Source organism: Serratia sp. CY56464 (assembly GCF_052168435.1).
Taxonomy (GTDB): domain Bacteria; phylum Pseudomonadota; class Gammaproteobacteria; order Enterobacterales; family Enterobacteriaceae; genus Serratia; species Serratia marcescens.
Map to the genome: position 1 here is coordinate 1,633,044 of NZ_JBJNMV010000001.1, position 54,829 is coordinate 1,687,872.

At 60.9% G+C, this 54,829-nt stretch carries 56 protein-coding genes (2 of these 56 only partly in view); 28 read left to right on the forward strand and 28 right to left on the reverse strand.

Features of this window, described 5'->3' with window-relative positions; genetic code table 11:
• The 5 genes from ACJ8KE_RS07900 to ACJ8KE_RS07920 form a co-directional block, all read right to left on the reverse strand.
• On the reverse strand, positions 1-506 hold the start of the coding sequence (locus ACJ8KE_RS07900) for a Gfo/Idh/MocA family protein (protein WP_097102289.1). It extends 667 nt beyond the left edge of the window; only the first 506 of its 1,173 coding nucleotides appear in the window; the start codon lies at positions 504-506; its stop codon lies beyond the left edge, outside the window.
• 14 nt (positions 507-520) lie between these two features.
• Complete coding sequence (locus tag ACJ8KE_RS07905; protein ID WP_097102291.1) at positions 521-1,444, reverse strand: TIM barrel protein; 924 nt, start codon at positions 1,442-1,444, stop codon at positions 521-523.
• A 186-nt stretch (positions 1,445-1,630) separates the two neighbouring features.
• On the reverse strand, positions 1,631-2,662 hold the full coding sequence (locus ACJ8KE_RS07910) for a LacI family DNA-binding transcriptional regulator (RefSeq protein ID WP_016928053.1): 1,032 nt from the start codon (positions 2,660-2,662) through the stop codon (positions 1,631-1,633).
• A 72-nt stretch (positions 2,663-2,734) separates the two neighbouring features.
• Positions 2,735-3,151 (reverse strand): DUF2000 domain-containing protein, encoded by a 417-nt coding sequence (locus ACJ8KE_RS07915; protein ID WP_004941246.1) that lies wholly within the window; start codon positions 3,149-3,151, stop codon positions 2,735-2,737.
• A gap of 98 nt (positions 3,152-3,249) precedes the next feature.
• Positions 3,250-3,708: a hypothetical protein gene (locus tag ACJ8KE_RS07920; protein ID WP_016928054.1), complete on the reverse strand. Its 459-nt coding sequence runs from the start codon at positions 3,706-3,708 to the stop codon at positions 3,250-3,252.
• Positions 3,709-3,936: 228 nt separating this feature from the next.
• Between ACJ8KE_RS07920 and ACJ8KE_RS07925 the strand changes: the two genes are divergently transcribed.
• Positions 3,937-5,145 (forward strand): MFS transporter, encoded by a 1,209-nt coding sequence (locus ACJ8KE_RS07925; RefSeq protein WP_442517204.1) that lies wholly within the window; start codon positions 3,937-3,939, stop codon positions 5,143-5,145.
• Here ACJ8KE_RS07925 and ACJ8KE_RS07930 read toward each other — a convergent pair.
• Positions 5,120-6,022: a LysR family transcriptional regulator gene (locus ACJ8KE_RS07930; RefSeq protein ID WP_033640587.1), complete on the reverse strand. Its 903-nt coding sequence runs from the start codon at positions 6,020-6,022 to the stop codon at positions 5,120-5,122. The genes ACJ8KE_RS07925 and ACJ8KE_RS07930 overlap by 26 nt on opposite strands.
• Positions 6,023-6,144: 122 nt before the next feature.
• On the opposite strand from ACJ8KE_RS07930, the gene ACJ8KE_RS07935 reads away from it, so the two are divergent.
• Both ACJ8KE_RS07935 and ACJ8KE_RS07940 read left to right on the forward strand, forming a co-directional pair.
• Complete coding sequence (locus ACJ8KE_RS07935) at positions 6,145-6,885, forward strand: SDR family NAD(P)-dependent oxidoreductase (RefSeq protein WP_442517205.1); 741 nt, start codon at positions 6,145-6,147, stop codon at positions 6,883-6,885.
• 17 nt (positions 6,886-6,902) lie between these two features.
• Entirely contained in the window at positions 6,903-7,112 is a 210-nt protein-coding gene (locus tag ACJ8KE_RS07940) for a tautomerase family protein (RefSeq protein WP_033633277.1), read from the forward strand.
• A gap of 85 nt (positions 7,113-7,197) precedes the next feature.
• Here ACJ8KE_RS07940 and ACJ8KE_RS07945 read toward each other — a convergent pair whose 3' ends face one another.
• Positions 7,198-7,335, reverse strand: a complete 138-nt coding sequence (locus tag ACJ8KE_RS07945; RefSeq protein ID WP_170913118.1) for a hypothetical protein — start codon at positions 7,333-7,335, stop codon at positions 7,198-7,200.
• A 294-nt stretch (positions 7,336-7,629) separates the two neighbouring features.
• On the opposite strand from ACJ8KE_RS07945, the gene ACJ8KE_RS07950 reads away from it, so the two are divergent.
• Together ACJ8KE_RS07950 and ACJ8KE_RS07955 are read left to right on the forward strand one after the other, a co-directional pair.
• On the forward strand, positions 7,630-8,745 hold the full coding sequence (locus tag ACJ8KE_RS07950) for an AI-2E family transporter (RefSeq protein ID WP_234214190.1): 1,116 nt from the start codon (positions 7,630-7,632) through the stop codon (positions 8,743-8,745).
• A 94-nt stretch (positions 8,746-8,839) separates the two neighbouring features.
• The gene (locus tag ACJ8KE_RS07955) at positions 8,840-9,052 is read left to right on the forward strand and encodes a hypothetical protein (RefSeq protein WP_004941224.1); all 213 of its coding nucleotides are present in this window, start codon (positions 8,840-8,842) and stop codon (positions 9,050-9,052) included.
• Here ACJ8KE_RS07955 and ACJ8KE_RS07960 read toward each other — a convergent pair.
• Positions 9,049-9,468 (reverse strand): GNAT family N-acetyltransferase, encoded by a 420-nt coding sequence (locus ACJ8KE_RS07960; RefSeq protein ID WP_016928058.1) that lies wholly within the window; start codon positions 9,466-9,468, stop codon positions 9,049-9,051. The two genes, ACJ8KE_RS07955 and ACJ8KE_RS07960, sit on opposite strands and share 4 nt — an antisense overlap.
• A 145-nt stretch (positions 9,469-9,613) precedes the next feature.
• Between ACJ8KE_RS07960 and ACJ8KE_RS07965 the strand changes: the two genes are divergently transcribed.
• A complete protein-coding gene (locus tag ACJ8KE_RS07965) occupies positions 9,614-9,904 on the forward strand; it encodes a hypothetical protein (RefSeq protein WP_442517206.1) in 291 nt (96 codons plus the stop codon).
• A 30-nt stretch (positions 9,905-9,934) separates the two neighbouring features.
• Here the strand turns inward: ACJ8KE_RS07965 and ACJ8KE_RS07970 are convergent, their stop codons facing one another.
• The 3 genes from ACJ8KE_RS07970 to ACJ8KE_RS07980 form a co-directional block, all read right to left on the reverse strand.
• Complete coding sequence (locus ACJ8KE_RS07970) at positions 9,935-10,837, reverse strand: HNH endonuclease (RefSeq protein WP_016928060.1); 903 nt, start codon at positions 10,835-10,837, stop codon at positions 9,935-9,937.
• A 148-nt stretch (positions 10,838-10,985) separates the two neighbouring features.
• Complete coding sequence (tolA, locus tag ACJ8KE_RS07975; protein ID WP_442517207.1) at positions 10,986-11,519, reverse strand: cell envelope integrity protein TolA; 534 nt, start codon at positions 11,517-11,519, stop codon at positions 10,986-10,988.
• A 126-nt stretch (positions 11,520-11,645) separates the two neighbouring features.
• Complete coding sequence (locus ACJ8KE_RS07980; protein WP_337039387.1) at positions 11,646-12,053, reverse strand: hypothetical protein; 408 nt, start codon at positions 12,051-12,053, stop codon at positions 11,646-11,648.
• 314 nt (positions 12,054-12,367) lie between these two features.
• Here ACJ8KE_RS07980 and uspF point away from each other — a divergent pair, with 314 nt between their 5' ends.
• On the forward strand, positions 12,368-12,823 hold the full coding sequence (gene uspF, locus ACJ8KE_RS07985; RefSeq protein ID WP_016928063.1) for a universal stress protein UspF: 456 nt from the start codon (positions 12,368-12,370) through the stop codon (positions 12,821-12,823).
• Between the two features lie 84 nt (positions 12,824-12,907).
• Here the strand turns inward: uspF and icd are convergent, their stop codons facing one another.
• A complete protein-coding gene (icd, locus tag ACJ8KE_RS07990; RefSeq protein WP_015377612.1) occupies positions 12,908-14,161 on the reverse strand; it encodes an NADP-dependent isocitrate dehydrogenase in 1,254 nt (417 codons plus the stop codon).
• Positions 14,162-14,292: 131 nt separating this feature from the next.
• Here icd and rluE point away from each other — a divergent pair, with 131 nt between their 5' ends.
• The 4 genes from rluE (at position 14,293) to mnmA (ending at position 16,943) form a co-directional block, all read left to right on the forward strand.
• Positions 14,293-14,919, forward strand: coding sequence for a 23S rRNA pseudouridine(2457) synthase RluE (gene rluE, locus ACJ8KE_RS07995; protein WP_016928064.1), 627 nt, complete (start codon positions 14,293-14,295; stop codon positions 14,917-14,919).
• A gap of 22 nt (positions 14,920-14,941) precedes the next feature.
• Positions 14,942-15,280 (forward strand): lysozyme inhibitor LprI family protein, encoded by a 339-nt coding sequence (locus ACJ8KE_RS08000; protein ID WP_033640599.1) that lies wholly within the window; start codon positions 14,942-14,944, stop codon positions 15,278-15,280.
• A gap of 9 nt (positions 15,281-15,289) precedes the next feature.
• Entirely contained in the window at positions 15,290-15,736 is a 447-nt protein-coding gene (locus tag ACJ8KE_RS08005) for an NUDIX hydrolase (protein WP_015377609.1), read from the forward strand.
• 106 nt (positions 15,737-15,842) lie between these two features.
• Positions 15,843-16,943 (forward strand): tRNA 2-thiouridine(34) synthase MnmA, encoded by a 1,101-nt coding sequence (mnmA, locus tag ACJ8KE_RS08010; RefSeq protein ID WP_016928066.1) that lies wholly within the window; start codon positions 15,843-15,845, stop codon positions 16,941-16,943.
• Between the two features lie 50 nt (positions 16,944-16,993).
• On the opposite strand, the gene kup is transcribed toward mnmA, so the two are convergent.
• Positions 16,994-18,862: a low affinity potassium transporter Kup gene (gene kup, locus ACJ8KE_RS08015; protein WP_016928067.1), complete on the reverse strand. Its 1,869-nt coding sequence runs from the start codon at positions 18,860-18,862 to the stop codon at positions 16,994-16,996.
• A gap of 331 nt (positions 18,863-19,193) precedes the next feature.
• Between kup and hflD the strand changes: the two genes are divergently transcribed.
• Both hflD and purB read left to right on the forward strand, forming a co-directional pair.
• Positions 19,194-19,820, forward strand: coding sequence for a high frequency lysogenization protein HflD (gene hflD, locus ACJ8KE_RS08020; RefSeq protein ID WP_016928068.1), 627 nt, complete (start codon positions 19,194-19,196; stop codon positions 19,818-19,820).
• Between the two features lie 22 nt (positions 19,821-19,842).
• Positions 19,843-21,213, forward strand: a complete 1,371-nt coding sequence (gene purB, locus ACJ8KE_RS08025) for an adenylosuccinate lyase (protein ID WP_016928069.1) — start codon at positions 19,843-19,845, stop codon at positions 21,211-21,213.
• 51 nt (positions 21,214-21,264) lie between these two features.
• Here the strand turns inward: purB and ACJ8KE_RS08030 are convergent, their stop codons facing one another.
• The 3 genes from ACJ8KE_RS08030 to pdxR form a co-directional block, all read right to left on the reverse strand.
• On the reverse strand, positions 21,265-21,969 hold the full coding sequence (locus ACJ8KE_RS08030) for a GNAT family N-acetyltransferase (RefSeq protein WP_028128046.1): 705 nt from the start codon (positions 21,967-21,969) through the stop codon (positions 21,265-21,267).
• Positions 21,970-21,984: 15 nt separating this feature from the next.
• Positions 21,985-22,437 carry a GNAT family N-acetyltransferase gene (locus tag ACJ8KE_RS08035; RefSeq protein WP_049300649.1) on the reverse strand — a complete coding sequence of 151 codons (453 nt, stop codon included), beginning with the start codon at positions 22,435-22,437 and terminating at the stop codon, positions 21,985-21,987.
• Between the two features lie 116 nt (positions 22,438-22,553).
• Positions 22,554-24,068 carry a MocR-like pyridoxine biosynthesis transcription factor PdxR gene (gene pdxR / locus ACJ8KE_RS08040; protein WP_016928072.1) on the reverse strand — a complete coding sequence of 505 codons (1,515 nt, stop codon included), beginning with the start codon at positions 24,066-24,068 and terminating at the stop codon, positions 22,554-22,556.
• A 138-nt stretch (positions 24,069-24,206) separates the two neighbouring features.
• Here pdxR and ACJ8KE_RS08045 point away from each other — a divergent pair, with 138 nt between their 5' ends.
• Positions 24,207-24,971 carry a GntR family transcriptional regulator gene (locus ACJ8KE_RS08045; protein WP_016928073.1) on the forward strand — a complete coding sequence of 255 codons (765 nt, stop codon included), beginning with the start codon at positions 24,207-24,209 and terminating at the stop codon, positions 24,969-24,971.
• Positions 24,972-24,975: 4 nt separating this feature from the next.
• Here ACJ8KE_RS08045 and ACJ8KE_RS08050 read toward each other — a convergent pair whose 3' ends face one another.
• Positions 24,976-25,995 (reverse strand): ADP-ribosylglycohydrolase family protein, encoded by a 1,020-nt coding sequence (locus ACJ8KE_RS08050; RefSeq protein ID WP_306376748.1) that lies wholly within the window; start codon positions 25,993-25,995, stop codon positions 24,976-24,978.
• Between the two features lie 378 nt (positions 25,996-26,373).
• Between ACJ8KE_RS08050 and phoP the strand changes: the two genes are divergently transcribed.
• The 3 genes from phoP (at position 26,374) to ACJ8KE_RS08065 (ending at position 29,714) form a co-directional block, all read left to right on the forward strand.
• On the forward strand, positions 26,374-27,045 hold the full coding sequence (gene phoP, locus ACJ8KE_RS08055; RefSeq protein ID WP_004941169.1) for a two-component system response regulator PhoP: 672 nt from the start codon (positions 26,374-26,376) through the stop codon (positions 27,043-27,045).
• A gap of 5 nt (positions 27,046-27,050) precedes the next feature.
• Positions 27,051-28,508 carry a two-component system sensor histidine kinase PhoQ gene (phoQ, locus tag ACJ8KE_RS08060; protein WP_028128045.1) on the forward strand — a complete coding sequence of 486 codons (1,458 nt, stop codon included), beginning with the start codon at positions 27,051-27,053 and terminating at the stop codon, positions 28,506-28,508.
• Between the two features lie 84 nt (positions 28,509-28,592).
• Positions 28,593-29,714 (forward strand): ribosomal protein uL16 3-hydroxylase, encoded by a 1,122-nt coding sequence (locus tag ACJ8KE_RS08065; protein ID WP_004941161.1) that lies wholly within the window; start codon positions 28,593-28,595, stop codon positions 29,712-29,714.
• 40 nt (positions 29,715-29,754) lie between these two features.
• Here the strand turns inward: ACJ8KE_RS08065 and ACJ8KE_RS08070 are convergent, their stop codons facing one another.
• On the reverse strand, positions 29,755-30,843 hold the full coding sequence (locus ACJ8KE_RS08070; protein WP_028128044.1) for a malate/lactate/ureidoglycolate dehydrogenase: 1,089 nt from the start codon (positions 30,841-30,843) through the stop codon (positions 29,755-29,757).
• 91 nt (positions 30,844-30,934) lie between these two features.
• The gene (gene pepT, locus ACJ8KE_RS08075; protein ID WP_033640614.1) at positions 30,935-32,164 is read right to left on the reverse strand and encodes a peptidase T; all 1,230 of its coding nucleotides are present in this window, start codon (positions 32,162-32,164) and stop codon (positions 30,935-30,937) included.
• A gap of 57 nt (positions 32,165-32,221) precedes the next feature.
• Between pepT and ACJ8KE_RS08080 the strand changes: the two genes are divergently transcribed.
• The 6 genes from ACJ8KE_RS08080 (at position 32,222) to ACJ8KE_RS08105 (ending at position 38,447) form a co-directional block, all read left to right on the forward strand.
• Positions 32,222-32,512, forward strand: coding sequence for a hypothetical protein (locus ACJ8KE_RS08080; protein ID WP_126502237.1), 291 nt, complete (start codon positions 32,222-32,224; stop codon positions 32,510-32,512).
• A gap of 8 nt (positions 32,513-32,520) precedes the next feature.
• Positions 32,521-33,636, forward strand: a complete 1,116-nt coding sequence (gene potA, locus ACJ8KE_RS08085; protein ID WP_016928080.1) for a spermidine/putrescine ABC transporter ATP-binding protein PotA — start codon at positions 32,521-32,523, stop codon at positions 33,634-33,636.
• Positions 33,620-34,480 carry a spermidine/putrescine ABC transporter permease PotB gene (gene potB, locus ACJ8KE_RS08090; RefSeq protein ID WP_306376744.1) on the forward strand — a complete coding sequence of 287 codons (861 nt, stop codon included), beginning with the start codon at positions 33,620-33,622 and terminating at the stop codon, positions 34,478-34,480. The genes potA and potB overlap by 17 nt, the downstream gene beginning before the upstream one ends.
• On the forward strand, positions 34,477-35,259 hold the full coding sequence (gene potC, locus ACJ8KE_RS08095) for a spermidine/putrescine ABC transporter permease PotC (RefSeq protein WP_033640617.1): 783 nt from the start codon (positions 34,477-34,479) through the stop codon (positions 35,257-35,259). The genes potB and potC overlap by 4 nt, the downstream gene beginning before the upstream one ends.
• A 218-nt stretch (positions 35,260-35,477) precedes the next feature.
• Entirely contained in the window at positions 35,478-37,037 is a 1,560-nt protein-coding gene (locus tag ACJ8KE_RS08100; RefSeq protein ID WP_016928082.1) for a PTS transporter subunit EIIC, read from the forward strand.
• Between the two features lie 24 nt (positions 37,038-37,061).
• On the forward strand, positions 37,062-38,447 hold the full coding sequence (locus tag ACJ8KE_RS08105; RefSeq protein ID WP_143778889.1) for a family 4 glycosyl hydrolase: 1,386 nt from the start codon (positions 37,062-37,064) through the stop codon (positions 38,445-38,447).
• A gap of 17 nt (positions 38,448-38,464) precedes the next feature.
• On the opposite strand, the gene ACJ8KE_RS08110 is transcribed toward ACJ8KE_RS08105, so the two are convergent.
• Positions 38,465-39,175, reverse strand: coding sequence for a MurR/RpiR family transcriptional regulator (locus tag ACJ8KE_RS08110; protein WP_306376743.1), 711 nt, complete (start codon positions 39,173-39,175; stop codon positions 38,465-38,467).
• A 236-nt stretch (positions 39,176-39,411) separates the two neighbouring features.
• On the opposite strand from ACJ8KE_RS08110, the gene potD reads away from it, so the two are divergent.
• On the forward strand, positions 39,412-40,455 hold the full coding sequence (potD, locus tag ACJ8KE_RS08115; RefSeq protein ID WP_306376742.1) for a spermidine/putrescine ABC transporter substrate-binding protein PotD: 1,044 nt from the start codon (positions 39,412-39,414) through the stop codon (positions 40,453-40,455).
• 48 nt (positions 40,456-40,503) lie between these two features.
• Here the strand turns inward: potD and cobB are convergent, their stop codons facing one another.
• From cobB to lolC, 5 genes are all read right to left on the reverse strand, one after another.
• On the reverse strand, positions 40,504-41,340 hold the full coding sequence (gene cobB, locus ACJ8KE_RS08120) for a Sir2 family NAD+-dependent deacetylase (protein WP_016928086.1): 837 nt from the start codon (positions 41,338-41,340) through the stop codon (positions 40,504-40,506).
• A 91-nt stretch (positions 41,341-41,431) separates the two neighbouring features.
• Entirely contained in the window at positions 41,432-42,349 is a 918-nt protein-coding gene (gene nagK / locus ACJ8KE_RS08125; protein ID WP_016928087.1) for an N-acetylglucosamine kinase, read from the reverse strand.
• Between the two features lie 53 nt (positions 42,350-42,402).
• On the reverse strand, positions 42,403-43,650 hold the full coding sequence (lolE, locus tag ACJ8KE_RS08130; RefSeq protein ID WP_442517208.1) for a lipoprotein-releasing ABC transporter permease subunit LolE: 1,248 nt from the start codon (positions 43,648-43,650) through the stop codon (positions 42,403-42,405).
• Positions 43,650-44,354 (reverse strand): lipoprotein-releasing ABC transporter ATP-binding protein LolD, encoded by a 705-nt coding sequence (gene lolD, locus ACJ8KE_RS08135; RefSeq protein ID WP_004941120.1) that lies wholly within the window; start codon positions 44,352-44,354, stop codon positions 43,650-43,652. The genes lolE and lolD overlap by 1 nt, the downstream gene beginning before the upstream one ends.
• Positions 44,347-45,549: a lipoprotein-releasing ABC transporter permease subunit LolC gene (lolC, locus tag ACJ8KE_RS08140; protein ID WP_004941116.1), complete on the reverse strand. Its 1,203-nt coding sequence runs from the start codon at positions 45,547-45,549 to the stop codon at positions 44,347-44,349. Before lolC ends, lolD begins: the two co-directional genes overlap by 8 nt.
• A gap of 38 nt (positions 45,550-45,587) precedes the next feature.
• Between lolC and ACJ8KE_RS08145 the strand changes: the two genes are divergently transcribed.
• Positions 45,588-45,848 (forward strand): hypothetical protein, encoded by a 261-nt coding sequence (locus ACJ8KE_RS08145; protein WP_115435891.1) that lies wholly within the window; start codon positions 45,588-45,590, stop codon positions 45,846-45,848.
• Between the two features lie 10 nt (positions 45,849-45,858).
• Entirely contained in the window at positions 45,859-49,332 is a 3,474-nt protein-coding gene (gene mfd, locus ACJ8KE_RS08150) for a transcription-repair coupling factor (protein WP_049300657.1), read from the forward strand.
• A 32-nt stretch (positions 49,333-49,364) separates the two neighbouring features.
• Here mfd and ACJ8KE_RS08155 read toward each other — a convergent pair whose 3' ends face one another.
• Entirely contained in the window at positions 49,365-50,465 is a 1,101-nt protein-coding gene (locus ACJ8KE_RS08155) for a GGDEF domain-containing protein (RefSeq protein ID WP_442517209.1), read from the reverse strand.
• Positions 50,466-50,788: 323 nt separating this feature from the next.
• Between ACJ8KE_RS08155 and ACJ8KE_RS08160 the strand changes: the two genes are divergently transcribed.
• Positions 50,789-51,274: a heme-degrading domain-containing protein gene (locus ACJ8KE_RS08160; protein WP_004941092.1), complete on the forward strand. Its 486-nt coding sequence runs from the start codon at positions 50,789-50,791 to the stop codon at positions 51,272-51,274.
• Positions 51,275-51,506: 232 nt separating this feature from the next.
• Complete coding sequence (gene dauA, locus ACJ8KE_RS08165; RefSeq protein ID WP_079451342.1) at positions 51,507-53,195, forward strand: C4-dicarboxylic acid transporter DauA; 1,689 nt, start codon at positions 51,507-51,509, stop codon at positions 53,193-53,195.
• Positions 53,196-53,242: 47 nt separating this feature from the next.
• Here dauA and kdsA read toward each other — a convergent pair whose 3' ends face one another.
• Positions 53,243-54,097, reverse strand: coding sequence for a 3-deoxy-8-phosphooctulonate synthase (gene kdsA, locus ACJ8KE_RS08170; protein ID WP_004941087.1), 855 nt, complete (start codon positions 54,095-54,097; stop codon positions 53,243-53,245).
• Positions 54,098-54,155: 58 nt separating this feature from the next.
• A protein-coding gene (gene sirB1 / locus ACJ8KE_RS08175; protein WP_016928096.1) for an invasion regulator SirB1 crosses the window boundary here: on the reverse strand, positions 54,156-54,829 show its 3' portion. The gene runs 136 nt beyond the window's last position; the window shows 674 of its 810 coding nt (coding positions 137-810); its start codon lies off the right edge, out of view; its stop codon occupies positions 54,156-54,158.

Below are 54,829 nucleotides of genomic sequence, written 5' to 3' on the forward strand. Positions count from 1 at the left end.
TTCACCAGCCGAATTTCCCCCAGCCGGCCATCGGCAATCATCTGCCGGGCCTGCAAAATCATCTGGTGCCCGGCATAGCCGTAGGTCACGCCGATGACTTTGCGCTGCCGCTCGCACAGCGCCGCCAGCGCCTGCGCCTCTTCGACGCTGAAACACAGCGGCTTCTCGCATACCACGTGCAATCCCGCCTCCAGCGCCGCCCGGCAAATGGCGTAATGGGTGTTGTTCGGCGTGGCGATCGAGACCGCTTCGATGCCGTCCGCCCGCGCGGCTTCGGCGCGGAACATCTCGGCATAATCCGCATAACAGCGCTCCGCCGCCACGCCCAGACTCCGGCCAAAATCACGCCCGCGTTCGGCGTCAATGTCGAACGCGCCGGCCAACAGAGTAAACGCGCCGTCGCGCAAGGCCGCCGAACGGTGGATGTAACCGATCTGGCTGGTGCCACCGCCGCCGACCATGCCCCAGCGCAACGATCTCGCCAAAGGTTTGCTGCCGTTGATCATCGTGTTTCTCCTGATTAAAAGCCGAGGCCGCGCAAGTAGCGCAAGCTGGCGGCGACGTCCTGCAGGCTGCCCTGCACATTGCGCGGATCGCGCTCCTGCTCGATAGTGATCCAGCCCCGATATCCGCGCTCGGCCAACAGCGCACGCAGCTGCGGATAATCGATCGCCCCGCTGCCCAACGGGCACATGACGCCCTCGGCGCAGGCGGTGAAAAAATCGACGCCGCGCGCCAGCACCTCGCGGAACACCTGCGGATCGACGTCTTTGAAGTGCAGGTAATCAAGACGATCAAAGTGCTTGCGCAGCCAGGCAGCCGGGTCCAGCCCGGCGTAATACAGATGGCCGGTATCCAGGCACAATCCGGCGGTGTGATGCGGAATGTCCGCCGCCAACCGGTCGATTTCGTCGGCGAACTCGATGCAGCCGCCGGCGTGCGGATGCACCACCGGCCGCACACCGTATTCCCGCCAGGCCAGTTCGCTGATGCGCGTAATGTGCCCGACCATCCTCTGCCACTCCCCCTGCGACAAACGCGGCGCTAAATCTGAACGCCCGGCGAACCTGGCGCGTTGCGGATTGCCGAAATCGATAATCACCAAGAACGGCGGCGCGGCGCGATCGCCCTCGGTCGGCTCCGCCCTGGGCGCCCGCGAGAGGTTGCGGCATATCCGATGAGTCAGGGCCAGCAGGCGCTCAATGTTCGCCTCGCTGACCAGATCGTCAAAAATCGTGCCGGCCACCAGCGACAGGCGATGCTGCTCCAGCGCGGCACACAGCGCCTCGCTCTGCGTCGGCAGATAGCCCCACGGCCCCAGCTCGATGCTGCGGTAGCCGGCCGCCGACGCTTCTTGCAGAACCGTGGCATAGGGCGGCAAATGGGGGTTGTTCGGATCATCCACGCCCCAACTGCAGGGCGCATTGGCGATAGGCAAAGTCATGGCGACGGCTCCTTTTTTGCGGGGAATGCCGGCAGTATCAAACAAAAATTCCAAAATCATCAATAATGAAAATTTTATTTTTTGATAGAGATCGCGCTATTTTTGATAAATTATTTGATATTTTTTAATCAAATTCAGGCAGCACCTGGCTGCGCCCTGACCTCGGCGAACACCACTCAGCGGCCGTCAGAGGTTTTCTTTGGTGATCACATCGAAGCGATTAATGATGTGGCGTAATCCCGGTTGTTCATCGGCGGCGAGTAACGTCTCGACGATCGTGGCGGCCAATTCGGGAATGCGGTGGCACAGCAGCAGATCCACCGTGCCGTCGAGCAGCGCCATTTCACCGCCCTGCACCGGGCCGTGGCACACCAGCGTGATGTCGCGCTGCCGGCCGCTCTCTCGCAACGCCTGAATAATGCCCTCCACACCGCCGCTCGGCGCGTAAAGCGCCGCCAGTTCCGGGTGGTTCGCCAGCAGTTCACGCGTGACCCGGCGCGCCGTTTCCGCGTCCTCGAGGCTGCGCACCGGTTCCAGCACACGCTGGCCGCTCATCTGCTCACGCAGGTAGGAGCGAAAACCGATCTCGCAGGCTTCCTGGCAAGTAAAACGGTTGTCGCCGATGATCACGCCGACGTCGCCCTGACGCCGGCACAGACGATCCACCGCCCAGCCGGCGGTGCGGCCCGCTTTTTGATTATCCAGACCGATGTAGCCGGCGCGGCTGGGCACCGATAAATCCGACAGCAGCGCGAAAACGTTGATGCCCGCCTGGGCGGCTTCTTCTACGGCATAGTGGATCAGGGGGTGATCCAGCGCCAGCACGCCGATCGCTTCCACCTGGCGGCTCAATTGGCTAATGGCGGCGGCGGTGTCGCCGATGGCATTGAGAGAGTGGAAGATGAACTGCGGCGGCTGACCCGGCTCATGATACGGCGCCGCTTGCGCCATCAGTTCATCAGCCAGTTGCGCATAGAAAGAGTGTTCGCGCCGCAGCAGGATAAACCCCATTTTCAGGCGGCGCTCCGGCCTGCCCAGCACCGCCGACAGGCAGTGGGACTTCTCCAACGCGAACCCCAACTTTTTCGCCGCCTCAATCACCCGGCGCTGGGTGGCGGGCCGCACCGACGCGCGTTGGTTGATCACCCGATCGACGGTGGCGATGCCGACCCGCGCCTCTCTGGCGATGGCCGCCATGGTGGTTTTCTTGCCGCTCATGTTCATCTCCATCAACGATTTGATGGAAAAATATCATAGCCGTTGCCGCCCCTGATGTGACGCCGTTCGCGATTAACGGTAAACGGAGAACTTCTTGGTGAGCGGCTTAAGCTGCTCGGTGTCACCGTAGAGCGCCACCGCCACGAAATCCAGCTGCTCGTAGGGGGTATTGGCGGTGTCGGCGATCTGCTGCTCGGCGGAGTGCGACAGCATGGTGGTGGTGAAGAAGTTGGACAGCACGCCCTCCTCCTTGCATTTGAGGATCAGGTTGCTGAGCTGGCTGCTGTTTTTAGCCTGAAGGATGACGATCGGGTAGTGGCTCATGTTGGCGCTGACGCCGTCGAGACTGCTCGGATAGTGGTGAAACTCACGCTGTTCGATCAGATCGGTGATGCCCGCCGTCAGATGGCAGGAAGCGTTAAACAGCGTGGCCGGTTCGTGATTGCGGTTGAGGATGATATAAAACTTTTTCTCGTTGTCGCTGTACATACTCTTCTCCTTGAATAGGCAACCAGTTTTACCCAAGCTGCACAGGGTTTCAAGGCGCGAAAAGGGGCCGCGTCCGGCCCCGTGCTAACGCTGCCGGCTCAGACCGCGCCTTCACCCGGGCCGAGCGGCTGCGCCACCTGATGCAGCACGGTGATGTTCTGCAAAAGCGTGCCGCCGTCGATCGGTTTCATCTGACCGTCGCGGTCTTTATAGTGCGTCGGCTTGGCGCCATGGAAGAACAGCCCGGCGTTGACCTGTACGCCCAAATAGCCTGCGCTGGCCGGCAGGCGCTGCACGTCGGTCCAGGGGTTGGAAACCGGCACATACTGGAAGCCTTCGCTCGTCTTGGCGTACAGCGGGCGCAGCAGCGTGACAAAGGCCATCATCGGCGACAGCGCTTCTTTAAAGATCTGCACCGGCCGATCGACCGTCATCAAGAAACCCTGCGGCTGTTCCTCAACCGTGTCGAGGCTCAGGCTGCTGCTGATATCGTCACCCCGGCCGCCATAGCTCCATTCAATGGCCGGCGCCCCACTCTCGTTCATCATCTCTGACATACACTGCTCCTTATAAAATGAATTCAACACGCCTGCTGCGTGCCGGAACAGTAAACCGCTGCGGGGGGACCCGCGTCCACGCCGGGCGGCACGCTGGCGAACCAAACAACGAGGCGCGCAAAATAAAGCTCGAAATGAACAGTTTCCCCACGTGATAGCGCAGCATTTGAACGGCCTTTGCCGTAGCGCAGAGGCATAGTGATGGCGTTGCCGCCACCGGAGAGTGTTATGACCGCGATTAAACCGGACGCCATCGACCGCGTTCTCCCCGCCGCCACGCCCTGGCTGGCCGTCATCAACGTGCTGTTCGCCGGCATCGCGGCGGCGCTGCACGTGGGTAAGGCCACTATCGCGTTGCCGGCGCTGCAGGCCGAGTTTGGCCGTTCACTGGAGACGCTAAGCTGGGTCATTTCGGCCTTTCCTTTCGTCGGGGTGTTCGGCGGCATCGCCGCCGGACTGCTGGTGCGCCGCTGGGGCGATCGGCGCCTGCTGGCGTTCGGGCTGCTGATCATCAGCGCCGCCAGCTTCGCCGGCGCCACGCTGCACGACTTCAGCGGGTTGATTGTCAGCCGCTTTGTCGAAGGCCTCGGCTTCGTGATCGTGGTGGTCGCCTCGCCGGCGGTGCTGAACCGCATCGTCGCCCCGGCGCAGCGCAACCTGGTGTTCGGCATCTGGAGCACCTTCATGCCGGCGGGCATCGCCATTTCACTGTTTTTCGGCCCCCATCTCGCCGGTTGGCAACAGAGTTGGCAGGCCGGTGCGGCGTTGACGCTGCTGGCCGCCCTGCTGCTGCCGCTGACCACATCCCGCCGCGCCGCCGAGACGCACGTTCCGCCGTCGCCGCTGCGGCAAGCGCTGGGCGCGATGCTGCGGGCGCGCCAGCCGCTGTTGCTGGCGCTGATGTTCACCGCTTACAACCTGCAGTTTTTCTCGGTGATGACCTTTTTGCCGATCTTTCTGATGCAGCGCATCGGCCTGTCGCTCGCGGCCGCCGGCGGCATCAGCGCGGCGGCGGTGGCGGCCAACATCATCGGCAACCTCGCCGCCGGCGTGCTGCTGTCGCGCGGGCTGCCCGCCAGAACGCTGCTCGCCGCCACCAGCCTGTTGATCGGGGTCTTCGGCGTCGGCATTTTCCTGCCGATGACGCCCAACGGCCTGCTTATCCCGCTGTGCTTCCTGTTCTGCGCCATCGCCGGCATGCTGCCCGCCACCATTCTGGCCGCCACGCCGGCGGCGACGCCGGAACCGACGCTGCTGCCGCTGAGCCTCGGGCTGGTGATGCAGGGAAACTACCTCGGCCAGGTGATCGGCCCGGTCGCGCTGAGCGCCATCGTGGCCGCGGCCGGCTGGGCGGCCCCGGCGTGGCTGGTGCTCGCGGCGGCGGTGTCAGGAGCCGTATTGGCGCTGGCGGCTACGCTTCCGTCAGGAAATCGATGAATTTCCGCACCTTCAGCGGGACAAAGCGCGCATAAGGGTAAAGCAGGATGAAGGGGCGCGAGGCGCCGGCATAATCTTTCAAAACCTCGACCAGCGCCCCGTTGCTCAACTCTTGTTCGACGGTAAAGCGATACACCTGCATCAGTCCGGCGCCGCTTTTCACCAGCGTCAGCGTAGCGAGGTAATCTTCCTGGCAAAGCCAGCGTCCGGCAGTGTCCACTTTGCTATTTTCGCCCTGAATCTTAAACGTCCAGGCGGTTTTTCTGCCGGTGCTGGGCAACGCATACTGAATGCAATCGTGCCGGGCCAGATCCGCCGGCGTGAGCGGCGCAGGATGACGCTGCAAATAGCCCGGCGTCGCCACCACGATCAGTTCAGCCTCCTCCAATCGCCGCGATACCAGGCCGGAATCGTTCAGCTCGCTGCCGCGAATGGCGACGTCGAATTTATCTTCGGAGAAATCGATATTCTGATTGCTGACGTGCAGATTCAGCTTGAGATCGGGATAGCGATGCGCAAACTCGGGCAAACGCGGCAACAGCCTAAAATGCGCGTACAGCGTCGGTGCGCTGATGCTGAGCGTCCCCACCGGTTTGTCCCGTTCGCCGGAAATTCTCGCCTCGGCCTCCATCAGCTGGCTCAGCGCCCGGCGACATTCCAGGTAATAACGCTGTCCGGCATCCGTGACGCGCATCTGGCGTGTGGTGCGGATAAACAGCTTCGCCTGCAATCGCGTCTCCAGGCGCGCGACCGAGCGGCTGACCGCCGCAGGGGTTATCCCGGCGGCATTGGCCGCTGCGGTGAAACTGCCAGTTTCTACCGTCAGGCAAAACAGCTCGATACTGCCCACCTGAACGTCGTCAAAATGGCGTTGCATGTCTCTCCCCGCCGATTCATTACATCAGGTATAAATTAAAATTCTTTCCCTCTCATTTTTCAACCATCAGGTATGGATTACCGTTCACCTACGATCAATCACTATCCTGTCGAGGAGAGAAAATGAGCAAAGTAAAAACGGTCATCGTCACGGGCGCATCGAGCGGCTTGGGCTTCGCCATCGCGCAAGCCTACCTGGCGCGCGGCTATCAGGTTGTCGCAAACGCCCGTTCGCTTGAACGGCTGCAGGCGGCGGCGGACAAACTCGGCCGCCCGGCCAATCTGCTGCTGGCGCCGGGAGACATCGCGCTGCCGGAAACCGCCGAGCGGTTGTTCAGCCTGGCGATACAGACTTTTGGTCAGGTAGATATTCTCATCAATAACGCCGGCATATTTATCGCCAAGCCGATCGCCGACTATACGCCGGAGGAGGTCGACGCGATGGTGGCAACCAATCTGAAAGGCTTCTTCTACCCGGCGCAGGCCGCCGCCCGGCATATGCAGCAACGCGGCGCCGGCCACATCGTCGCCATCACCGCGTCGATCGCCATGCAGCCCAACAGCAAAGTGCCCGCCTTGCTGCCGGTGCTGATTAAAGGCGGCCTTAACCACGCCGTGCGCGAACTGGCATTGGAGTTAGCGCCGCACAACGTGATGGTCAACGCCGTGGCGCCCGGCATCATCGCCACGCCGATGCATCAAAATGATGAACAGAGCCTGACGCAGATGCGGCAACTGGCGCCAACCGGCCGCGTCGGCCAGCCGCAGGACATCGTCGATGCGGTGCTGTATCTGACCGACGCCAATTTCGTTACCGGCGCGGCGCTCGTGGTTGACGGCGGCGCCACCGCCGGGGTCTGGTGAAACCGGGGGAAAACGTCATGCCATACGTCAACATTAAAGTGACCGACGAAGGGGTCAGCGCCGCGCAAAAGCGCATGCTGATCGAGGGAGCCACCACGCTGCTGGAGCGGGTGCTGAATAAGCCACGCCACACCACTTTCGTGGTGATTGACGAGGTGGCCACCGACAACTGGGGCGTCGGCGGAGAGAGCGTCACCGCCCTGCGCGCCAAAGAACGAGGCGAATAACGGATGATTGATGCTGTGAGTCTCGTGTCGTAGGGTACAGCCGCTCATTATCGTTATCGGGCCTGCATGATGAGACCAAGCACGCTTAGCGCGAAGGATAAGGCCAGTGGTGATCAAGGCCCGATAATGACAAGGCGCCGGTAGTGGCAAGATAAACCAGCACGCCGGCGAAAGCGATCAGCAGCACCTTTTCGATAACGGCAAGTCGTTTGTGTTCAGTCATTTGCATACTCCTTCGTGATATCGGGCGAACGGCCGCCCTCCTAAAAACTAGGAAAGCCTGGCGCAGGCGGCAAGTGCGGCTCACAAAATGAAACACAATCGATAAATTTATTTAATTATTTAGCCCTCTTTCTTTTCTCTCGCCGCCGCCTGTTCACCGTGCGGCGCCCGCCTTGCCCTTAATAACCCTATGGAATACGCTACTAAAAATCCCCTACCGGTTAAGCAAAGGTGATGATAGTGTTGTTTTCATTCAGTTCATCTATGCTGAAAATTCATCTTTTGAGGGACGACTATGATGTCTAAAGGCATTTCCAAAGGATTCTTTATTCTGATCCTGTTCATCGTTACCGCCGCCTTTCTCGACGTGCTGGGGCCTTATTACTCCTCGGTGCTGTGGGCGGTTATTCTGGCGGTGATTTTCCATCCGGTGAAAAAGAAGTTGAAGCAGTACGTCGGCGAACGCAACGGCGTGGTGTCGCTGCTAACGGTGGCGCTGATCTGCCTGATCGTGTTCACGCCGTTGGCGATCATCGCCTCGTCGCTGGCGATGGAATTCAACGTGATCTACACCAAGCTGCAGACCAACAACAGCCAATTGCCGACCATGCTGGCGGACTTTATGCGCCACCTGCCCGGCTGGGCGCAGCGCTTCCTGGCGGAGCATAACCTCAACAGCGCCGCCGAGATCCAAAAGCAGCTTTCCGAGGTGGCGCTCAAGGGCGGGCAATATCTGGCGGGCAGCGTGTTCCTGATCGGCAAGGGCACCTTCAACTTCGTCGTCGGTTTCGGCGTGATGCTCTACCTGCTGTTCTTCCTGCTGAAAGACGGCCCCTATCTGGTGAACCTGGCGCTCGAAGCGCTGCCGCTCTCCCAGCACGTGAAACACCACCTGTTCGTGAAGTTCGCCGCCGTTTCCCGCGCCACCGTCAAGGGCACGGTGGTGGTCGCCGTGGTGCAAGGCGCGCTCGGCGGGCTGGCGTTTTACTTTACCGGCATCGACGGCAGCCTGCTGTGGGGCGCGCTGATGGCGTTCCTGTCGATCATCCCGGCCGTGGGCTCCGCCATCATCTGGGTGCCGGCGGTGATCTACTTCTTCGCCACCGGCATGCTGTGGAAAGGCATCTTCCTGGTGGTGTTCTTCGTGGTGGTGATCGGCCTGGTGGACAACATCCTGCGCCCGCTGCTGGTGGGCAAAGACACCAAAATGCCGGACTACCTGATCCTGATCTCCACCCTGGGCGGCATGGAGATTTACGGCATCAACGGCTTCGTCATCGGCCCCTTGATCGCCGCGCTGTTCATCGCCTGCTGGAACATCCTGTCCGGCCGCGACAGCGAGGATAACATCGAAGAGATCGACGAAGAGTTTATCGAGGAAGGCAAAAACCATCCCGACGCGCTGGAGTAAACCTCCCGCAGCGAATCACGCAGGGGCCCGTTTGGGCCCCTTTTTTTTGTCTGTGGTATCCTTGCCAGGCTCACAAGGAAGAACGGGTTTCGTTATGCTTATTTTCTACGCCACGCTGGCCATCGCCTTCACCCTGCTGTGCCTGCTGGCCTTTATCTCTTGCGCTTACCAGCTTTCGAAGCACGGCGACGTCAAATTTTTGGCCTCGCTTTCGGTGCTGATCTTCGCGCTGCTGGCCTTCTATGCCGCTTATGGCTACGTCAGCACCTGGCTGCAACAGCAGGCGGTCGATGTCCGGTTGTATTAGCGCAGCGGGATAAAAAAGACCTGCTCCGGATCGCCGTCATCGAGATTGTCAATCTGGCCGCTGGCGACAAATCCGGCGTTCAGCAGCAGCCGCTGCATCGGCAGGTTGGAACGATTGGTGGAAGTGAACAGCTTCGGGTTTCGGCAATGGGACTTCAATGCCGTAATCAACGCCTGCCCGACGCCCCGGCGGCGATAGCGCTCGCCGACCATCAGCATCTCGATAAAGCCGCAGCCGAAGAAATGATAGTGCAATACGCCATAGCCCATCACCACGTCCTGTTCCTTGGCAAGATAGCACTCCCCCTGCCCGCACCAGGCCCGGATCTGCGCCGCGCGCTGCGGTTCGTGTTCGGCGACGCTGTCGAGGGCGATCAGGGCTGCGACATCGCTGTCAGTGGCCTGGCGAACAAACATGTTTTAATCCTCATGCTGATGGATACGGCGACACCGCTTCAACGAAACGGCAACCGAAGCGGGATAACTTTTACATCCCCGCCGAATTTTGTAATCCTATTATAGAGTTACTAAAACACACGCCAAGGAAGGAAAGCTTTTCCCGATGAGAATACCGCAAATCTCCGCCGCCCTGCTGTTTACCCTGCTGCTGGCGGGCTGCCAGTTCCACAAGACCGTGTTCCCGCCGCCGTATATCGGCGCCCCGCAGGAGATCAGCACCTACGAAGTGAAAGGGCTGACGTTCGTCACCACCGTCACCTTCAGCGGCCTGTTCGCCGAAGATCTGGTGCGCGAATACGCACAGAAACATCACTATCGCTACTATGTGGCCACGATGCGCAGCAACGGTTTTAAAGATCGGAGCGAACGCGTGAGCGCGATGATGTATCGGTAAGAGCCCCGGCTCAGATTTGGCAAACCTGCATCAGGGCACAGTTTCAAACCCCCACTTCACTCGATGCCGTTGCAGGTATGCTCTGTTCTTTTCAGACAACCCGCTAATATTGGCGTCCAACGGGATCCTCAGCTCACATAGCAAACCGCTCATCGTCCGTGAATACAGCAAACGTCCGCCATCGGCAAAACTGATCATGCCTCGATCGAACAGCTTGTCCAGATTGGGGATTAACGGCAAACCATTGTGCGGATCCACTTTTTCTTCTGGGGTCGCAATCGACCAGGCAACGATGTGAGAGGCAATGAGAATGGACGGCTCCGCAATCCCCGTGACGGCGCACCGGTTTCCCCACCGCTTAAACATTTTATCGCGATAGGGACCATGCCCAATCCGCGCCTGAATCACCCTTTCTTGCTCACCACCGACCTCTCTGGTGATTTCGACGGTATCCGCATGGAAGTTGATAGAGAGATTTTCCGAGAGAAAACCGGCGATCAACGCGGCTGCCGGCGCGGGGATCTCGCACATATAGTTTTCGGTGCATCCGCCTTTCTTATTAAAAACGCGCGGAAGGCAAGCCTGGTTGTGCATGCGTGTGAACGCTTGATTAAAAAGGGAAACATCAATAGGTAGTTCAAGACGCGTCAGTTCCAAATCGACTTGGGTACCCGCAATATGCGGCGGTCCCGCGACCCGATGCTCAGGCCGCGGTGCAGAGTAAGCATCGCGTACCGCTGTCGCCACGCCGATGATCTTCCTACCCTTGTGGCAAAAAATCAGGTCACCCTCTTTGACTTTTTTGACCGTTTCCCACCCGGCAGGTTTAAACATGTTCCCAGTCTTATTTATTCCATATTGCGGCGCCCACAGGAATTCGCCCTTAAAAACTTCCGCGACGCTGCCACCAATGTTGCCCCAGAAAAAACGCATGGCCACTCTTTTATAATCAGGATTTTTAAGGGTTATCGTCACCCTTCATCAAGGGCTTTAGTGATTCTCACCAATTAACGCAGGGTGACGGCAATAAAAAATCCCGGCCTTGACCGGGATAGCGTTGCACGGAAACAGCGTTGTTTATTCACTGCGGGCGAAATTCCAACGCGCTGCTTTTGACCGCTTCGTAAACCGCGGCCGTTGGCGGCTTAGGCAGACGCGCATTGGTGATTGCCTTGATCGCGGCCTGGCAAAGTTCCGGTTCCCCTTGCTCAGCCCGAATGCTGATCAGCATACCGTCCGGCGCCAGCTTGATGCTCAATGTGCAACGCTTGCCTGAGTAGGCTTCGGCATCTTTCAAATGGCTTTGAATCGCGGCCTGCAACTGGGCGATATAGTGTTCTTTCTCTTTTCCCGGTGCCGGCGTCTTTGGGTCGCCAAGGTTGGTGAAAAGATCGTCAACCTCTTTATTTACCGGATCGGTTTGGCTGGGGGCCGTGCTCTTGGCGCACCCCGTTAATGCCAGCGCGGTCATCGCCGCCAATACTGTGGCAACGCCGGTTTTATAGCCTGAATGCGTTATTTTCATATCCCTGTCCTTATGGATAATTATCAGTAGTGAAATCAGTTGACGCTGGGCCACGCAAAGAGCGCCGGCCAATACGTTATACAGGATCAATATACATCGCTAGTGACATTAAAACTTTCGCCAGGGGCTGTGCAGTCCGTCACTACAACAGCAGTGACGCACCGATTTTCGACAGAATAACGTATGAATAGACAGCGATGGCATACACGTTTTCGCTCATCCTTTGTAAGCACTGCACATAAATTTCAACACGGTCTTTTGGCTCACAATGCTGAGATAAACCGGATCGCTGGATGCCATGTTCACGAACACCCAGCTGGTAACGCCGTCAATGGTTCTGGCAAAACTCAATGTATCAATGCCCTGAACGTCGTCCCGGTCGACAAAACGGAATACGGCGCTGTTAATGGTGACGGTTTGCGATGCGCCATTCATCATGGCCGTGATTTGGGTTCCTGCTTGCGTATTGCATTCCAAACGCACCAAGGGTGAAGGCGCTTGCGCGACTGGGTTTGATTCGGCGTACTTCGCTTTCGCCCTGGCCATTCGCTCATCGGTAGTTTGCGTGGTGCACCCGCCAATAAATAAAGACAAAATCAAAACAGAAATGGTTTTCTTGGTCATTTAAACTATCTTTTCACTGGATAACAATATTACTGATTGTAACAAAGAAGGCTCCCGAGAGCTCCTTTTCTACTCAAACGCCAAACACACTGATACACGCTTAACAATAGCGGCGCGATCATTGAACAGTTCGCTTCCCATGCCTTTAACAGCCAGATCAGCCGCTTCTAATCGATTGCCACAACAACGGTTTCTGCATACTTTCCCTTTTGGCGGTCAATTTCTTTGGTTCTGCCATACCGATCGCCGTTTTCTCGGCGTCAAGCAGCTATAATCCAAAAAGTGGAGTTTTTTGAAAACGATAAGGAGGGAGTATGTACAAAACTATTTTGGTTCCCGTGGATATTACCGAGCCGGAATTAACACAGCAGGTCATCCCGCATGTCAACGCGCTCGCCAGGCTCGAAGACTCCCACGTCCATTTCCTGGCGGTGATCCCATCGCGCGCCACCTATGCCGCTTTCGGCTTTGCTGCCACGGCGGCGATAGAAACCAAAGACGAAATCATTGCGGTAGCAACCGAGGGGCTGGCAAAAGCGGCCAAAGAATTCAGCGTGCCTGAAGATAGAGTGACCACGCACGTTGCCGTCGGCGATCCCAAAGATCAGATCCTGGAGCTCGCCGATGCGCTCAACGCGGAGATTATCGTGATGGGTTCCAACCGCCCTTCTGCCATCACTTATCTCCTCGGCTCCAATGCCACCGCCGTCGTCCGCCACGCCAATTGCCCGGTGCTGGTCGTGCGTGAATCGGCTAACGCCGCGCAGTGAGCCTGTCCGACACCTCACTCATATTTGAACAGTAAAAAAACGGGAGCCCTAAGGCTCCCGTTCTCATTCAAACGCCAAACACCCTTACATGTGTTTAACGATAGCGTCGCCAAACTCTGAACATTTCAGCAGTTTAGCGCCTTCCATCAGGCGTTCGAAGTCATAGGTCACGGTCTTGGCGGCGATGGCGCCTTCCATGCCTTTAACGATCAGGTCAGCCGCTTCGAACCAGCCCATGTGGCGCAGCATCATCTCTGCGGACAGGATGATGGAGCCTGGGTTCACTTTGTCCTGGCCGGCGTACTTCGGCGCGGTGCCGTGAGTCGCTTCGAACAGCGCGCAGTCAGAGCCGATGTTGGCGCCCGGCGCGATGCCGATGCCGCCTACCTGGGCCGCCAGGGCGTCGGAGATGTAGTCGCCGTTCAGGTTCATACAGGCGATCACGTCATATTCCGCCGGGCGCAGCAGGATCTGCTGCAGGAAGGCGTCGGCGATCACGTCTTTAACCACGATCTCTTTGCCGGTGTTCGGGTTCTTGATCTTCAGCCATGGGCCGCCGTCGATCAGCTCGCCGCCGAACTCTTCGCGCGCCAGCTCATAGCCCCAATCCTTGAAGGCACCTTCGGTGAACTTCATGATGTTGCCTTTGTGAACCAGAGTCACGGAGTCGCGGTCGTTGGTGATGGCGTATTCGATCGCCGCGCGCACCAGACGCTTGGTCCCTTCTTCGGAGCATGGCTTCACGCCGATACCGCACTGCTCTGGGAAGCGGATTTTCTTCACGCCCATTTCGTCGCGCAGGAATTTGATCACTTTGTCCGCTTCGGCGGAGCCGGCTTTCCACTCGATGCCGGCGTAGATGTCTTCGGCGTTTTCGCGGAAGATCACCATGTCGGTCAGCTCAGGCTGTTTCACCGGGCTTGGGGTGCCCTGGTAGTAACGCACCGGGCGCAGGCACACGTACAGGTCCAGCTGCTGGCGCAGGGCCACGTTCAGAGAACGGATGCCGCCGCCGACCGGGGTGGTCAGGGGGCCTTTGATGGCGACGCGGTAGTCGCGGATCAGGTCCAGAGTTTCGTCCGGCAGCCACACGTCTTTACCGTAAACGTGGGTAGATTTTTCGCCGGTGTAGATTTCCATCCAGGAGATTTTACGTTCGCCGTGGTAAGCCTTTTTAACGGCCGCATCAACCACGTGGATCATGGCAGGAGTCACGTCAACGCCGATGCCGTCGCCTTCGATGAACGGGATGATCGGGTTATGAGGAACAACCAGTTTACCCTGGGCGTCAACCGTGATTTTTTTACCTTCTGCCGGAACAACTACTTTGCTTTCCATCAACCTCTCCTTCAAGCGCAATTTTGTTAATGCTTTGTAAGATGCGTGTAGATACTACTTGAATATTCGGTCCGCGCCAATCCGAAACGGATTCGGTTATAATGCGCTTATCATCCGTAATCTCAACCGTTATGAAAAAATTCTCTGTTAGAAATCACAACGTTAAACGATTCAGCAAGCCGAATGCCGCCAAACCCGCCGCGCCGAAGGGGCCGCGCCGCATTGTGTTATTCAACAAGCCCTTCGACGTGCTGCCGCAGTTCACCGACGAAGCCGGCCGCGCCACGCTGAAAGAATACATCCCCTTCCCCGACGTTTACGCCGCCGGGCGCCTGGATCGCGACAGCGAGGGGCTGCTGGTGCTGACCAACGACGGCCAGCTGCAGGCGCAGCTCACCCAGCCGGGCAAGCGCACCGGCAAAATCTATTATGTGCAGGTCGAGGGCGCGCCGCAGGAGAGCGATCTGGCGCCGCTGCGCAGCGGCGTCACGCTGAAAGACGGCCCGACGCTGCCCGCCGGTGTTGAGTTGGTGGCCGAGCCGCAGTGGCTGTGGCCGCGCAACCCGCCGATCCGCGAGCGTAAATCCATCCCCACCAGTTGGCTGAAAATCACCCTGTATGAAGGGCGAAACCGCCAGGTGCGTCGCATGACGGCGCATATCGGGTTCCCTACCCTGCGCCTGATTCGCTACAGTATGGGTAATCTTTCGCTGGGTTCACTGCAGCCCGGTGAATGGAAAACCATCGATTCCCTGTAGACCGATAACTGATGGAGGCGCCATGAAATCTACTCCGATCGCGCTGCTGCTCGCCGCTCTGGCGGCCCCGTTCGCCGCCCCGGCCGCCAGCTTCGACTGCGCCAAGGCGGCAGGCAGCGATGAACGCACCATCTGCGCCAACCGCACGCTGAACGATCTGGACGTGCAAATGGCCACCAAGTACCAATTCCTGCGCGGCCTGTTCGCCATGGGCGCGCGCGGCGCGATGCAGGACAGCCAGCAGGCCTGGCTGGCCAAACGCCAGCGGTGCGGCGGCGACACCGCCTGCCTGCTGCAAAGTTACCGCACCCGCATCGCCGAGCTGGACGACATCTACCGGCGCATCGACAAACCGCTGTAAGGAGACCGCATGTTCAAACCGCACGTCACCGTAGCCTGCGTGGTGCACGCCGCCGGCAAATTTTTGGTCGTCGAAGAGACCATCAACGGCAAAGCGCTGTGGAATCAGCCGGCCGGCCACCTGGAGGCCGACGAGACGCTGGTGCAGGCCGCCGAGCGCGAGCTGTGGGAAGAGACCGGCATCCGCGCCACGCCGCAGGCGTTCCTGCGCCTGCACCAGTGGATCGCGCCGGATCGCACGCCGTTCCTGCGTTTCTGCTTCGTCATCGAGCTGGAACAGCCGCTGCCGACCGAGCCGCACGACAGCGACATCGATCGCTGCCTGTGGTTGAGCGCCGACGAGATTTTGCAGGCGCCCAACCTGCGTTCCGCGCTGGTGGCCGAGAGCATTCGCAGTTATCAGCAGCCGGAGCGTTACCCGCTGTCGCTAGTCGGCAGCTTCGCCTGGCCACATTGAGGACGCCGGGCAGCACAAGATGAACAGTGCGCCGGCGCGGGCAACGTGGTAAAATCCTGCGCTTGTTTTTATCAGCACGGTTCGTGTTCAAGTTCGTGAGATCCCCATGTCAGACAACAGCCAGAAAAAAGTAATCGTCGGTATGTCCGGCGGCGTCGACTCTTCCGTTACCGCCTATCTGTTACAGCAACAGGGCTATCAGGTCGCTGGGCTGTTCATGAAAAACTGGGAAGAAGACGACGACGAAGAGTACTGCTCCGCCGCGACCGATCTGGCCGACGCGCAAGCGGTCTGCGACAAGCTGGGCATCGAACTGCACACGGTGAACTTTGCGGCGGAATACTGGGACAACGTGTTTGAGCTGTTCCTGGAAGAGTACAAGGCCGGCCGCACGCCGAACCCGGACATCCTGTGCAATAAAGAGATCAAATTCAAAGCCTTCCTGGAGTTCGCCGCCGAAGATCTGGGGGCCGATTTCATCGCCACCGGCCACTACGTGCGCCGCCAGGATGTGGACGGCAAAAGCCGCCTGCTGCGCGGCGTCGACGGCAACAAAGATCAGAGCTACTTCCTCTACACCCTGAGCCACGAGCAGGTGGCGCAGAGCCTGTTCCCGGTCGGGGAGCTGGAGAAGCCGGAGGTGCGCCGCATCGCCGAGCAACTGGAGCTGGTCACCGCCAAGAAGAAAGACTCCACCGGCATCTGCTTCATCGGCGAACGCAAGTTCCGCGACTTCCTCGGCCGCTACCTGCCGGCGCAGCCGGGCCCGATCGTCAGCGTCGACGGCCAGACCGTCGGCGAACACCAGGGTCTGATGTATCACACCCTGGGCCAGCGCAAAGGGCTGGGCATCGGCGGCCTGAAAGACAGCAGCGAAGATCCGTGGTACGTGGTGGATAAAGACGTGGCCAACAACGTGCTGGTGGTTGCGCAGGGGCACGATCACCCGCGTCTGATGTCCGTCGGCCTGATCGCGCAGCAGCTGCACTGGGTGGATCGTCTACCGCTGACCGGCCCGTTCCGCTGTACGGTGAAGACCCGCTATCGCCAGCAGGACATCCCTTGCACCGTGACCCCGCTCGACGACGAACGCATCGAAGTGCGTTTCGACGAGCCGGTCTCCGCCGTCACCCCCGGTCAGTCGGCGGTGTTCTACCAGGGCGAAATCTGCCTCGGCGGCGGCATCATCGAACAGCGCCTGGCGTAATTCGCCTGCCGCCCAAGAAAAACGCTGCGTTTACCGCAGCGTTTTTTTATTCAAAATTCCACCTGCGCGCCCAGCTCGATCACCCGATTCGGCGGGATTTCGAACAGATCTGGCGCCCGCAGCGCGTTGCGCTGCAATAGCTGGAACACCTTGCCGCGCACGCGCAGATACCAGGGCCGCTTGCCCAGCACCAGCGTATCGCGCGACATGAAGAACGAGGTCTCGTTCATGGTGAAGCTCATCCCCTCCAGCCCGCAGCGATAAAGGATATCCGTCACGTTGGGCGTCTCGCGCCAGCCGTAGCTCGCCACCACCCGCCAAAAGCTCGCCGACAGCTGTTCGATCGCCACCCGCTGCACATTGTGCACGTACGGCATGTCGGTGGTGACGATGGTCAGCAGCACCACGCGCTCGTGCAGCACCTTGTTGTGCTTCAGGTTATGCAACAGCACCAGCGGCACCGCATGCGGCGTGCGCTCCATAAACACCGCGGTGCCCGGCACCCGCTTCGGCGGCGCCTTCTCCAGCGATTCGATCAGCGCGCTCAGCCCTTCCTGGTTGTCGCGCAACCGGCGGATCAGGCGCGAACGCTCGGTCTTCCAGGTCAGCATGATCAGCAGAATCGTCAGCCCAAGCGCCACCGGCAGCCAGCCGCCGGTCGCCAGCTTGATCAGGTTGGCGCCGAACAGCGGCACGTCGATGCACAGCATGACCAGCAGCATCAACCCGCCCAGCGCGCGCGGCCAGCCCCAGTTTTTCACCGCCACGATGCTCAGCAAAATCGACGACAGCAGCATGGTGCCGGTCACCACGATGCCGTAAGCCGACGCCAGGTTGCTGGAGTGTTTGAAACTGATAATCACGATCAGCACCGCCGCGAACAGCAGCCAGTTCACCACCGGAATGTAGATCTGCCCGGACTCCTGATCGGAGGTATAGATGATGCGCATCGGCGGCAGGTAACCCAGCCGCACCGCCTGCCGCGTCAGCGAGAACACGCCGGAGATCACCGCCTGCGAGGCGATCACCGTCGCCAGCGTGGCGATCACCAGCAGCGGGATCAGCGCCCAGGTCGGCGCCAGCAGGAAGAACGGGTTGTTGATCGCCGCCGGATTGGCCAGCAGCAGCGCCCCCTGGCCGAAGTAGTTCAACACCAGCGCCGGCGCCACCAGCGTAAACCACGCCAGACGGATCGGCTTTTTACCGAAGTGGCCCATATCGGCGTACAACGCTTCTGCGCCGGTGACCGACAGCACCACCATGCCCAGCGCAAAGAATGACACCGCCTTGTATTCGAGGAAGAAATTCACCGCCCAGTAAGGGTTCAGCGCCCGCAGCACGCCGGGGTGATGCAGAATGCCGCCGATGCCCAGCAGCGCCAGCGTCAGGAACCAGATAACCATCGCCGGGGCAAACAGTTTGCCGACGCTGCCGGTGCCGCGTTTTTGGATCGCGAACAACGCGGTCAGCACCAGCAGCGACAGCGGCACGATAAAGCTGTCCAGCTCGGGGGCGATAATCTGCAGCCCCTCGATGGCCGAGAGCACCGAAATGGCCGGGGTGATCACCCCGTCGCCGTAAAAGAAGCTGCCGCCCACCAGCCCGATCAGCACCGCCGCCGGCACCCAGCGCGCATCCAGCTTGCGGATCGCCAGCGACATCAGCGTCAGAATGCCTCCCTCGCCGTCGTTGTCGGCGCGCATCACAAAACAAATGTATTTAATGGACACCACCAGCGTCAGCAGCCAGAAAATCAGCGACAAAAAGCCGTAAATCGAGGCCGGCGTCAGGGTGATGCCCTCCTCCGCCGTCAGGCATTCGCGCAGGGTATACAGCGGGCTGGTGCCGATATCGCCGTACACCACGCCGATGGCCGCCAGCGTCACCGCCGGCAGCGGCTGCTTGTTTTTTACGTGCATATAAAGGTCTTTATTTAAGGGTTCACGTTGGCAGTATAGATGCAGCCGCCGCACTTTATTTGCCGCCGCAACAATAAGTTCGCGCCGCCGCGCCGGCGATTTTCGCCGCCTTATTGCGCAGTTCTGCGCCGCACGGCGCCTCCGCCTCGTCACAGACGTATTAGACGCTGGGTTTACCCTCGATTTTGTGGCATGATCCGCGGCATTCGTTGTCATCGTTGTTACAGCCACGCCCGAGCGTTACCGTTCGCGGCCGCCGCCGTTGCCCCTGCGATACACACAACCTTATGCAGTAAGCCATGTACCGTTCACCGCGTTTACAGGAGTCATCGTGGCGAAGAATTATTATGACATCACGCTGGCCATGGCGGGCATCAGCCAGTCGGCGCGTTTGGTTCAGCAGTTGGCCCATGAAGGGCAATGCGACCGCGAAGCGTTTCAGACCTCGCTGAAAAGCCTGCTGCAAATGGATCCGCCCTCCACGCTGGCGGTGTTCGGCGGCGAAGAACGCAATTTGATGGTCGGCCTCGAAACCCTGATGGGCGTGCTGAATGCCAACAACAAAGGGCCGGGCGCGGAACTGACCCGCTACACCATCAGCCTGATGGTGCTGGAGCGCAAGCTCAACGCCAATAAACAGGCGATGAACACGCTCGGCGAACGCCTCGGCCAGCTTGAGCGCCAGTTGGCGCACTTCGATCTTGAGTCAGACACCATCATCAGCGCGCTGGCCGGCATTTACGTCGACGTGGTCAGCCCGCTCGGGCCGCGCATTCAGGTGACCGGCTCGCCGGCGATCTTGCAGAATCCGCAGGTGCAGGCCAAGGTGCGCGCCACGCTGCTGGCCGGCATTCGCGCCGCCGTGCTGTGGCAACAGGTCGGCGGCAGCCGCCTGCAGTTAATGTTTTCCCGTAATCGTCTGTTCAAGCAGGCGCAAAATATCGTTGCTCATTGTTAATCGATCCCAGGAGTTGCTACCGATGGAATTATCCTCACTGACCGCCGTTTCCCCCGTTGATGGACGCTACGGTGATAAAGTCAGCGCACTGCGCCCCATTTTCAGCGAATACGGTCTGCTGAAATTCCGCGTACAGGTTGAAGTACGTTGGCTGCAAAAACTGGCCGCCTGCGCAGAAATCAAGGAAGTTCCCGCTTTTGACGCCGACGCAAACGCTTTCCTCGACAAAATCGTCGCGGAATTCAATGAAGAAGACGCACAGCGCATCAAAACCATCGAACGCACCACCAACCACGACGTGAAAGCGGTCGAGTATTTCCTGAAGGAAAAAGTGGCGGCGGTGCCTGCGCTGCACGCGGTGTCCGAGTTCATCCACTTCGCCTGCACCTCCGAAGACATCAACAACCTGTCGCATGCGCTGATGCTGCAAAGCGCCCGTCAGGATGTGGTGTTGCCTTACTGGCGCAAGATCATCGACGCGCTGAAAGGGCTGGCGCAGGAATACCGCGATATCCCGCTGCTGTCGCGCACCCACGGCCAGCCGGCAACCCCGTCGACCGTCGGCAAAGAGTTCGCCAACGTGGCTTACCGCATGGAGCGCCAGTACCGCCAGCTGGAGCGCGTGGAGATCATGGGTAAAATCAACGGCGCGGTCGGCAACTACAATGCCCACATCGTCGCTTACCCGGAAGTGGACTGGCATCAGTTCAGCGAAGCGTTTGTGACCTCGCTCGGCATCACCTGGAACCCGTACACCACGCAGATCGAACCACATGACTACATCGCCGAACTGTTCGACTGCGTAGCGCGTTTCAACACCATTCTGATCGACTTCGACCGCGATATCTGGGGCTACATCGCCCTGAACCACTTCAAGCAGAAGACCATCGCCGGCGAAATCGGCTCTTCCACCATGCCGCACAAGGTCAACCCGATCGACTTCGAAAACTCCGAAGGCAACCTGGGCCTGGCCAACGCCGTGCTGGGCCACCTGGCGGGCAAACTGCCGGTGTCCCGCTGGCAGCGCGACCTGACCGATTCCACCGTGCTGCGTAACCTGGGCGTGGGCCTGGGCTATGCGCTGATCGCCTATCAGGCCACCCTGAAGGGCATCAGCAAGCTGGAAGTGAACCAGGCGCACCTGCTGGACGAACTGGATCACAACTGGGAAGTGCTGGCCGAACCGATCCAGACCGTGATGCGCCGTTACGGCATCGAAAAGCCTTACGAGAAGCTGAAAGAGCTGACCCGCGGCAAGCGCGTGGACGCTGCCGGCATGCAGGCGTTTATCGATGGCCTGGCGCTGCCGGAAGAAGAGAAAACCCGTCTGAAGGCGATGACCCCGGCCAACTACATCGGCCGCGCCACTACCCTGGTCGACGAGCTGAAGTAAGCGCGTTAGACCCACAACGACAAGGCGGCCCGCGGGCCGCCTTGTTGCTTATTATTCGCCGCGCAACACCTGCAGCCGGGCAATCTGCCGCCCCTGGGCATCGAAGTTGTCCGCACTCAGCCAGCGCTCAAACGCCTGCCGCACCGCAGGCCAACGGTCAGCGGTGATGGCGAACCAATCGGTATCGCGGCTGCGCCCTTTAACGATCACCGCAAAGCGGAAGTTGCCCTCGTAACGGAAGCCAAAGCGCAGCGCGGCCTGGCGCGATGGCGCGTTATGGCTGTCGCACTTCCACTCACAGCGGCGATAGCCCAGCGTGTCGAAGGCGTAACGCAGCAGCAGCGCGATGGCCTCGGTGGCGCTGGAGCGCTGTTTCATCAACGGTGACCAGCTGACGTGGCCGATCTCCAGCACGCCGTTGGCCTCGTCGATGCGCATCAGCGCCACCGTCCCCACCGGCGCGTCGCTGGCGGCATCGAACACCGTCAGATTGACCAGCGTCGGGTTGGCCTGCAGCGTCTCCAGATGCAGCAGCATCGCCGCCGGCGTGTCGGGCCGTTCGATAGACAGATAGGTCCAGTCGCGGCCGTCCGGCGCCAGCTGGAAAGCGTCGTACAGCGCGGCGTAATCCCGCTGCGGCTCGAGCGGCGCCAGCGAGCAGAAACGCCCGCCGAGCGTTGCGCCGCCCGGGCGACGAGCCGGCTGCCAATCCGGCATCGGTTCGCCAATCGGCTGACCATAACGATTCATTGCCATACGCGCCTCCTGCGGTTAACGGGTATAAACGATAAACGAGCTTCTTCTGCCGATTTTGTCGTACAGCGAACGCGCCGGCGCGTTGTACTCCTGAGTCATCCAATAGACCCGATCGCTGCCGCGCGCCTCCGCCAGTCGATACGCCTGTTCGAACAGTTTTTCCGACACTTTATGGCCGCGCGCCTGCGGCGACACATAGAGATCTTCGATATAACAATAGCCCATCGCGCTCCAGGTGGACGGATGGAATACCAGGTTCATCAGCCCCAGCAGCCGGCCGTCGGCATCCTCCGCCACCAGCCCGTACACCTGTTCATCCTGCCCCAACCGTTCGAAGGTGCGATCGGTCACCTGCGGCGCCACGTCGGCGCGGTAAAAGTCGAGATAGCCCTGCCACAACGCCAGCCATTGCGCTCTGTCGTCGCCATTGATTCTGCGGATGGTCACTTCACGATTTGATGGGTTCATAGCGCCTCACGGGGTTAACATATTATTTCCATTAGGGTAATAACCGAATAGCGGCAGGATACACCGCGCAGCGGCGGCGTAATACGGACCAATTCAAAACGCCGAGCAGACCAATTTTAACCGCCGCTTTCCCGCGGCAGCGCGTTGAACACCTGCGCCAGTGTGGCGATAAAGCGCACTATCTCGTCCGGCGTATAGGCCGAAAAACCGAGCACCAGCGCCCCGCGCTGCGGCGCGCCGGTGTAGAAATCCGCCAGGCCGTACAACCGTATTCCTCGTTCGGCCGCCGCCGCCACCAGCCGCCGCTCCGTCGCCGCATCCGCCAACGGGCAAACCAGCTGCAGCCCACCCTGCGGCAAGGCCGGGTGCGTCCAGGGCGCGAGATGGCGTTGCACCGCGTCGTACAGCACATCCAGCCGCGCCTTGTACAGCGTGCGCATATTGCGCAGATGCTCGGCGTAGCCGCCCTCATGCAGGCAGTGGAACAGCGTCATCTGCGCCAGCGCCGACGTGTAGCCGTCCTGAAACTGCCTGGCGGCGACCAATGGCCGCACCAGCTGCGGCGGCGCAATCATGAAGCCGATGCGCAGCCCCGGAAACAGCGTCTTGCTGAAGGTGCCGATGTACAGCGTGCGCCCGCCGCTGTCCAGCCCCTGCAGCGCCGCCTTGGTTTGTCGATCGTAGTTGAACTCGGCGTCGTAATCGTCTTCGATGATCCAGGCCCGCCGACGCTGGGCCCACTGCAACAGCGCCAGACGCCGCTCGAGGCTCAGCGAATACCCCAGCGGGTAGTGATGGGACGGCGTGATGTAAACGCCCCGCCCGCCGCCCGTGGCGTGCATCAGTTGCCCGACGTCCATCCCCTGCTCATCGATGCCGATCGGCCGCGCCTGCAGCCCCGCCGACTGCACCAGCTTTTTCGCCCCCTGGTAGCCCGGCTCTTCGACGAATACCGCATCGCCGGGATCGAACAGCACCTGGGTGCACAGCGCCAGCGCCTGCTGAGAGCTGGTGACCACGATCACCTGCTCCGCCGACGCCTTGACGCCCCGCTCCCGCTGCAAATAGTGCGCGATCGCCGCGCGCAGTTCCGGCAAGCCCTGCGGATCGGCATACCCCAACAGCCGCTCGCCGTGGCGCCGCAGCGCCTGCTTTTCCCACTGCAGCCATGAATCGATGGGAAACGCCCGCAGATCCGCCAGCGAGGGCGTCAGCGAAGCCTGGCGGCTGGTGTGCGGCGTATGGCTGACCGCCAGCAACGCCCGGCCGCGATCGCTTAACTCGCGTTCCGCCAGCCGCGCCTCCTGGCCTGCCTGCGTCGCCAGCAGTTCACGGCCGAGCAGCGTATCGCAGCGATAACGCACAAAGCTGCCGCGCCCCACCGTTCGGCTGATAAACCCCTCCGCCTCCAGCCGTGCGTAGGTCTGTTCCACCGTGTCACGCGCCACCGTCAACCGGGCCGCCAACGCGCGGCTCGGCGGCAGCTTCGCCCGCCACGGCAGTTCCCCGGCGGTGATGAGCCGCAACAGGGCCTGATGCAGCGCCGAACGTCGGGTCAGCCCCTGCTGACGCTGCTGGGTGAAGGCTGCCAGGATTGCCGCGTCGTCCGCGTGTCTTGGGGTGTCACTCATGGGCAGTCTGTTTCTCCGAGCCTGGGGCGATAGCACACTACTCTACCTCATTTCTCCCAGCGGCGGCGGCAGTTGCGCTGCCCGGCGAAATCCCCTTAAATAAGCCATCGCATTGCGGCTACAGGACTTCCGTCAGCTATGAGCAAGGAGATCAACCAGCGTCTGCTGGAAAAACTGCTGCAGGATCTGGCCAGCGCGGGCGCGATGCCGTTATATCTGCGCTTTAACGCCTCGGTGCGCCAGGCTATCGAGCAAGGATTGCTGAACGCGGGGGATTTCCTGCCCAGCGAGCGCCTGTTTACCGAACAGCTTGGCATCTCGCGCATCACGGTGCGCAAAGCGCTGGCCTGCCTTGAGCAAGACGGCATCATCGGCCGTTCACGCGGCTACGGCACCTTTATCCAGCCGCAACGGCCCGCGCCGAAGCTGCGCTATTCATTAGCGGACATCAAAGGGTTCTCGCGCGAGGCGACGCAACAGGGGCGTCAGCCGGATACGCAATGGATCAGCCGCGAGCGGGTGCCGGCCAGCGCCGAACTGGCGGAAAAACTCCGGCTGGCGGTTGGAGCGCCGATCTACCAACTCAAGCGCATTCACTTTATCGATCGGCGGCCGATGTCGGTGGCGGTGTCCTACGTGGTGGCGGCGGCGATTGCCAACGTCGACGAGATTGGCATCTCGCTGTACGACTACTTCCGGCGCAACAATGTGGAGATGGGCTCGCTGCGCAGCCAGGTCAGCGCGGCGATGGCCGACGACGACATCCGCCAGGCGCTGCAGCTATCCGAACCGATGCCGCTGCTGATCGTGCGCCAGACGTTGTTCGACCACCGCAAGAAGCCGATCGAATACAGCGAAAGCTTCTGCCGCAGCGACATGTACGAGTTTACCAGCGAAAGCTGATCCGTCACGCCTCGCCCTGCCGGCGGCGGCGAAAACGCGCGAACGCCTGGGCATACGCCTCAACGTCCAGCGGATTCACCCGCTGCAACTCCGCCAGCAGGGCAGGATCCATCGCGTCGGCGCCGTGCAGCGAGCCGCAGACAGCGGTGGCCATCGCGCCGATGGTGTCGGTATCGCCGCCCAGATTGGCACACAGCACCGCGCAACGGGTAGGATCGGTTTGCGCCAGCTGCACCATCGCCAGCGCCGCCGGCACCGACTCGATGGTGCTCACCCCGGCGCCAATCAGTTGATATATCCGCTCAGAGGCCTGCTCGGGATCGGCGGCCTCATCCACCACCTGAAACGCCAACTCGATGCGCGCCGCCAGCGAGGGGCTGAACGTCGTCACCTGACGGCGCTGGGCATACTCCGCCACGCCTGGCAGCGCCAGGCGAATCGAGGCCCAGTCCGCGCCCTCCACCGCACGCGAAACCGCCCAAGCGATCGCGACGGCACCGGCGACGGCGATGTCGGATTTGTGCGTCGGACTGGAGGCCAGCCACACCTGCTGACAGAAATCCTCCAGCGGCGCAGACGGCAGCACGCACCCCAAAGGCGAAATGCGCATTGCTGCGCCATTGGTGATGCCGTTGTTTTCCAACTCGGCGATCGGCGTGCCCGCTTTCTGCTCGCTCAACGCCAGTTTGGAACTGGGGCCGAGAATGTTCTTGTTGAAGGCGTCAAAACTGTCCACCCAGCGGATCACATTGCGGGCGATCAGCGCCGGCACCACCTCACCTTCCGCTTCCCGCAGCGCATCGGCCAGCGCCAGTGCCATCGCGGTATCGTCGGTATATTGCCCGGCCTTGAAGTAACAGGCGGCCGAGTTCTCCGCCGGCCCATCGAGAAAACCGTCTATCCAGCCGAAATGGCGCTTAACCCGCTCGCGCGGCCACAGCTCGGAAGGCATGCCGAGCGCGTCGCCCAGCATCTGTCCGTAAAGTGCGCCCGCTATGCGTTCTGCCTGGGTTAACTGCTTCATCCGTCGCTCCTGAGAAAATGTGCCGTTGCCTCAATAATACCTTATTAGTACCTTTAAAGCTTATCAAGCGCCCGGCTCACACTTCCCTTTCGCGGGCAATGCCCGGCGCGTTTAAGTTGCGTTTAATGTTGCCCCGCCGCTGTTTATCCGACGTTTATCAGAGCTTGTCGATAATGTCGGCGAACAAATTGATAACGCTTATTTTAATACATTGCTTCGGCTCTCTTGCGGGCCGGGCGGGTTATACCTACCATAGCCTCAGCACTTTTTGTCAAAATGGTTCAGGTGGCCGCGTTATTCCCTGACACGCCGCAGAGCGTGTTCCCTTTTATCGCGTGGGTGACAGGATGTTCACCCGCATAGTCACAGGAGTTCGCCATGCGAGTACTGGTTGTTGAAGATAATGGTTTGCTGCGTCACCACCTTTCCGTTCAGATGCGCGAGATGGGCCATCAGGTCGACGCGGCCGAAGACGCCAAGGAAGCCGATTATTTCCTGCAGGAACACGCGCCGGATATCGCCATCGTCGATCTCGGCCTGCCGGGTGAAGACGGCCTGAGCCTGATCCGCCGCTGGCGCGCCCATCAGACCAAGCTGCCGATCCTGGTGCTGACCGCCCGCGAAAGCTGGCAGGACAAAGTGGCGGTGCTGGAAGCCGGCGCCGACGACTATGTCACCAAGCCGTTCCACCTGGAAGAGGTGATCGCCCGCATGCAGGCGCTGATGCGCCGCAACAGCGGCCTGGCTTCGCAGGTGATCGTGCTGCCGCCGTTCCAGATCGATCTGTCGCGCCGCGAACTGAGCGTCAACGATCAACAGATCAAGCTGACCGCCTTTGAATACACCATCATCGAAACCCTGATCCGCAACGCCGGCAAGGTGGTGAGCAAGGATTCGTTGATGCTGCAGCTCTACCCGGACGCCGAACTGCGTGAAAGCCACACCATCGACGTGCTGATGGGCCGCTTGCGCAAGAAAGTGCAGGCGGAATACCCGCATGAAGTGATCACCACGGTACGTGGCCAGGGCTATCGTTTTGACGCGAAGTGAACATGATGTTCAACAAGAATAAAAAACCGTTTTCGCTGCGTGCCCGCTTCCTGATGGCGACCGCCGGGGTGATCCTGGCGCTGTCGCTCTCTTACGGTTTGGTGGCGGTCGTCGGCTATATCGTCAGCTTCGACAAAACCGCCTTCCGTCTGCTGCGCGGCGAGAGCAACCTGTTCTTCAGCCTGGCGCAGTGGAAAGACAACAAACTCACCATCGCCATTCCCCCCGATCTCGATCTCAACTTCCCGACGCTGGTCTTTATCTACGACGATAAAGGCAATCTGCTGTGGAGCCAGCGCAAGGTGCCGGAGCTCGAGAAGCTGATCAACAAGGAATGGCTGGAGGAGTCCGGCTTCTACGAAATCGACACCGACACCCGCGTCAGTAGCGAAGTGCTGGGGGACAACCCCAAAGCGCAGGATCAGCTGAAGAATTACGACGATACCGATCAGAACGCGCTGACCCACTCGGTGGCGGTCAACACCTATGCCGCCACGCCTCGCCTGCCGGCGCTGACCATCGTGGTGGTTGACAGCATTCCGCAGGAGCTGCAGCGATCCGACGTGGTGTGGGAGTGGTTCAGCTACGTGCTGTTGGCCAACCTGCTGCTGGTGGTGCCGCTGCTGTGGCTGGCGGCCTACTGGAGCCTGCGGCCGATCAAGGCGCTGGTCAATCAGGTGGGCGAACTGGAGAACGGCGAGCGCGATCAGCTGGATGAGAACCCGCCCAGCGAGCTGCGCGGGCTGGTGCGCAATCTGAACATTCTGGTGCGTAACGAGCGCCAGCGCTACACCAAATATCGCACCACCCTGTCGGATCTGACCCACAGCCTGAAAACGCCGCTGGCGGTGCTGCAAAGCACCCTGCGCTCGCTGCGCAGCGGCAAGCAGACCACCATCGAAGAAGCCGAGCCGATCATGCTGGATCAGATCGGGCGCATCTCGCAGCAGATCGGTTACTACCTGCACCGGGCCAGCATCAACTCCGGTCAAACGGTGTTGACGCGCGAGATCCACTCGGTGCCGGCGCTGCTCGACAGCCTGGTGGTGGCGCTGAACAAGGTTTACCAGCGCAAAGGGGTGGTGATCACGCTGGACATCTCGCCGGAAGTGACCTTTATGGGCGAGAAGAACGACTTTATGGAAGTGATGGGCAACGTGTTGGAAAACGCCTGCAAATACTGCCTGGAGTTCGTTGAGATCACCTCGCTGCACTCAGAGAAAAATCTCATCCTCGTCATCGACGACGACGGCCCGGGCATCCCGGAAAGCAAGCGCCAGCTGATCTTCCAGCGCGGCCAGCGGGTGGACACCCTGCGCCCCGGCCAGGGCCTTGGCCTGTCGGTGGCGGCGGAGATCATCGAGCAATACGACGGCGAAATCGTCATCAGCGACAGCCCGCTCGGCGGCGCGCGCATGCAGGTCACTTTCGCCCGCCAGCACGATACCCACCACAACGAATAAATTATGCCGCTGCGGCCCCGATCCACGGGGCCAAACTTCCGTTATAATCGCACTCAGGCTCACTCCCCTATCCTGGAATAGAACATGGATTATCAATTAGATCTGGACTGGAACGATTTTTTGCAACGTTATTGGCAAAAGCGTCCGGTGATTCTGAAGCGCGGCTTCAAAAACTTTATCGATCCGATCTCCCCGGATGAGCTGGCCGGGTTGGCGATGGAAAACGAAGTGGACAGTCGTCTGGTCAGCCACCAGGACGGCCGTTGGCAGGTTGCGCACGGCCCCTTCGAGAGCTTCGACCACCTGAGCGAAAACAACTGGTCGCTGCTGGTGCAGGCGGTGGATCACTGGCATGAGCCTTCGGCGGCGCTGATGCGCCCGTTCCGCCAACTGCCGGACTGGCGGATGGATGACCTGATGATCTCCTTCTCGGTGCCGGGCGGCGGCGTCGGCCCGCACCTCGATCAGTACGACGTGTTCATCATTCAGGGCACCGGCCGCCGCCGCTGGCGCGTCGGGGAAAAAACGCCGCTGAAACAGCACTGCCCGCACCCGGATCTGCTGCAGGTCGAACCGTTCGACGCCATCATCGACGAAGAGATGGAGCCGGGCGACATTCTCTACATTCCGCCGGGCTTCCCGCATGAAGGCTACGCGCTGGAAAACGCGCTCAACTACTCGGTGGGCTTCCGCGCGCCGAACGGCCGCGAGCTGGTGAGCGGCTTCGCCGACTACGTGCTGGCGCGCGAACTCGGCAGCAAGCGCTACGGCGATCCGGACGTTAAACTGCGCGAACACCCGGCGGAGATCCTGCCGCAGGAAGTGGACGCCTTACGGCAGATGATGCTGGATCTGGTGCAACAGCCGGAGCACTTCCAGCACTGGTTCGGCGAGTTTATCTCCCAATCGCGCCACGAGCTGGATCTGGCGCCGCCGGAGCCGCCGTATCAGGCCGGGGAAATCTACGAACTGCTGCAACAGGGTGAAGCGCTGCAGCGCCTGGGCGGGTTGCGCGTGCTGCGCGTCGGCGATCGCTGCTTCGTCAACGGCGAGTTGATCGACACCGACCAGCTGCAGGCCGCAGACGCCCTGTGCCAGCACTTCAGCGTCGACGCCGCCCTGCTCGGCGACGCGGTGGACGATCCGTCATTCCTGGCGCTGCTGACCGCGCTGGTCAACAGCGGCTATTGGTACTTTAACGACTGATTGCCGTCACGCGCACAAGCCACCCTGCCGGGTGGCTTTTTTATGCCTGCCGCGCCTGCGCGCGAAAGCCGGCCAGCGCTTCATCCGCCATGCCCGCCTGCTCCGCCGCCGCGCAAATCTGCCGCCAGGTATTAGCGTCTATCGGTATGCCCTGCTCCAGCCGCGCCGCGCGGTTGGCCTCCTCCCATTCGCCCGGCACCGCGATCGGCTGTTCACCGCTCGGCGGCGACGCCTTCACCCAGCCGATGAACGCTTCGGCCTCGGCCTGCATTTGCGGGGCGTCGAAGGCCTGAGGATCGAGGATCAGGGTCGTCATGCAGTTGAAGATGGCGTCGCTGTCGGCTTTCAGCGTGGCGTCGTGGGTGGTGCGGCCGCCGGAGAGCGCGCCGCCGAGGATCTCGCACATCGCCGCCAGCGCATAGCCTTTGTGCAAGCCGAACGGCAACAGTGACCCGAAGGGCGCTTCGTGCATCACCTTCGGTTCGGTAGTCGGTTGCCCGTGTTCGTCGATCAGATAGCCCGCCGCCACCGACAAGCCTTTGTTATAGGCCACCCGAGTCTTGCCGAAGGCGATGCCGCTGGTGGCGAAATCCAACAGCAGCGGCGTGCGGCCCGGCCGCGGGAAAATGGCGCAGAACGGGTTGGTGCCGAAGCGGCGATCGCTGCCGCCAAACGGCGCCACCATCGGATCGCCCACCACGTTGACGAAGTGAATCGAGATAAAACCGGCGCGGGCGCACTGCTCCGCCCAATGGCCGATGCGGCCGATATGGTGCGCGTTGTGCAGCGCCACCGCCGCCAGGCCCAGCTTGCCGGCGCGTTCAATGCCCAGCGCCATCGCTTCGCTGGCCACCACCTGACCGAAGCCGCGCGCGCCGTCGAGCGTCAGCACCGCGCCGGCGTCGCGCACCACCTCGGCATGTTGATTAAGCTGCAATTGCCCCTGCGCCAACGATGCCATGTAACTGGGGATCATGCCGACGCCGTGCGAGTCGTGTCCGGCCAGATTGGCCTGCACCAGATGATCGGCCACCAGCTCGGCTTCGCGTGCCGTGCTGCCGGCCTGGCGCCAAATCGCCTGAACGAACTGCGCCAAATGCGGGCTGGCGATACGGTATTCGGTGCTCATCATGCGGTCCTTATGCGTAGGGAATGTACCTCCACACTATGAGCAACGCCTTGTTTCGGCAAGCGATTATGATAATCGCAAGCGTCCCGTTTTACCGCGCCCGCTCGGCGGCCAGCGCCGCGATGCGCATAATCACCGCCACCGCTTGCTCCATGCCCTCCAGCGTCACGAATTCGTGCTTGCCGTGGTAGTTGTAGCCGCCGGTGAACAGGTTCGGGCACGGCAGGCCGCGGAACGACAGCTGCGCGCCGTCGGTGCCGCCGCGGATCGGCTTCATCACCGGTTCGATGTCGCAGTCGCGCATCGCCTGCTGCGCCAGCGCAATCACGTGCGGGTGCTCCGCCACCTGTTCACGCATGTTGTAATAGTTGTCTTCGATGCTCACTTCGATATAGCAATCGCGGGGCAAGCCTTTGCCGACCTCGCGAGCGATGTCCACCATCTTGCGTTTGCGCGCCTCAAACCCCTCACGCTCGAAGTCGCGCAGGATGTAGTGCATTTCGGCGCGCTCTACGCTGCCCTTAATGCTGCTGAGATGATAAAAGCCCTGGTAGCCTTCGGTGGTCTCCGGCGCTTCGTCCGCCGGCAGCGCCTGATGAATGCGGGTGGCCAGCGACAGCGCGTTGACCATCACCCCCTTGGCGCTGCCGGGGTGCACGCTGTTACCGAGGATTTTGATCGTCACCGAGGCGGCGTTGAAGTTCTCGCACTCCAGCTCGCCGACGCCGCCGCCGTCCACCGTGTAGGCCCATTCGGCATTGAAGGCCGCCACGTCGAACAGCTGCGCCCCCTTGCCCACCTCCTCGTCCGGGGTGAAGGCCACGCGGATGTCGCCGTGCGGGATTTTGCGCGCGCGTAGGCGCACCATGGCGGTGAGGATCTCGGCGATGCCCGCCTTGTCGTCGGCGCCCAGCAGCGTCTTGCCGTCGGTGGTGATCAGGGTCTGCCCCAGCATCTGGTGCAAGATCGGGAACATCACCGGCGACAGCACTTCATCGCCGATGCCGAGCGCAATGTCGCCGCCGCGATAGTTCTCGACGATCTGCGGATTGACATGTTTGCCGCTGAAATCCGGCGAAGTATCCAGATGGGCGATGAAACCGACCGCAGGCACCGGCCAGGCGACGTTACCCGGCCAGGTGCCCATCACGCAGCCGTGTTCGCTGAGCGACACCCGCTCGAAGCCGAGCGCGATCATTTCCTGCTGCAACGCACGCGCCAGCTTCAACTGCCCGTCGGTGCTCGGCACATGCTTTACGTTCGCTTTGGACTGGGTGTCGAAAGAGACGTAGTTGAAAAAGCGGTCAAGTAATTTGTCCATGGTAGCGGCCCCTCAGAATATCGCGTTTCATTATGCGGAACCGATCAGGATCAAATATTGCGTCAGGTCATTTTTAACCAGAATTCGCCAATATCATTAATCTTTGTGATGATTTCTGAGGGGAATAATGCTGTCATCACAGGGTCATTTGTCGCTATCATGATGAAAAACGCGGCATCTGGGCCGGATCGGCTTTCAATTCCGGCATTCAGCGTCTATCATGCGCGCTCGAAAAATTTCCATTGGCGTAACTGGTTTGAGCTTCTTTTGAATCGCGGGCATTCCCGCAAGCTCCGGCAGTCTTTTCCAGTTGCGGTTCTATCTGCATTAGCCCACGGGATAGAGTAATACGATAAATGACTGAGACATCCTCTCCGACTCCCCTTGTTGAACTGCATGCCCTGAGCAAAGCGTTCGATGGCAAAACCATCATTGCCGATCTGGATCTGACGATTAACCACGGCGAATTCCTCACCATTCTCGGCCCCTCAGGCTGTGGCAAAACCACGGTGCTGCGCCTGATCGCCGGTCTGGAAGACGCCGATTTGGGCCGCATCGTGCTCGACGGCCAGGACATCACCGCCATTCCGGCCGAACATCGCCACGTCAACACCGTGTTTCAAAGCTACGCCCTGTTTCCGCACATGTCGGTGTTCGACAACGTCGCCTTCGGCCTGCGCATGCAAAAGGTGCCGGCGGCGGAACTGACGCCGCGCGTGGAAGAGGCGCTGCGCATGGTGCAACTGGATGCGTTCGCCAAGCGGCGGCCGGGGCAGCTCTCCGGCGGCCAACAGCAGCGCGTGGCCATCGCCCGCGCGGTGGTCAACAAACCGAAGGTGCTGCTGCTGGACGAATCGCTGTCGGCGCTGGACTACAAGCTGCGCAAGCAGATGCAGAACGAACTGAAAGCGCTGCAGCGCAAACTGGGCATCACCTTCGTGTTCGTCACCCACGATCAGGAAGAAGCGCTGACCATGTCGGATCGCATCGTGGTGATGCGCGAAGGCCGCATCGAGCAGGACGGCACGCCGCGTGAGATCTACGAAGAGCCGAAGAACCTGTTCGTCGCCAGCTTCATCGGCGAGATCAACATCTTCGACGCGGTGGTTTTGCAACGTCTCGATCCGCAGCGGGTGCGCGCCAACGTCGAGGGCCGCGAGTGCGACATCTACGCCGATCTGCCGGTGGAGCCGGGCCAAAAGCTGAAGGTGCTGCTGCGCCCGGAAGATCTGCGGGTGGAAGAAGTGAACGACAGCGCGCAGCACGACGGGCTGATCGGGTACGTGCGCGAGCGCAACTACAAAGGCATGACGCTGGAGTCGGTGGTCGAGCTGGAGAATGGCAAAACGGTGATGGTCAGCGAGTTCTTCAACGAAGACGATCCGGACGTCGATCACTCGCTCAATCAGAAGATGGCGGTGACCTGGGTCGAAAGCTGGGAGGTGGTGCTGGCCGATGAAGAAATCGCGTAAAGTCTTTCAGAATGTGGTGATCGTCGGCGTCGTCGCCTGGCTGCTGCTGTTCGTGTTCATGCCGAACCTGATGATCATCGGCGCCAGCTTCCTGACCCGCGACGACGCCAACCTGATGCAGATGGTGTTCACGCTGGATAACTACCGGCGTTTGTTCGATCCGTTGTACGCCCAGGTGCTGCTGCACTCGCTGAACATGGCGCTGATCGCTACCCTGTGCTGCCTGGCGATCGGCTATCCGTTCGCCTTTATCCTGGCGCGCTTGCCGCAGAAGGTGCGGCCGCTGCTGCTGTTTCTGCTGATCGTGCCCTTCTGGACCAACTCGCTGATCCGCATCTACGGCCTGAAGCTGTTTCTCAGCACCCGCGGCTATCTCAACGACGCGCTGCTGTGGATCGGCGTCATCGACAAGCCGCTGCGCATCATGTACACCTCGGAAGCGGTCGTCCTCGGCCTGGTGTATATCCTGCTGCCGTTTATGGTGATGCCGCTCTACTCCAGCATCGAAAAGCTCGATAAATCCTGCCTGGAGGCGGCGCGCGATCTCGGCGCCAGCAAGCTGCAGACCTTTATCCGCATCATCGTGCCGCTGACCATGCCGGGCATTATCGCCGGCTGCCTGCTGGTGGTGCTGCCGGCGATGGGGCTGTTCTTCGTCGCCGATCTGATGGGCGGCGCCAAAAACCTGCTGATCGGCAACGTGATTAAAAGCCAGTTCCTCAATATCCGCGATTGGCCGTTCGGCGCGGCCACCAGCATCTGCCTGACGCTGGTGATGGGGCTGTTGCTGCTGGTCTATTACCGAGCCGCACGCCTGCTGAACAAGAAGGAGGATCTGGCATGATCGGACGTCTGCTGCGCGGCGGCTTTATGACGCTGGTATACGCCTATCTGTATATCCCGATCGTCATCCTGATCGTCAACTCCTTCAACGCCTCGCGCTTCGGCATCAACTGGCAAGGGTTTACCGCCAAGTGGTACAGCACGCTGCTCAACAACGACAGCCTGTTGCAGGCCGCGGGCCACTCGCTGACCATGGCGGTGCTCTCCGCCACCTTCGCCACGCTGATCGGCTCGCTGACCGCGGTGGCGCTGTACCGCTACCGCTTCCGCGGCAAGCCGTTTGTCGGCGGCATGCTGTTTGTGGTGATGATGTCGCCGGACATCGTGATGGCTATCTCGCTGCTGGTGCTGTTCATGCTGCTGGGCATTTCGCTCGGCTTCTGGTCGCTGCTGTTCTCGCACATCACCTTCTGCCTGCCGTTCGTGGTGGTGACCGTCTACGCGCGCCTGAAAGGCTTCGACGTGAAGATGCTGGAAGCCGCGCGCGATCTCGGCGCAAGCGAGTTCACCATCCTGCGCAAAATCATCCTGCCACTGGCGATGCCGGCGGTGGCGGCCGGTTGGCTGCTGAGCTTCACCCTGTCGATGGACGACGTGGTCGTCTCCTCCTTCGTCACCGGGCCGAGCTACGAGATTTTGCCGCTGAAGATCTACTCGATGGTGAAAGTCGGCGTCTCGCCGGAGGTCAATGCGCTGGCCACCATTTTGCTGCTGCTGTCGCTGGTGCTGGTGATCGCCAGCCAGTGGGTGATGCGCGATCGCGCGCCCAAGGCCGAGTAATTCTTCCCGCCGGGCGCCGCAGCGCCCGGTTGTGATCCCCTTCACAACCGGCACCGGTTGTCACTCTCTGACCATCGGTGCCTATTTCCGCCCCGCCGATTGCAGCGGCGAAAACTTCCCCCTATAACTGAATCCAGGCAAGGTGCCTTATTTTTTCTCGCTTCCAGGGAGTTTATTCAGCAACGTCGTCATCCATTAAAATATAAAAAGGAACTGCCATGAAAGGTATTATCGATAATATCTTAAATAAGCTGCAGCTTTTCTCCAAAGCCATGATGGGGCCGATATTTTTCCTGCCGGTAATCGGTCTGATTCTGGCGCTCAGTTCTATTCTTACCAATGCCACATTAATCAATGAACATTCCGCCATCTTCTCTATCGGTAAAATGATCGGCGATACCTTCTGGCCGTTATTCGGCAATCTCGGGCTGATTTTCTGTATCGGTATTACCTACGGCCTGGCCAAAGACAAGAAAAGCGAAGCGGCGCTGGTCGCGGTGATGTGCTTTATCATGTTCCTCGGCGCCAATTCTTCTTATCTGCAATTCAGCGGCCACGTCGCGGCCAAGATCAACGGTGAGTATTATGGCACCGGGCAGACGGAGTTGCTGGGTTTTACCGTGGTGGATATGGGCATTTTCCTCGGTCTTATCCTCGGCGTCACCATCGCCTGGGTGCATAACCGCCTGTGCAACGTCGAACTCAACGGCGTGTTCTCGGTCTACGGCGGCGCCAAGCTGGTGCTGATTGCCATGACGCCGATCATCATGCTGTACGCCGTCGCCTTCAGCTACCTATGGCCGGCGATTTCACAGGGCCTGATCGCGCTGACCGGCTTTATGAAAAGCGCCGGCTCGCTCGGGGTATTCGTCTACGGCTTCTTTGAGAAATTCCTGATCCCCACCGGGCTGCACCACTTTATCTGGTCGCCGTTCCAGCTCACCAGCATCGGCGGTTCGATCGTGCAGGACGGCCAGACCGTCTCCGGTTCACAGGCGATTTTCCTGGCCTACATGCGCGACCCGAGCATCTCGCCGCTGATGAACGAGGCGCTGCGCTTCTCGCAGCAAGGGATGGTGACCATCTTCGGCCTGTCGGGCGCGGCATTGGCTTTCTATCACACCGCCAAGCCGGAAAAGAAAATGCTGGCCAAGGCGATTCTGATCCCGGCCATCACCACCTCGATCCTGGTCGGCATCACCGAGCCGATAGAGTTCACCTTCCTGTTTATCTCTCCGCTGCTGTGGGTGATCCACGCCGTGTTGACCGCGCTCTCGCAGGTAGCCTGCAACCTGTTGCAGGTTCGCCCCTGGGGCGCCAGCGGGCTGGTCGAGTTCCTGGCCTACAACCTGCCGCTGCCGGTTTCCCTCACCCGCTGGCCGCTGTATGTGGTCATCGGCCTGGTGCAGTTTGCGGTGTATTACCTGGTGTTCAAAACGCTGGTGCTGAAGCTCAATCTGAAGACGCCGGGCCGTGAAGATGATCAGGACGTCAAACTCTATTCCAAACAGGATTACCGGAACCGCAAAAATACCCCGGACGAGCCGAGCGGCATCATTATTCGCGCGCTGGGCGGCAAGGAAAACATTATTTCCGTCGATAACTGCTTTACCCGGCTGCGGGTGGAATTAAAGGATATGGCGCGGGTGGATGAGGCCGCGTTGAAAAGCACCGGCGCCAAAGGCGTGGTGAAGAATCGCCGTGAAGTGCAGGTGATTTACGGCGTCACGGTCGGCAAGGTCAAAAATCAGGTAGAGAAATATTTAGCGGCACTCTAACGCTTTATTAATGGGAGATATCGAATGAAATTAACCGTTCTCGGCGGCGGCGGCGTGCGTTCCCCGTTCCTCGCCAAGTCCATCGCCTATAACGCCCATCGCATCGGCATTACCGAAGTGGTGTTTATGGATACCGATGAGCGCCATCTGGCGATCTACGGCGCCCTCGCGCAGGGCGTATTCCAGCGCATTCGCGGCGACATTGCTTTCAGTCTCAGCAGCGATCCGCGTCAGGCGCTGCAAGGCGCCGATTACATTATCACCACCCTGCGCATCGGCGGCGAGGAAGGCCGCATCCATGACGAGCGCATCGCGCTCAATCACCAGTTGCTCGGGCAAGAAACCACCGGCGCCGGCGGCTTCGCCATGGCGATGCGTTCGATTCCGGCGATCCTCGACTATTGCCGCCTGATCGAGCAGCTTTCCTCGCCGGACGCGGTCCTGTTCAACTTCACCAATCCTTCCGGCATGGTGACCGAGGCGATCATCAAATCCGGCTTCCAGCGCCGGGTCTACGGCATCTGCGACGCCCCCAGCGAGTTTATCCGCGAACTGGCCGAGCTGCTGGACTGCCGCGAAGACCAACTGAGCGTCGACTGTTTCGGCCTCAACCATCTTTCCTGGTTCCGCAATGCGCGCGTCAACGGCGAACCGGTCACGGATCGGTTGCTGGCGGATCCGCGCCTGTATCGCGACACCTGCATGAAGTACTTCTCGCCGGAGCTGGTGGCGCTGTCGGACAATTTGATGCTCAACGAGTATCTCTACTATTACTACTACCGTGAGCAGGCGATCGCCGCCATCGTCGCGGGCGGCGAGACCCGCGGCGAACAAATCGCGGCGATCAACCGCCAAATGCTGTCAGAGTTAGGCGAGCTGGACATCCCCCGTCAGTTGGAACACGCCTTCTCTGTCTATTTCTGCCATTACCTGCAGCGCGAAAACTCCTACATGCAGCGCGAGTCCAACCAGGGCAAGGTGAAAACGCGTGAGATGCTGACGCTGCAACAGTTTATCGAACAGCCGGACAGCGGCGGCTATGCCGGGGTGGCGATCGACATTCTGGAGGCGGTCAACAGCGGCCGGCAAAAACGCGTGGTGGTATCGATGCAAAACCGCGACACGCTCGATTTTCTGCACCCTGAAGACGTGATCGAAATCAGCTGCGAATTGAGCAGCGCCGGCATTCAGCCGGTCAAAATGCGCGATATTCCCGACACCCAGAAAAACCTGATTTCGCAGGTGAAAGAGTACGAACGGCTGGCGGTGGCGGCGATCCTGACCGGCAATCGCCAGCTGGCCATCAAGGCGCTGATGGTACATCCGCTGGTCAACTCCTACTCGCTGGCGAAAACGCTGGTGGAGGAGTACCTGCAGGCTCACCGTCAGTATGCCGGGCACTGGCGCTAAATGGCGCGGCGCGGCCGTCAGCGGCCGCGTCGTTCAAACCAGGCGGTGATCACATTCTCGAATCCCAACAGACAGTGACCGAAAAACGGGTTGGGATAGTAGATATCGTGATCGTATTTTTGCCGGTCCTCAAACAGAAAGGTTATGTCGGCCTGCTGCGCCAGCGGGCTGTCGCCGTCGCCGCAGAAGGCCGCCAGCAGAATGCGGTTACGCTTCACCGCCTCGCCCCAGCTCAGCGCCGAGCCGCTGTTGCCCGACTTTGAAATCACGATCACCATGTCGAAGCGAAAGCGCGTCTCACGGTCAAGAATGTCGAAATCCGGCCACAGCGACAGGTAACTGTCTACGCCCAGCGTCATAAACTTGTTGTACATATACTGCGCCACCAGCTGTGAAAAACCGCTGCCGTGGATCAGGATCTTGCCGCTGTCGAGCAGATCGAGAAACTGCGCCTGCTGGGCCGGCGGTGCCGCCGACGTAGGGCGTTCCGCCTGGTAGGCCGGCGCCATCGTCAGGTTGAACTTGATGAAATAGACCAGTTCGAGATAGCCGCGAAAGCCCAGCTTTTTAGCCAGCCGCACCAGCGTCGAGGGGGAACTGTAGCAGCGTGCGGACACCGCGCGGATGCCGTCGTCGATGCAGGCGTCCGGGTTGTCGAGAATGCAGTGCAAAATCGTCAGATCCGTCTTGCTGAGCTCCGCCTGGCTGAAGACCTGTTTGAAATTCATCGCCGCCCTCGTTTATTCGCCAAAATTATTGTTTCGCACGCGCTTCACCGCCTGTCCAGCGCGAGACACACAAATTGTGATGCGCTTTAAGCCGCCGAACCCCTTGATTTGCCAACGGGATAACCGCCTTTACCCACCCCGCCCCGGCCCCTATAATGGCCCCTTTCTGGGGTATGGCGCGGCCGAAAACGGCAGACCATACGGGTTCGGCTCACTACTGCTGAAGGATACGCTGCATGAAAAAGTGGTCACATCTGCTCGCAGCCGGGATGATGGCGCTGAGTCTCTGCTCTGCAAACGCCTCTGACGGCAAGACACTGTACTTCTATAACTGGACTGAATACGTCCCGCCGGGGCTGCTGGAGCAGTTCACCAAGGAAACCGGCATCAAGGTGATCTATTCCACCTATGAATCCAACGAAAGCATGTACGCCAAGCTGAAGACCTACAAGGACGGCGCGTACGATCTGGTGGTGCCTTCCACCTACTTCATCGCCAAGATGAGCAAGGAAGGCATGCTGCAAAAAATCGACAAGAGCAAGCTCAGCCACTTCAAGGATCTCGATCCCACCCTGCTGAACAAGCCGTTCGATCCCAACAACGACTACTCCATTCCTTACATCTGGGGCGCTACCGCCATCGGCGTCAACAGCGACGCGCAGGATCCGTCCACCGTCACCGCCTGGGCCGATCTGTGGCAACCGCAGTACAAAGGCCGCCTGCTGTTGACCGACGACGCGCGCGAAGTGTTCCAGATGGCGCTGCTCAAGCTGGGTTATTCCGGCAACACCACTGACCCGAAAGAGATCGAAGCCGCCTACCACGAACTGCAGAAATTGATGCCGAACGTGCTGGCCTTCAACTCCGACAACCCGGGCAACCCGTTTATGGAAGGGGAAGTCAACGTTGGCATGGTGTGGAACGGTTCGGCCTTTGTGGCGCGCCAGGCCGGCACGCCGCTGGAGATCGTCTGGCCGAAGGAAGGCGGGATCTTCTGGATGGACAGCCTGGCCATTCCGGCCAACGCGCGCAACGTCGAAGGGGCGCTAAAGCTGATAGACTTCCTGCTGCGGCCGGAAATCGCGGTGCAGGTGGCGGAAACCATCGGTTACCCGACGCCGAACCTGGCGGCGAAGAAGCTGCTGTCGCCGGAGATCGCCAACGACAAGTCACTCTACCCGGATAAGGCGGTGATTGAGCACGGCGAGTGGCAAAACGACGTCGGCGACGCCAGCACGCTGTACGAAAGCTACTTCCAAAAGCTGAAAGCCGGGCGCTAATACGCCCCGCCATCCCATCAGGGCGCGCAGTGCGCCCTGATGCCTTTCTCAGGGCCGGTCGGCCCGCGCCACCTTGCCCACCAGGAACTTGTGCACAAAACGCGGCACCACTTCGCTGGCCAGACCGTAGTGTTTCTCATCGAACTGGCTCTCTACCTGGCTCGGTTCCAGGTTCAGCTCCATGGCGTAAGCGCCGCCCAGCCGCGCCTCATGCACGAAGCCGGCCGCCGGGTAGACATGGCCAGAGGTGCCGATGGCGACGAAGAAATCGGCCTTGCTCAGCGCCTGGTAGATGTCGTCCATGCCCAGCGGCATCTCACCGAACCACACCACGTGCGGCCGCAGCGGCGCCGGGAACTGGCAGCAGTGGCAACGATCGTCAACGCTGAGATCGCCGGGCCATTCGAACACCTGCCCCGACTGGGTGCAACGCACCTTCAGCAGTTCGCCGTGCATGTGCAGCACCCGCTTGCTGCCGGCGCGCTCATGCAGGTTATCAATGTTTTGCGTGACCAGCAGGAAGTTGTCCCCCAGCCACTCTTCCAGATCCGCCAGCGCGCGGTGCGCGGCGTTCGGGACGATCTCCTCCGTCTGCAGCTGACGGCGGCGTTCGTTGTAAAACGCCTGCACCAGCGCCGGATCGCGCTGGAAACCTTCCGGCGTGGCGACGTCCTCCACCCGGTGCTCTTCCCACAGCCCATCCGCGGCGCGGAAGGTGCGAATGCCCGACTCGGCCGAAATGCCGGCCCCGGTCAACACCACCACAAACGGCTTTTTCAGCTCGGCCGCCGCCATGGTGTCACGGTGAAAAATGCGTGAACGAAAGCGCTGATGCAGCACATGCTTACTCTTGCGAAACTGACACAGCCGATGGCGAGTGTGCATTAACTCTCTCCTTACTTTTCCCTGTTTACCCTTCTTACTGGACGTTGCGGCGTTGTTGGCTGCATACATTCACGCCTTGCCTCAACGCCCATTACGTTGGGCGAGCCAAATTGAGGAACGCCGCGCCGCGCACGCCGCCGGCGTCGCCATAGCGCGCCTTCTCGATGCGCGGCAGCCGGGCCACCCGCAGCAGGTGCGCCGGCAGACGCTGCGGCAACGCCTGGTAAATGGCGTCGAAGTTCGACAGCCCGCCGCCGATCACCACCAGGTGCGGATCCAGCACCGTCAGCAGGTTGCCCAGGCAGATCGCCAGCACGTCCATAAAGCGGTCGACGTGAGCCACCGCCTGCGGCTCGCCCGCCTGATAATGCGCAATGATCTCGGTGGCAGGCAAGCGCCGGTCATAGAAATGGGCGTACATCCATTCGAAACCGCGGCCCGATATGTAATTTTCAATGCAACCCTGATGGCCGCACCCGCAGGCAACGCGAGGCACATCACGCCCCAGCACCTCGAGCGCGTCCACCGGCAGGCGCAAATGGCCGAACTCGCCGGCGATATAGTTGCGCCCGGGCACCGTCTTGCCGCCGACGATCAGGCCGCCGCCTACGCCGGTGCCGAGAATGATGCCCAGCACCGTCGGGTAGCGGCGGAACTCGTCGTCCCAGGCTTCCGACAGCGCAAAGCAGTTGGCGTCGTTATCGACGCGCACCTCGCGCCCGATCAGCGCCGCCAGATCGCGCGGCAGCGGCCGCCCCATCGCCGCCGGCACGTTGGCGGTAAACAACGTGCCGTCATCGTCGTTGGGCAGGCCCGGAATACCGATGCCGACGCTGCCGCGCCGGCCGCAAAACGCATCCGCCTCAAGGGTCAGATCGCACAGCGTGGCCAGCAGCTGCCGGTAATCTTCACGCGGCGTCGGCACCCGCTTTTGCCAAATGCGCTGCAGGTTGTCGTCGAACACCCCCAGCTCAATCTTGGTGCCGCCCATATCGAAACCGTAGTACATAACCCATCCCCAGGCTAAAAAAACGGGGCGGCATCGCTGCCTCCCCGTCGGTTTTATTGTCCGCTCAGCACCCGCGCCGGATCGATGCGGCTGGCGCGCCTCGCCGGATACCAACTGGCCAACAGGCTCAGCACGATGGCGGTCGCCAGCACGATCAGCACATCCAGCCAGTGCAGCTCGGAAGGCAGGAAGTCGATGAAGTAAATATCGCCCGACAGGAAGGAGTGACCGACCAGTTTCTCCACGCCCCGGATGATGTTGGTCAGCTGCAGCGAGGCGATCACCCCGATCACCACGCCGCTCAGGCTGCCCAGCAGCCCGGCCAGCAGCCCGTACCAGATGAAGATGGCGCGGATAAAGCCGTCTTTGGCGCCCAGGGTGCGCAGCACCGCGATGTCGGCGCTTTTGTCTTTCACCGCCATCACCAACGTGGAGACGATGTTGAAGCAGGCCACGCCGATCACCAGCACCATCGCCAGGTACATGATGGCGCGGATCATCTGGATGTCGCGGTACATGTAGCCGTACTTGCCGATCCAGCTCTTGATGTAGATGTAAGCTTTGGTCACTTCGCCGGCGTCGCGCACCAGTTTGTTGGCGGCGAACACGTCGTTCATCTTGAGCGCGATGCCCGTGACGCTGTCACCCATGTCGAGATACTGCTGCGCATCGGCCAGCGGCACCAGCGCCAGGCTGTGATCGAGCTGGCCGCTGAGCTGCAAAATGCCGGTCACGTGCAGGCGAATGCGCTTCGGCTGCAGCAGCTTCATTTCCGGGTCGCTGTTGGGGATCATCACCGTGACATAGGCGCCCTGCTTGACGCCCAGCGCGTCGGCCACGCCCTTGCCGAGGATCACCTGCTGCTCGCCGGGCTTGAAGTTGGCCCAGGCGTCGCCCTGCACATACTGCGGCAGCGCGCTCAGTCGGCTCTCCTGCTGCGGATCCACGCCTTTGACTTCCACCGCGCGCAGCTGCGCGCCGTTTTCCATCAGGCCGGTAAAGTTAATGTACGGCGCGGCGGCCAAGATGCCCGGCACCTTTTCCACCCGCTGCAGAATCGACGGCCAGCCGCTGAACGGCTGATTGACCGGTTCGAGTTCGCCGTGCGGCACCACCGCCAGAATGCGGTTCTTGAGCTCGCGCTCAAAGCCGTTCATCGCGCTCAGGCCGACGATCAGCACCGCCACCCCCAGCGCGATGCCGATGGTGGAGATGACCGAGATCAGCGACACCATGCCGCCGCGTTTACGGCCGCGGCTAAAACGCAGGGCCGTCAGGAAGGACAGTGAGGCTCCCGCCATTACTCGGCCCCCATCAGGGTCAGCTGCGCCTGCAGGTGGCCGTCGGCCATTTCCAGCTGGCGGCTCAGGCGCTTGGCCAGCTGCAGATCGTGCGTTACCACCAGGAAAGCGGTGCCCTGGCGCACGTTCAGCTCGCCGAGCAGATCGAAGATGCTGTCCGCGGTGCGCTTGTCGAGGTTGCCGGTCGGTTCGTCCGCCAGTACCAGCGCCGGGTTATTGACCAGCGCGCGCGCGATCGCCACGCGCTGACGCTCGCCGCCGGAAAGCTCGGACGGGCGGTGTTTGCTGCGCTTTTCCAGCCCGACCGCCGCCAGCATCTCCCGCGCTTTCTCCTGCGCCTGCGCCGGCTTGGCGCCGCCGATCAGCAGCGGCATGGCGGCGTTTTCCAACGCGGTGAAGTCCGGCAACAGATGGTGGAACTGATAGATGAAGCCCAGCTGGCGGTTGCGCAGCTCGGCCTTAGCCGCCGAAGACATGGCGTTCAGCGATTCGCCCTTGAAGATCACCTCGCCGGAGGTCGGCGAGTCCAACCCGCCCAGCAGGTGCAACAGGGTGCTCTTGCCGGAACCCGAGCTGCCGACGATCGCCATCATCTCGCCCTGCTGCATGGCAAAGCTGACATTGCGCAGCACGTCGGTGTGCAGATTGCCTTCCTGGTAGGTCTTGCACAGGTTGTCACACTGCAGCAAAAGATGGTTACTCATAACGTAAAGCCTCAGCGGGTTGTACGGCGGCAGCGCGCCATGAAGGATAAAGCGTGGACAACAGGGAAACCGCCATCGCCACCACGGCGATGATCGTCACCTGCAGCGGATCGACCGCCACCGGCAGCGAAGCGCCGTCGATCAAGGCGCCGAGGATCGGCATCAGGTTATTCAGGTTGGTGGCCAGCAGCACGCCGAGCAGCGTGCCGAGCAGCGAACCGATAATGCCGGCGCTGGCGCCTTGCACCATGAACACCGACATAATCTGGCGGCGGGTCAGCCCCTGGGTCTGCAGAATGGCGACCTCGCCCTGCTTCTCCATCACCAGCAGGCCGAGCGACGTAATGATGTTAAACGCCGCCACCGCCACGATCAGGCTGAGCAGCAGCCCCATCATGTTCTTCTCCATACGCACCGCCTGGAACAGCTCGCCCTTGCGATCGCGCCAGTCTTTCCAGACAGTGCCCGCCGGCAGCGCCTGTTGGCTGAGGGTATCGACCGTCAGCGGCTGTTGCAGGAACAGGCGCCAGCCGGTGATGTTGCCGGCCGGGTAGCGCATCAGGCGCGAAGCGTCCTGTTGGTTGACCAGCAGCTGATAGCCGTCCACCTCGCTGTTGGCGTGGAAGGTGCCGATGAGAGTGAACAGGCGCTGGCTGGGAATGCGGCCCATCGGCGTGAACTGGCTGGCGCTCGGCACCATCACGCGCAGCGAATCGCCGCGCTTGACGCCCAGTTGCCCCGCCAGCTGTTCGCCGATGATGATGTTGTATTGGCCCGGCTGCAGTTGCTGCTGCTTGACGTTGACCAGATACGGGGTCAGCGGATCGGCCTCGTCGGGATTGACGCCGAGCATCACCCCGACCGCCACGCTGCGGGCGCTTTGCAGCACCACGTCACCGGTGGTCAGCGGCGCGACGCGCGTGACGCCCTGCAGCTTCTGCACCTCGGAGGCCGGCAGCTGCTGCGGGTTGACCGATCCTTGCGGACTGGTGACCAACGCCTGCGGCATCAGGCCGAGAATGTTGTTTTCCAGATCCTTTTCGAATCCGTTCATCACCGACAGCACGGTGACCAACGCCATCACCCCCAGCGTAATGCCGATGGTGGAAAGCCAGGACACAAACCGCCCGAAGCGGTCTGAGGCTCGCCCGCGCATGTAGCGCAGGCCAATGAATAACGCGACAGGTTGATACATGAAATCCGTTTGATAGCCGTGGCTTAAGCAAAGTGATCATGGATAATAAAGGCTCTCCCTCGTTTAGGGAACACCCGACGGCCTTTTATTGCGTGGCGGCGAAGAGAGAGACGGCGGCAGCTTCGCGCGTTATTTATCCTCAACCGCAAAAAACAGACGGCACTAACCGGTTAAATAACCGGCAGAAAATTGATGAGCAGCGCTTTTTGCTGTGTCAGTTTGCCGGCCGCTGGGCTACTATAAACAGCATAAAGGCGCTGGGTTATCCGTGCCGGGACGCCATCCAACACATTGATTAAAGATACCTGAATGAGCACTTCCGATAGCCGTAACCGTTCTTCATCCCCCCGTTATTCTCTGCCCGATCGCGCGGGCGATCTGCGCCAACTGGGGCAACTGACCGGCGCGGCCTGTGCCGTGGAGTGCGCCGAGATCGTCGAACGCCACCCTGGCCCGGTGATGCTGATCGCGCCGGACATGCAAAACGCCCTGCGGCTGCGCGACGAGATCCAGCAGTTCACCGATCAGATGGTGACCACGCTGTCCGACTGGGAAACCCTGCCGTACGACAGCTTCTCGCCGCATCAGGAAATCATCTCGGATCGTTTGTCGAGCCTGTATCACCTGCCGACCATGGCGCGCGGCGTGATCATTCTGCCGGTCAACACCCTGATGCAGCGCGTCTGTCCGCACGAATTCCTGCACGGCCACGCGCTGGTGATGAAGAAAGGCCAGCGCCTGTCGCGCGACAAGCTGCGCGCGCAGTTGGAACAGGCCGGTTACCGCAGCGTCGATCAGGTGATGGAGCATGGCGAATTCGCCACCCGCGGCGCGCTGCTCGATCTTTACCCGATGGGCAGCGATGAGCCTTACCGCATCGACTTTTTCGATGACGAAATCGACAGTCTGCGCATCTTCGACGTCGATACCCAGCGCACGCTGAGCGAAGTCGAAGCCATCAATCTGTTGCCGGCCCACGAGTTCCCCACCGACAAGAACGCCATCGAGCTGTTCCGCAGCCAGTGGCGCGAGCAGTTTGAGGTGCGTCGCGACGCCGAGCACATCTATCAGCAGGTCAGCAAAAGCGCCTGGCCCGCCGGTATCGAATACTGGCAGCCGCTGTTCTTCAGCCAGCCGCTGCCGTCGCTGTTCAGCTACCTGCCGGCCAATACGCTGATCGTCAATACCGGCGATCTGGAGGGCGCCGCCGAGCGCTTCTGGCAGGACGTCAACCAGCGTTACGAAAGCCGCCGCGTCGATCCGATGCGTCCGCTGCTGGCGCCGGATACGCTGTGGCTGCGCGTTGATGCGCTGTTCGGCGAGCTGAAGGCCTGGCCGCGCATCGCGCTGAAAACCGATGAGCTGCCGGCCAAGGCCGGCAATACCAATCTGGATTACCATGCCCTGCCCGATCTGGCGGTGCAGGCGCAGCATAAATCCCCGCTGGATAATTTGCGGCGCTTTATCGAAGGCTTCGACGGCAGCGTGATTTTCTCCGTCGAGAGCGAGGGGCGGCGTGAAACGCTGCAGGATCTGCTCGGCCGCATCAAGCTGGCGCCGGCGCTGATTCAGCGTCTCGATCAGGCGGAGACGACAGGCCGTTACATGATGGTCGGCGCCGCCGAACACGGCTTCCTCGACGGCCTGCGCCAGCGGGCGCTGATCTGTGAAAGCGATCTGCTCGGCGAGCGCGTCAGCCGCCGCCGGCAGGACAACCGGCGCACCATCAACACCGATACCCTGATCCGCAACCTGGCGGAGCTGCATCCCGGCCAGCCGGTGGTGCACCTGGAGCACGGCGTTGGCCGCTACGTCGGCCTGACCACGCTGGAAGCCGGCGGCATCAAGGCCGAATACCTGATCCTCTCCTACGCCGGTGAGGACAAGCTGTACGTGCCGGTGTCCTCGCTGCATCTGATCAGCCGCTACGCCGGCGGCGCGGACGAAAACGCTCCGCTGCACAAACTGGGTGGCGACGCCTGGACGCGCGCGCGGCAGAAAGCGGCCGAGCGGGTGCGCGACGTAGCGGCCGAGCTGCTGGATATCTACGCCCAGCGCGCCGCCAAGGCCGGTTTCGCCTTCAAACACAACCGCGAGCAGTACCAGCTGTTCTGCCAGAGCTTCCCGTTCGAAACCACGCCGGATCAGGAACAGGCGATCAACGCGGTGCTGAGCGACATGTGCCAGCCGCTGGCGATGGACCGCCTGGTGTGCGGCGACGTCGGCTTCGGCAAAACCGAAGTGGCGATGCGCGCCGCCTTCCTGGCGGTGGAAAACGGCAAGCAGGTGGCGGTCCTGGTGCCGACGACACTGCTGGCGCAGCAGCACTTCGACAACTTCCGCGATCGCTTCGCCACCTGGCCGATCCGCATCGAGATGATGTCGCGTTTCCGCAGTGCCAAAGAGCAGCAGCAGGTGCTGGACGACGCGGCCGAAGGCAAAGTGGACATCATTATCGGCACCCACAAGCTGTTGCAGAGCGATCTGCGCTGGAAAGACCTGGGGCTGCTGATCGTCGATGAAGAGCACCGCTTTGGCGTGCGCCACAAGGAACGCATCAAAGCGATGCGCGCCGACGTCGATATCCTGACGCTGACCGCCACGCCGATCCCGCGTACGCTGAACATGGCGATGAGCGGCATGCGCGATCTGTCGATCATCGCCACCCCACCGGCGCGCCGGCTGGCGGTGAAGACCTTCGTGCGCGAATACGACAGTCTGGTGGTGCGCGAGGCGATCCTGCGCGAAGTGCTGCGCGGCGGCCAGGTTTACTACCTCTACAACGACGTGGAAAACATCGAGAAAGCGGCGCAGCGCCTGGCTGAGCTGGTGCCGGAAGCGCGCATCGCCATCGGCCACGGCCAGATGCGCGAACGCGATCTGGAGCGGGTGATGAACGATTTCCACCACCAGCGCTTCAACGTGCTGGTGTGCACCACTATCATCGAAACCGGCATCGATATCCCCAGCGCCAACACCATCATCATCGAGCGGGCCGATCGCTTCGGCCTGGCGCAGCTGCACCAACTGCGCGGCCGCGTCGGGCGTTCGCACCACCAGGCTTACGCCTATCTGCTGACGCCAAACCCGAAAGCCATGGGCACCGACGCTCATAAACGGCTCGAGGCCATCGCGTCGCTGGAAGATCTCGGCGCCGGTTTCGCGCTGGCGACCCACGATCTGGAGATCCGCGGCGCCGGTGAGCTGCTGGGAGAAGATCAGAGCGGCCAGATGACCACCGTCGGCTTCTCGCTCTATATGGAGCTGCTGGAAAGCGCCGTCGACGCGTTGAAAAACGGCCGAGAACCGTCGCTGGAAGATCTCACCAGCAGCCAGACCGAGGTAGAGTTGCGCATGCCGGCGCTGCTGCCGGAAGATTTCATTCCCGACGTCAATACCCGCCTGTCCCTGTATAAGCGTATCGCCAGCGCGAAAAACGACGGTGAGCTTGACGAGCTGAAGGTCGAGCTGATCGACCGCTTCGGTCAACTGCCGGATGCGGCGCGCAATCTGTTGCAGTGCGCGGCGCTGCGCCTGCATGCGCAGAAACTGGGGATCAAACGCATCGAGAGCAACGAGCGCGGCGGCTTTATCGAGTTCGGCGACAACAACCGCGTCGATCCGGGTTATCTGATCGGCCTGTTGCAGGGCAATCCGCAGGTTTACCGCCTGGACGGCCCGAGCAAGCTGAAGTTCACGCTCGATCTGGCCGATCGCCAAAAACGCCTGTCGTTCACCGAAGAGCTGCTGAACGCCTTCCGCGAGCATACGCTGGCGGCCTGAGCCAACGCCCCCGCCGTGGCGGCGGAGGCGGCTTATTCGCGCGGGAATCCGGCGCCCAGCGGCGCCAGCTGCATCACGCGGCTGGTCACCACCCGGTTTTTACCGCCGCGCTTCGCCTCATACAAGGCCTCGTCGGTCATGGCGATCGCCTTGTCCAGCGTCATGCCCGGCAGATACAGCGACACGCCGATCGACAGCGTGATGTGCGCTTCGTCATGCGCATTCAGCAAGAACGTCGAGCTCTCAACCGCGCTGCGAATGCGCTCCGCCACCCCGCCGATGACCTGCGGATCGTAGCTGGCGGTGATCACCATAAACTCTTCGCCACCGTAGCGCCCGACGAAGTCCTCATTGCGCACGCTGTTTTGCAGCAGCCGGCCGACGCTGGCCAGCAGCACGTCACCGGCCGGATGACCGTAGGTATCGTTGATGCTTTTGAAGTTATCCAAATCGAGGATCATCAGCCCGCACGGGCGGCGTTCGGCACGCTGCAGCATCAGCTGATAATCGACGCTGGCGCGGTTGTTGATGTGGGTCAGGCTGTCGGTAGTGGCGCGCGCGCGCATCGCGAAATAGGCGTAGATATGGCGCTCTTTGAAATTCAGCGCATGATAGCAAATCGCCAAACAGAGCGCCGAAGCCGCCTGGTACAGCAACACATCCGGCCACAGCCCGCTCAGGTCCACCAGCAGCCACACCACCGCGATGCGATACAGCGCGATGATGCCAATCGTCAGGTAAAACACCCGATGGGATTTCTTCAGCCACACCCGCGACAGCAGCAGCGGCGCGACGATCGAGGCGATGAACAAGTTATCGACGGTGAAACCGCCGGTCAGCGCCATGGCGAACAGAAAACTCACCAGCCCGCTGACACCGCCGCCGAAGAAAGTCACCAATATCATCGGGATCATCGCAAAGCTGTAATGCACCTTATCGGTCAGCTCCAGCCGATCCTGGCTCAAATACAGCACCGCCACCCCGGCCAGCAGGCCGAAAACAACGCGCTTCCACAGTGCGGATTGATAAGAAAAAGGGGCATTCTTGCTGAGAAGGAAATAGCTTATCGACAACGTCGCGTAGGTGATGCAGGCGTCGCTGTAAAGGGTGGAAATGGACGCAATGTAAGTCATAAATAGTCAGCGCGCTCCTCGGGATCGCCAGGGGGTAATGTGCAGACGTTGAATAACGCATCCCTGTCGTCTCCGCTTCGGCGGCGGCCATTTATACCCGTCGTCTTTCAAACCGCAGCGTTGTTACCTGCACGCTCTCCCCCCAGTCACTTACCTGAGTAAGCTCCTGGGGATGCGATCGCTGGGCGCCTAGCTGCAATTTGAAATCCATAGGGATACACAGTCTATTAATAGAGTAGCAGTTCTATCTTATCGCCAAGCCGTCTATCTCACGACGCACGCTTCAGGCTACTCTGAGCGTTGTGTTATCGGGGGAGAACCGCATGAATATCGACGATGAACTGCAAGCGCTCAGCGAACAGGAAGCGACGCTGGCCTTTACCCATTTTGACGCCGCCACCGCCTGGGAACTGGGCGCGGCGCTGAAAACCGCCGCCGAGCGGCGCGGCCTGAGCATCGCCATCGAGATCCAACTGGCCGGGCAGACGCTGTTTTATTACGCCATGCCGGGCGCCACGCCGGACATTGCCGACTGGGTGCGGCGCAAGCGCAATCTGGTGAACCATTTTCACAAAAGCTCTTACGCCATCGGCCTGCGCCTGCAGCAGCGGCAAACGTCGCTGGAGGAGCGTTACGGGCTGAGCGTGCGCGACTATTCGGTGCACGGCGGCGCCTTCCCGCTCACCCTGACCGGCCTCGGCTGCGTCGGCAGCATCAGCATTTCCGGCGCGCCGCAGAAGGAAGATCACCAACTATTGGTGAGCACTTTAGCCCACTTTCTCGGCTTATCCCTGCCCGCCCTGCAATAACCGTTAAAACCTTGACTGTCACTTTCCTTTTCAGCCGCAGAATCTGCGGCTGACTTCTCTATTTTCGGCATTTAGCGCCGAACAAAAGGGCGACTCTCTGATTTCCTGCGCCAAATTGACACAGGTCTGGTAATCCGCTGAACAAAAGGCGTATGGTATCTGTCACGTGACAAGACGGACCTCATCGGGCCCGCCATTCCTTTCACTTTTGAAGATTTGGTACGCACCGTAGATGAAAACCCATGAAATAAACAAAATTCGCCCCTTCAGCGCGCTGATAGACGCCTGCTGGCGGGAACCTTATAACCTGGCGCGGTTGCTGAAAGACGCTATCGCCGGGGTGACGGTCGGTATTATCGCCATCCCGCTGGCGATGGCGCTGGCGATCGCCAGCGGCGTGCCGCCGCAGTACGGCCTGTATACCGCCGCCATCGCCGGCATCGTCATCGCCGTCAGCGGCGGTTCGCGCTACAGCGTCTCCGGCCCCACCGCCGCCTTCGTAGTGATCCTGTATCCGGTTTCTCAGCAGTTCGGCCTGGCCGGCCTGCTGGTCGCCACGCTGATCTCCGGGGTATTTCTGCTGCTGATGGGACTGGCGCGCTTTGGCCGGCTGATCGAGTACATTCCGCTGCCGGTGACGCTCGGCTTTACCTCCGGCATCGCCATCACCATCGCCACCATGCAGATCAAGGACTTTTTCGGCCTGCAGCTGGCGCACACGCCGGAAAATTACGCCGGCAAGCTGTACGCCCTGCTGCAGGCGCTGCCGACGCTGGATTTCGGCGATACCCTGATCGGCGCCGTGACGCTGCTGATCCTGATCTTCTGGCCCAAGCTCGGCCTGCGGGTACCAGGCCACCTGCCGGCGCTGCTGGCGGGCACCGCGCTGATGGGGCTGCTGACGCTGTTTGACCACCCGGTGGCGACCATCGGCTCCCGCTTCAGCTACCTGCTGGCCGATGGCAGCAGCGGCCAGGGCATCCCGCCTATCTTGCCGCAGCTGCTGCTGCCCTGGGATCTGCCGGGCGGCGGCGGGCAGCCGTTCACTCTGAGTTGGCAAACCGTTTCCGCCCTGTTGCCGGCGGCGTTTTCGATGGCGATGCTCGGGGCGATCGAATCGCTGCTGTGCGCGGTGGTGCTCGACGGCATGACCGGCAAGAAGCATAACTCGAACAGCGAACTGATCGGCCAGGGCGCGGGCAACATCATCGCGCCGTTCTTCGGCGGCATCACCGCGACCGCCGCGATTGCCCGCTCGGCCGCCAACGTGCGCGCCGGCGCCACCTCGCCGGTGTCCGCCATCATCCACGCGCTGCTGGTGCTGTTGGCGCTGCTGGTTCTGGCGCCATGGCTCTCTTATCTGCCGCTGGCGGCGATGGCGGCGCTGCTGTTGATGGTCGCCTGGAACATGAGCGAGGCTCACAAAGTGATTTACCTGCTGCGCCGGGCGCCGAAGGACGACATTCTGGTACTGCTGCTGTGCATGTCGCTGACGGTGCTGTTCGACATGGTGATCGCCATTACCGTGGGCATCGTGTTGGCGTCGCTGCTGTTTATGCGCCGCATCGCCCGCATGACGCGGCTAAGCGAACTGAGCGCCGATGACGGCCGTCTGGTGCTGCGAGTGAATGGCCCGCTGTTCTTCGCCGCCGCCGAGCGCATCTTTAGCGAACTGCTGGCGCGCAGCGAGGACTACCGAACGATCGTGCTGCAGTGGGATGCGGTGCCGGTGCTCGACGCCGGCGGCCTGAACGCCCTGCGGCGCTTTATCGACGTGCTGCCGGCGGATAAAAAGCTGGTGATCACCGACGTGCCATTCCAGCCGCTGAAAACCCTGGCGCGCGCGCGGGTGCAGCCGATCGAGGGCCGCTTGCAGTTCTATCCGACCCTGCCGGAAGCGCTGGCGGCCACCGGCGCCTAAACGTAAAAAAGCCCGACAAGTCGGGCTTTTTTTATGGCGACGAGCGCTTAGTTGCTGGTATCCAGCTCCGGGAAACTCTTCACCAGGTCGTCGATGGCTTTCATCTGCGCCAGGAACGGTTCCAGTTTGTCCAACGGCAGCGCGGAAGGACCGTCGCACTTGGCGTTGTTCGGATCCGGGTGCGCTTCGAGGAACAGGCCGGCCAGGCCAACCGCCATACCGGCGCGCGCCAACTCGGCCACCTGAGCGCGGCGGCCGCCGGACGCGGCACCGAATGGATCGCGGGTCTGCAGCGCGTGGGTCACGTCGAAGATCACCGGATGGCCGCCAGTGACGTTCTTCATCACGTTGATGCCCAGCATGTCGACCACCAGGTTGTCATAGCCAAAGTTGCTGCCGCGATCGCACAGGATCACCTGGTCGTTGCCGCCCTCTTTGAACTTGTCGACAATGTTGCCCATCTGCCCCGGGCTGACGAACTGCGGCTTCTTGACGTTGATCACCGCGCCGGTTTTCGCCATCGCTTCCACCAGATCGGTCTGACGCGCCAGGAAGGCCGGCAGTTGGATCACATCAACCACTTCGGAAACCGGCTGCGCCTGCGCCGCTTCATGCACGTCGGTGATGATTTTCACGCCGAAGGTTTTTTTCAGCTCTTCGAAGATCTTCATCCCTTCTTCCAGGCCCGGACCGCGGTACGAGTGGATGGAAGAACGGTTGGCTTTGTCGAAGGAAGCTTTGAATACGTAAGGAATGCCCAGTTTTTGCGTCACGGTGACGTAGTGCTCGCAGATGCTCATCGCCAGATCGCGCGATTCCAGCACGTTCATACCGCCAAACAGCACAAACGGCAGGTCGTTTGCTACGTCGATGTCGCCAATGCTAACCACTTTCTGTTTCATGCTTTCGCCTTTGTTAAGGTTGTTACCGTCGCCTTGCAAACTGCACGGAGTCATTGAATTAATGCAGCGTCACCTGTTTCGGCTCAATCGAGTGGATCTGTACTTTGATCACTTCGCTGACCGGGTCTTCAGGACACTGCTCGACAAAATAGTTGAGATCGGAAATCGCGATGTGGTTGCACTCCAGCTGGGCATAAATCAGCCCGCGGTCGCGGATCTCGTACGGATCTTCCGGATCGAAGCACAGCACCGTTTCGCTGGTGCGCAGCGCCATTTCCAGCTGCTTTTCTTCCATCAGGGCGGCCTTCAACGTGTCCAGCATCTTGCGCACCACCATGATGTTCTCCGACTCATCGAGGTCGTCGTCTTCCAGCTCGGCGCCCAGCCCTAGGTTGCCCTTGATCCACACTTCCAGCTGGTGCTCACTCAGGGTTTCGCCGTTCAGCGGGTTGATCAGCCACAGCTCTTCGTCCAGCCAATCGGCGCGCAGGATCAGCTGGGTAGGGAAAATCACCGGCAGCAGCGGCAGATCCAGCGCGTTGGCGATGTGCAGGAAAATGGTGCCCAGAGAGACCGGCGTGCCCTGCCGCCCTTCCAGCACCTTGTCCAGCCAGATGGCGTCCGACAGGCGGTACACGCCGCTGGCGCCGCCGAATCCCCAGGTCTTGTAGAACAGTTCAATGAGCGCATCCAGTTGCTGCTCCTGAGTGATATCGACCGGCACTGCCGCAC

Excerpts from the sequence above, each read along its gene's own strand:
- ACJ8KE_RS07905 (WP_097102291.1), bottom strand. The coding sequence starts at position 1,444 with ATGACTTTGCCTATCGCCAATGCGCCCTGCAGTTGGGGCGTGGATGAT.
- ACJ8KE_RS07910 (WP_016928053.1), bottom strand. The coding sequence starts at position 2,662 with ATGAGCGGCAAGAAAACCACCATGGCGGCCATCGCCAGAGAGGCGCGG.
- ACJ8KE_RS07915 (WP_004941246.1), bottom strand. The coding sequence starts at position 3,151 with ATGTACAGCGACAACGAGAAAAAGTTTTATATCATCCTCAACCGCAAT.
- ACJ8KE_RS07920 (WP_016928054.1), bottom strand. The coding sequence starts at position 3,708 with ATGTCAGAGATGATGAACGAGAGTGGGGCGCCGGCCATTGAATGGAGC.
- ACJ8KE_RS07925 (WP_442517204.1), top strand. The coding sequence starts at position 3,937 with ATGACCGCGATTAAACCGGACGCCATCGACCGCGTTCTCCCCGCCGCC.
- ACJ8KE_RS07930 (WP_033640587.1), bottom strand. The coding sequence starts at position 6,022 with ATGCAACGCCATTTTGACGACGTTCAGGTGGGCAGTATCGAGCTGTTT.
- ACJ8KE_RS07935 (WP_442517205.1), top strand. The coding sequence starts at position 6,145 with ATGAGCAAAGTAAAAACGGTCATCGTCACGGGCGCATCGAGCGGCTTG.
- ACJ8KE_RS07940 (WP_033633277.1), top strand. The coding sequence starts at position 6,903 with ATGCCATACGTCAACATTAAAGTGACCGACGAAGGGGTCAGCGCCGCG.
- ACJ8KE_RS07945 (WP_170913118.1), bottom strand. The coding sequence starts at position 7,335 with ATGACTGAACACAAACGACTTGCCGTTATCGAAAAGGTGCTGCTGATC.
- ACJ8KE_RS07950 (WP_234214190.1), top strand. The coding sequence starts at position 7,630 with ATGATGTCTAAAGGCATTTCCAAAGGATTCTTTATTCTGATCCTGTTC.
- ACJ8KE_RS07955 (WP_004941224.1), top strand. The coding sequence starts at position 8,840 with ATGCTTATTTTCTACGCCACGCTGGCCATCGCCTTCACCCTGCTGTGC.
- ACJ8KE_RS07960 (WP_016928058.1), bottom strand. The coding sequence starts at position 9,468 with ATGTTTGTTCGCCAGGCCACTGACAGCGATGTCGCAGCCCTGATCGCC.
- ACJ8KE_RS07965 (WP_442517206.1), top strand. The coding sequence starts at position 9,614 with ATGAGAATACCGCAAATCTCCGCCGCCCTGCTGTTTACCCTGCTGCTG.
- ACJ8KE_RS07970 (WP_016928060.1), bottom strand. The coding sequence starts at position 10,837 with ATGCGTTTTTTCTGGGGCAACATTGGTGGCAGCGTCGCGGAAGTTTTT.
- ACJ8KE_RS07980 (WP_337039387.1), bottom strand. The coding sequence starts at position 12,053 with ATGACCAAGAAAACCATTTCTGTTTTGATTTTGTCTTTATTTATTGGC.
- uspF (WP_016928063.1), top strand. The coding sequence starts at position 12,368 with ATGTACAAAACTATTTTGGTTCCCGTGGATATTACCGAGCCGGAATTA.
- icd (WP_015377612.1), bottom strand. The coding sequence starts at position 14,161 with ATGGAAAGCAAAGTAGTTGTTCCGGCAGAAGGTAAAAAAATCACGGTT.
- rluE (WP_016928064.1), top strand. The coding sequence starts at position 14,293 with ATGAAAAAATTCTCTGTTAGAAATCACAACGTTAAACGATTCAGCAAG.
- ACJ8KE_RS08000 (WP_033640599.1), top strand. The coding sequence starts at position 14,942 with ATGAAATCTACTCCGATCGCGCTGCTGCTCGCCGCTCTGGCGGCCCCG.
- ACJ8KE_RS08005 (WP_015377609.1), top strand. The coding sequence starts at position 15,290 with ATGTTCAAACCGCACGTCACCGTAGCCTGCGTGGTGCACGCCGCCGGC.
- mnmA (WP_016928066.1), top strand. The coding sequence starts at position 15,843 with ATGTCAGACAACAGCCAGAAAAAAGTAATCGTCGGTATGTCCGGCGGC.
- kup (WP_016928067.1), bottom strand. The coding sequence starts at position 18,862 with ATGCACGTAAAAAACAAGCAGCCGCTGCCGGCGGTGACGCTGGCGGCC.
- purB (WP_016928069.1), top strand. The coding sequence starts at position 19,843 with ATGGAATTATCCTCACTGACCGCCGTTTCCCCCGTTGATGGACGCTAC.
- ACJ8KE_RS08030 (WP_028128046.1), bottom strand. The coding sequence starts at position 21,969 with ATGGCAATGAATCGTTATGGTCAGCCGATTGGCGAACCGATGCCGGAT.
- ACJ8KE_RS08035 (WP_049300649.1), bottom strand. The coding sequence starts at position 22,437 with ATGAACCCATCAAATCGTGAAGTGACCATCCGCAGAATCAATGGCGAC.
- pdxR (WP_016928072.1), bottom strand. The coding sequence starts at position 24,068 with ATGAGTGACACCCCAAGACACGCGGACGACGCGGCAATCCTGGCAGCC.
- ACJ8KE_RS08045 (WP_016928073.1), top strand. The coding sequence starts at position 24,207 with ATGAGCAAGGAGATCAACCAGCGTCTGCTGGAAAAACTGCTGCAGGAT.
- ACJ8KE_RS08050 (WP_306376748.1), bottom strand. The coding sequence starts at position 25,995 with ATGAAGCAGTTAACCCAGGCAGAACGCATAGCGGGCGCACTTTACGGA.
- phoP (WP_004941169.1), top strand. The coding sequence starts at position 26,374 with ATGCGAGTACTGGTTGTTGAAGATAATGGTTTGCTGCGTCACCACCTT.
- phoQ (WP_028128045.1), top strand. The coding sequence starts at position 27,051 with ATGTTCAACAAGAATAAAAAACCGTTTTCGCTGCGTGCCCGCTTCCTG.
- ACJ8KE_RS08065 (WP_004941161.1), top strand. The coding sequence starts at position 28,593 with ATGGATTATCAATTAGATCTGGACTGGAACGATTTTTTGCAACGTTAT.
- ACJ8KE_RS08070 (WP_028128044.1), bottom strand. The coding sequence starts at position 30,843 with ATGAGCACCGAATACCGTATCGCCAGCCCGCATTTGGCGCAGTTCGTT.
- pepT (WP_033640614.1), bottom strand. The coding sequence starts at position 32,164 with ATGGACAAATTACTTGACCGCTTTTTCAACTACGTCTCTTTCGACACC.
- potA (WP_016928080.1), top strand. The coding sequence starts at position 32,521 with ATGACTGAGACATCCTCTCCGACTCCCCTTGTTGAACTGCATGCCCTG.
- potB (WP_306376744.1), top strand. The coding sequence starts at position 33,620 with ATGAAGAAATCGCGTAAAGTCTTTCAGAATGTGGTGATCGTCGGCGTC.
- potC (WP_033640617.1), top strand. The coding sequence starts at position 34,477 with ATGATCGGACGTCTGCTGCGCGGCGGCTTTATGACGCTGGTATACGCC.
- ACJ8KE_RS08100 (WP_016928082.1), top strand. The coding sequence starts at position 35,478 with ATGAAAGGTATTATCGATAATATCTTAAATAAGCTGCAGCTTTTCTCC.
- ACJ8KE_RS08105 (WP_143778889.1), top strand. The coding sequence starts at position 37,062 with ATGAAATTAACCGTTCTCGGCGGCGGCGGCGTGCGTTCCCCGTTCCTC.
- ACJ8KE_RS08110 (WP_306376743.1), bottom strand. The coding sequence starts at position 39,175 with ATGAATTTCAAACAGGTCTTCAGCCAGGCGGAGCTCAGCAAGACGGAT.
- potD (WP_306376742.1), top strand. The coding sequence starts at position 39,412 with ATGAAAAAGTGGTCACATCTGCTCGCAGCCGGGATGATGGCGCTGAGT.
- cobB (WP_016928086.1), bottom strand. The coding sequence starts at position 41,340 with ATGCACACTCGCCATCGGCTGTGTCAGTTTCGCAAGAGTAAGCATGTG.
- nagK (WP_016928087.1), bottom strand. The coding sequence starts at position 42,349 with ATGTACTACGGTTTCGATATGGGCGGCACCAAGATTGAGCTGGGGGTG.
- lolE (WP_442517208.1), bottom strand. The coding sequence starts at position 43,650 with ATGGCGGGAGCCTCACTGTCCTTCCTGACGGCCCTGCGTTTTAGCCGC.
- lolD (WP_004941120.1), bottom strand. The coding sequence starts at position 44,354 with ATGAGTAACCATCTTTTGCTGCAGTGTGACAACCTGTGCAAGACCTAC.
- lolC (WP_004941116.1), bottom strand. The coding sequence starts at position 45,549 with ATGTATCAACCTGTCGCGTTATTCATTGGCCTGCGCTACATGCGCGGG.
- ACJ8KE_RS08145 (WP_115435891.1), top strand. The coding sequence starts at position 45,588 with ATGGATAATAAAGGCTCTCCCTCGTTTAGGGAACACCCGACGGCCTTT.
- mfd (WP_049300657.1), top strand. The coding sequence starts at position 45,859 with ATGAGCACTTCCGATAGCCGTAACCGTTCTTCATCCCCCCGTTATTCT.
- ACJ8KE_RS08155 (WP_442517209.1), bottom strand. The coding sequence starts at position 50,465 with ATGACTTACATTGCGTCCATTTCCACCCTTTACAGCGACGCCTGCATC.
- ACJ8KE_RS08160 (WP_004941092.1), top strand. The coding sequence starts at position 50,789 with ATGAATATCGACGATGAACTGCAAGCGCTCAGCGAACAGGAAGCGACG.
- dauA (WP_079451342.1), top strand. The coding sequence starts at position 51,507 with ATGAAAACCCATGAAATAAACAAAATTCGCCCCTTCAGCGCGCTGATA.
- kdsA (WP_004941087.1), bottom strand. The coding sequence starts at position 54,097 with ATGAAACAGAAAGTGGTTAGCATTGGCGACATCGACGTAGCAAACGAC.